The sequence below is a fragment of the Vibrio sp. 2433-A1 genome (assembly GCF_056726085.1).
The window spans coordinates 173,015-230,685 of the sequence record NZ_JBRESC010000001.1 but is presented as its reverse complement, the minus strand read 5'-3'; the positions used below and the strand labels follow the sequence as shown (position 1 = coordinate 230,685).

Genomic DNA, 57,671 nt, shown 5'->3' with positions numbered 1-57,671 from the left:
ATTGACCCTACTATCTGCTTCGATTCTTGCTGTCACGAGCTTTAACGCTGCCGCTAACTGTGATCCAGGTGAAACGGTAATTAAATTCAGCCACGTAACGAACACAGATAAACACCCAAAAGGTATTGCGGCTTCATTACTTGAACAGCGTGTAAACGATGAAATGGACGGAAAAATGTGTATGCAGGTTTTCCCTAACTCGACGCTTTATGATGACAACAAAGTGCTGGAAGCACTGCTTAACGGTGACGTGCAACTTGCTGCCCCTTCTCTATCAAAGTTTGAAAAGTTCACGAAGAAATACCGTATCTTTGATCTACCATTCCTATTTGAAGATGTTGAAGCGGTTGACCGTTTCCAAAACTCAGAGTCAGGCGAGAAGCTAAAAAATGCAATGCGTCGTCGCGGTCTACAAGGTCTTGCGTTTTGGCACAATGGTATGAAACAAATGTCGGCGAACAAGCCACTTATCTCTCCTGAAGATGCGAAAGGTCTTAAGTTCCGTGTTCAAGCGTCAGACGTACTGGTTGCTCAGTTTGAACAGTTAGGCGCAAACCCGCAGAAAATGTCGTTTAAAGAAGTGTACGGCGGTCTACAGACTAAAGTTATCGATGGTCAGGAAAATACTTGGTCAAACATTTATGGTAAGAAGTTCTTTGAAGTTCAAGACGGCATCACAGAAACCAATCACGGTATCCTTGATTACCTAGTTGTGACATCGAAAGACTTTTGGAAAGGTCTACCTGATGATCAACGTAACCAGTTAAACACCATCATCCAAGAAGTGACGGCAACACGTAATGCTGAGTCTTCTCGTGTGAATCTAGCGAACAAGAACAACATCATTGAAGCGGGTGGCGAAGTACGTTCGTTGACACCAGAACAGCGTCAGCAATGGGTCACTGCACTTCAACCTGTGTGGAAGCAGTTTGAAAAAGATATCGGTTCGGACTTAATCGAAGCCGCATTAGCATCAAATAAATAATAACAATAATCCCCCAACTATTGGCCCTCTTAATACCCTGCTTCAGGGTATATCGGGAAGAGGGCCTTTCTTTACCCGCGATAAAGTGAAGTAGCTTATGGAACAGTCAATTTTTGCCAGAATTGGGAAGGTGACAGACGCAGTAGAGGAAACTCTCATCGCGTTCTTTTTAGGAGCAATGACCTTGCTCACTTTTGCCAACGTAATATTTCGTTATGTATTTAACGACAACATCTTATGGGCGTTAGAGCTCACCGTATTTATGTTTGCCTGGATGGTACTGGTCGGTGCCTCTTATGGTGTGAAAAAGCATTTCCATATCGGTGTTGATGTTGTTATCAACCTTGCCCCGGAACAACTCCGCAAGGTGTATGCAGTGATTGCTGCAGCTTGCTGTTTAGCATTCTCAATTTTGCTGTTGATTGGTTCTTGGAACTACTGGTACCCGTTTGCCACCGAGCGCGCTTGGTATGAAACTGACGACATCCCAATGCCGGAAATGCTGCAGTTTTTAGCAGATTGGTTGAATGAAGGTGAGCGCTACGAAAAGCTGCCGCGCTTTATCCCTTATATGGCTCTACCGATTGGTATGGCGTTGCTGACTTTCCGTTTTGCCCAAGCAACATGGCAAATTCTTACTGGTAAGTTGGACCGCTTAATTGCAGGCCATGAAGCAGAAGAAGAGCTAGAGGCGTTAAAAGAAGAGTTAAAAGACGCCGGTGAGGCTATGGAGCCGAAAAATATCGGTAATGCCGACAGCAACGATAAGAGCAAGGAGCGCTAAACCATGGAAATCCTATTTTTATTTGTCATGGTGATTGGCTTTATGTTGTTCGGTGTTCCGATCGCCATATCACTTGGTCTATCAAGTATTATTTTCCTAATGATTCACTCGGATGCTTCACTAGCATCAGTGGCGCAAACTCTATTTAACGCCTTTGCAGGGCACTACACCTTATTGGCGATACCGTTCTTTATCTTAGCATCGAGCTTTATGTCGACCGGTGGGGTAGCGAAGCGAATTATCCGTTTCGCGATTGCTATGGTGGGTTGGTTCCGTGGTGGTCTCGCAATGGCGTCAGTTGTGGCGTGTATGATGTTCGCTGCGCTGTCAGGGTCATCTCCGGCGACCGTTGTTGCCATCGGTAGTATCGTTATCGCTGGCATGATCAAAAACGGCTACTCAAAAGACTTTGCGGCGGGCGTGATTTGTAACGCGGGTACACTGGGTATCTTGATCCCACCCTCGATTGTGATGGTGGTGTACGCTGCGGCGACCGATGTATCGGTAGGTCGTATGTTCTTAGGGGGCGTTATCCCAGGCTTGCTTGCTGGTGTGATGCTGATGATTGCTATCTACATTGCAGCACGAGTGAAGAACTTACCTAAGCAGCCGTTTGTTGGCTGGGGTGAAATGTTTGCCGCAGCCAAAGATGCCAGCTGGGGCCTGCTACTGGTGGTGATCATCTTAGGTGGTATCTACGGTGGTATCTTCACACCGACGGAAGCAGCGGCAGTAGCGGCGGTTTACTCATTCTTGATCGCCAACTTTATTTATAAAGATATGGGCCCATTTGCTGACAAAGAGAATAAGAAACCGGCCTTGGTGAAGATCGTTCAAGCCTTCGTACATAAAGATACTAAGCACACCCTGTATGAAGCGGGTAAGCTGACTATCATGCTGCTGTTCATTATTGCCAACGCGCTTATCTTGAAGCACGTGCTAACTGAAGAGCGTATTCCTCAGATGATTACTGAGTCGATGCTTTCTGCCGGTTTGGGCCCAATTACCTTCTTGATTGTGGTCAACGTACTACTGCTAATTGGTGGTCAGTTCATGGAGCCATCTGGCCTATTAATCATCGTTGCGCCGCTGGTATTTCCAATTGCGATTGCACTGGGGATTGACCCAATTCACCTTGGCATCATGATGGTGGTGAACATGGAGATCGGTATGATTACGCCACCAGTCGGGCTCAACTTGTTTGTTACCGCCGGGGTGGCGAAGATGTCGATGATGCAGGTGGTCAAAGCAGCCCTTCCGTGGGTTGGGGTAATGTTCCTCTTCCTCATCATCGTGACATACGTACCTTGGGTATCAACGTGGTTACCAACGACGTTAATGGGACCTGAGATAATTACCAAGTAACGCAAACCCAAGACAGAAAAGCCCCGGATAGACAGCTATCCGGGGCTTTTATTTTACGGAGATACTATTTGAACAGTAAGAGCTAATAACTTAACTCTGAATCATCAGTTCCTTTTGATGAAACCAATATAGAGCGCTCAACATGAATAAAAAGTGAATAGGTTATTCACCTTTATAGTTGCTTTTATCTAGGCCATATTTCTGCATCTTGTCATATAAGGTTTTACGCGCGAGTTGTAGGTGTTCCATCGTCGCTTTGATGCTGCCATCGCATTGGTTAAGTGCTTGCTCAATGATGCTTTTCTCAAATTCAGCCACTTGTTGGGCAAGGCTGGTTTCTTTGCTGCTGAGGTTATCACTCTCACCGAACTGAGAAAGATGGCCAAGCAGGACGAAGCGCTCCGCGGCGTTACGCAATTCGCGAACATTACCCGGCCAATCATGAGCCATGAGCTGATGAATTTGCTGTGCCTCAATGGCGGGAGCAGATTTACCGTAGCGAGAAGCCGCAACCAGTAAGAAGTGGTGAAACAGTGTCGCGATATCTTCTTTACGCTGCCTAAGGGGAGGTAACTCTAAGGTCACTATGTTGAGTCGATAGTAGAGGTCTTCACGAAAGCTGCCTTCAGCTGCGGCTTGTTTTAAATCGACCTTAGTCGCAGCAATGACGCGGATATCGATTGGTATCAGAGAGTTGGAGCCAACACGTTCTATCATGCGTTCTTGCAGCACGCGCAGTAAGCGAATTTGTGCTTGCATTGGCATGGACTCGATTTCATCCAAGAATAGGGTGCCGCCTTGGGCGTGCTCAAGCTTGCCGACTCGAGCGTTGTCTGCGCCAGTGAATGCGCCTTTTTCGTGACCATAAAGCTCACTCTCAATCAAATTTTCTGGGACTGCGCCACAGTTAATCGCGACAAAGTTATTATCTCGGCGAGAGCTTTGTTCGTGAATTGAGCGCGCAAACAGCTCTTTACCTGTCCCTGTTTCACCAAACAGTAGGATGTCGGCATTGGTATCAGCAATGTGGATAATGGTGTCCCTAAGCGCCTGAATAGACGGTGTTTCACCGATAATACGTGGTCCGAGTGTTTGGCTCGCTTTAAGGCTGCGTTTTAGCTCTTGGTTCTCTAACGTTAATGCGCGCTTATCCAAAGCACGGCGCGTGGTATCTATCAACCGATCGATAGGGAAGGGCTTTTCGATAAAGTCGTAGGCGCCGTTTCTTAGCGCATTGACGGCCATAGATATATCACCATGACCAGTAATCAAGATAACGGGTATTTCCGCGTCCTGATGCAAAATACTTGAAAGGATGTTTTCACCAGATAGACCGGGTAAACAAATATCGGTAATCACGACTTTTGGCAGGCCATCGGTTTTTATTGCCAGTAGCGCATCTTCGGCGCTGGCAAAAAATCGTGCTGGGATTTCCTCTAGCTCGAAGCTTTGTTCAATGGCGAGGCGAATATCGCTCTCATCATCAATGAATATGACATCGTACATCGACTTTCCTTGATCGTTATTGTGTTGTCGTCGGTATCGTAAGTATGAATCGTGCCCCATCAAGTGGCGATTCGGCAACGCTTAACTCGCCTCCCATTGCTTGGGTAATCTGATGGGAGATAGATAAACCCAGACCTAAGCCGTTTTTCTTCGTGGTGTAAAAAGGCTCAAACAGTTGAGCTTTTCTATCAAACGGGATACCTGGGCCATTGTCATCGACCATGACTTCGACTTTGCCGTTGTTGTGCTGGGCAGATAGGATGATCTGTTTCGTCTGTTGGCCCTCAACTGCCTGTATTGCATTGGTCAGTAGGTTGATTAGTACTTGCTCAAGTTGGATAGGATTGATTTCAATGCAGGGTAGGTTTGATTGAATATCAAGGTTTAACTCGACCTGATTAGCCTTAAACTGTGGCGCGAGTAACTCCTTCGCGGCTAAGATAATTGGCGCAGCGTCGGCTTTAGTAATTTCGTCACTGTCGCTCTTTTTGGCGAACGAACGCAGTTGACTACTTATTTTTGCCATGCGATCGGTCAGTGCTGAAATTCGTGTTAGGTTGTCATCAACGCGATCATATTTGGATTTTTCCAAAAAACGCCGTCCGTTGTCAGCGAAGCTGCGAATGGCGGCCAACGGGTTGTTGAGTTCATGACTGATACTGGCCGACATTTGACCTAATACGGCGAGTTTAGCCGCTTGAATCAATTCATCTTGGGTTTGTCTTAACGCGTGCTCTGTTTTGGTTCGCTCAGCAACTTCCGCTTGCAGCTCTGACGTTCGCTCCATGACCAAAAACTCGAGTTTTTGCTTGGCTTCAGATTGAAGCTGCTCGAATTGTCTTTTCTTTAGGTTACGTTGGACGGTGAGTTGCAGCGATAAGTAAGCAATCACAAACAGCAGTGTCGTGATTAAAGAGAAGCTTAGTGTCGACCACAACAATGTCACTTTAGGAGTTAGCACACGTAGGGTTAAGTCGTGTTTTTTTAGCGGCCGTGACGAGACCAGGTAGGAGTTTTCGAACCCTGATGATAGTGGATTTGTTAGCTCTGAGCGAGGTATCGACAAGTCACCGGCAAAGCCAAATGAACGTATCGGCGAGTCGAGATACTGGCGACTATTTAAGATGGTCTGACGCTGAGCTTCCGATAGGGTCGTTAGGCTTTTGAACAGCCACTCTTCGTTGCTCGACATAAATATCACGTTGTAATTATCTGTTGCGACGAAAGTATTGGTTCTGTTTTGCCAGTTCGATTCAATCGCGGTGAGGTCCATTTTTATCACAATTACGCCAATGATTTCGGCGGCATAAGTGACCGGGTAAGAAAAATAGTACCCACGCTGCTTAGAGCTTGAACCGAGGGCAAAGTACTGACTAGGTTGTCCCTGAATGGCATTGGAAAAGTAAGGTCGCCAAGCATAGTTTCGACCGACAAACGAACGCTGCAAATTCCAGTTACTCGACGCGATAGTGTTACCAAATTGGTCAAGTAAATAAGCATCGGTTGATTGGATGGTGTTATTGACTTGCTCTAGGTAGCGGTTGGTGAGTTCAATTTGCGCCGAGTTGTTTGGGTTCTGCAATGCAGAAATGAGCTCAGTGTCTTTCGCGATCAATTGCGGTAAATGTGCGTACTTGTCGAGTTTACTTGAGATAAATTCAGCGAAGCGTTCTAGCTGCTCTTTGTGAGTGTCAAATTGTTCTTCTTCGCTTGCATTCCAAACCCAGCTAGCCCCAAGGGTGATGACGATAATATAGAGGATGCAAAGGGAGAACTTACTTCTTTGAAACGTCAACATTTACAACCCTGTATCACTTACTCATCCATGTATAGCGTAAAGGTTTTTGTTATGAATGTGTTTATTGGTCTTAACAAAGTGAGGTATAAAACCGGACGTAGATCGAGTTTTGATCTTTAATCGAAAAAAAATATTAGTTTCTCTTGAAAAAGCCATTAATGTCCCCATTTCTGGAAACAAAGCATGCTTTATTGGCGTTTTTTTTAGCAGTTAAGTGAGTTTTTAGGGGAATCCCGTAGCGATCGTAGGGCTGGACTCGACAGCAGTTGATCTGGTCGGTAGAATGCTGCGTCTGAATTTTTATCCTGAGGCTAATCGGAGATACCTTTTTATCGAATCAAATTCGTAAGGATATCGCTAATTAGTCCGATGATTGACTCGTCAGTTGTCGATACTCGATTTATAGAAGAGTACTCTTAGAGTACAAACAAGGATGGGTTCTATCTCTGTTGCAGAGTAGAGCACATAAGCTCAGTTATCTGAGCCAGTTTTGAGGTTAATGAATAATGCAAGTTACTGTTGAAACGCTAGAGGGCCTAGAGCGCCGTCTAAACATTACTGTTCCTGCTGCAAACATCGAAGATGCTGTAACAGCTGAACTACGCAACATCGCAAAAAACCGTCGTTTCGATGGTTTCCGTAAAGGCAAAGTGCCTCTAAAAATGGTTGCGAAGATGTACGGCAAAGCAGTACGTCAAGACGTGATGGGCGAAGTAATGCAACGTCACTTCATCGAAGCGATCGTTAAAGAAAAAATCAACCCAGCAGGCGCACCTACTTTCGCTCCAGTTGAGTCTACAGAAGGTCAAGACCTAGTATTCAACGCAACTTTCGAAGTTTACCCAGAAGTTGAACTAAAAGGCCTAGAGAACATCACTGTTGAGAAACCAACAACTGAAGTTCAAGACGCAGACGTTGAAGAGATGATCGACACGCTACGTAAACAGCAAGCAACTTGGACTGAAGTTGAAGAAGCTGCTGAAGAAGGTAAGCGTGCAACTATCGATTTCGTTGGTTCTATCGACGGTGAAGAGTTCGAAGGCGGTAAAGCTGAGAACTTCCCACTAGAGATGGGCGCTGGTCGCATGATCCCTGGTTTTGAAGACGGTATCGCAGGTAAGACTGCTGGTATGGAATTCGAAATCGACGTGACTTTCCCAGAAGATTACCACGCAGAAAACCTAAAAGGTAAAGCTGCTAAGTTCGCAATCAAAGTAAACAAAGTTGAAGCTCGTGAGCTTCCAGAACTAAACGACGAGTTCGTTTCTAAGTTCGGTGTTGCTGAAGGCGGCGTTGACGCTCTTAAAGCAGAAGTTCGTAAGAACATGCAGCGTGAACTTAAGCAAGCTATTAAGAACCGCATCAAAGAGCAAGCTATCGACGGTCTAGTTAAAGAAAACGACATCGACGTACCAGCTGCACTAATCGATCAAGAGATCGGTACTCTACGTCAGCAAGCTGCACAGCGTTTCGGTGGCAACCCAGAAGCGGCTGCGCAACTTCCACGTGAACTGTTCGAAGAGCAAGCTAAGCGTCGCGTAGTTGTAGGTCTTCTACTAGGTGAAGTAATCAAGTCTGAAGAGCTAAAAGCTGACGACGAGAAAGTGAAAGCACTTATCGAAGAAATGGCTACTGCATACGAAGATCCAACAGAAGTTGTTTCTTACTACGAGCAGAACGAGCAAATGATGAACAATATGCGCAACGTTGCTCTAGAAGAGCAAGCAATTGATGCAATCATCTCTAAAGCTCAGGTTTCTGAAAAAGAAGTTAGCTTCAACGAGCTAATGAACCAGCAACCAGCTGCTTAATAAGCAATTTATTGCTGAGAAGGTTGACTAAATGTTAACTATTCTGCTAACAATGGTCCGTATGATATGTATCATACGGGCCATTTATTTTAGGGACATAAGAATATGAGCTACCAAGAAAAAAATACAATGCCATCAATTATGGACGCGCTAGTACCAATGGTCGTTGAGCAAACTTCCCGTGGTGAACGTTCTTACGATATCTACTCTCGTTTGCTGAAAGAGCGTGTAATTTTCTTGACTGGTCAAGTGGAAGACCACATGGCAAACCTTGTCGTGGCACAGCTGCTTTTCCTAGAATCAGAAAATCCAGACAAAGATATTTTCCTATACATCAACTCGCCAGGCGGCAGCGTAACTGCAGGTATGTCTATCTACGACACAATGCAGTTCATCAAGCCTAATGTAAGTACAGTATGTATGGGTCAAGCATGCTCGATGGGTGCGTTCCTACTTGCTGGTGGTGCACCAGGCAAGCGCTATGTTCTACCTAACTCACGAGTAATGATTCACCAACCACTAGGTGGCTTCCAAGGTCAGGCATCGGACATTCAGATCCATGCTCAAGAGATTCTAACGATCAAACAAAAACTCAACACTCTACTTGCTGAGCACACAGGCCAGCCTCTAGAAGTGATTGAGCGTGATACTGATCGTGACAACTTCATGGCTGCAGATCAAGCGGTTGAATATGGTCTAGTGGACGCAGTTCTCACTCATCGCGGTGAATAACTAGCAACATTGCCATATATTGATATACACTCAAGTCATATAAGTAAAGGCTAAGAGGTTAGCGAATGACAGATAAAAGCAAAGAGAGCGGTAGTAGTAAGCTTCTTTACTGCTCTTTCTGCGGCAAAAGCCAGCATGAAGTTCGTAAGCTAATCGCTGGTCCGTCAGTCTATATTTGTGATGAATGTGTCGACCTATGTAACGACATCATTCGTGAAGAAATTAAAGATGTTCTACCGAAGAAACAGTCGGAAGCACTTCCAGTGCCAAGAGATATTCGTGAACATCTTGATGACTACGTGATTGGCCAAGATTACGCGAAGAAAGTGCTAGCAGTAGCCGTTTATAACCACTATAAGCGTTTACGTAATGGAGATACGACGAGCGAAGGTGTAGAACTTGGAAAAAGTAACATCTTGCTAATTGGTCCTACAGGTAGTGGTAAAACGCTACTGGCAGAGACATTAGCTCGTTTCCTAGATGTACCATTCACTATGGCTGACGCGACCACGCTAACAGAAGCGGGTTACGTTGGTGAAGATGTAGAAAACATCATCCAGAAACTTCTGCAGAAGTGTGATTACGACGTAGCGAAAGCTGAGCGTGGTATTGTGTACATCGATGAGATCGATAAGATTTCACGTAAAGCTGAAAACCCATCGATTACGCGTGACGTATCAGGTGAAGGTGTTCAGCAAGCGCTATTAAAACTCATTGAAGGTACGGTTGCTTCAGTACCGCCACAAGGTGGTCGTAAGCATCCTCAGCAAGAATTCCTACAAGTAGATACATCTAAGATTCTATTTATTTGTGGTGGTGCGTTTGCTGGCCTAGATAAAGTGATCGAGCAACGTGTTGCAACGGGCACTGGTATCGGTTTTGGTGCAGAAGTTCGTTCTAAAGACGAAACTAAGACAGTGGGTGAATTGTTCACTAAAGTTGAACCAGAAGATTTGGTTAAATATGGCCTTATCCCTGAGTTCATCGGTCGTCTTCCTGTAACGACAACGCTAACTGAGCTTGATGAAGACGCGCTGATTCAGATTCTATGTGAACCTAAGAATGCATTGACTAAGCAATACGCTGCTTTGTTTGAACTAGAAGATGCGGAACTAGAATTCCGTGAAGATGCCCTACGTGCAATCGCTAAGAAAGCGATGGAGCGTAAAACGGGTGCTCGTGGTCTACGTTCAATTCTTGAAGGTGTGCTGCTTGAAACCATGTATGAACTGCCATCAATGGACGACGTAAGTAAAGTCGTTATCGATGAGTCAGTGATTAAAGGTGAGTCTGATCCATTGCTGATATACAGCAACTCAGATAACCAAGCTGCAGGTGCAGAATCTTAATACGAATCACATAATTAGATATCGATAGAAAGGGAGTAATCAATTACTCCCTTTTTTTTATTCTTTCATTGAATCCAAACAATTAAGCCCCATATACTGCAGATAGGACTAAGCGGAAGAGAGAATAATATGAACTTGGAACGTTCCGAACGTATCGAGATCCCCGTACTACCTCTAAGAGATGTAGTCGTTTACCCGCACATGGTAATTCCATTGTTTGTTGGCCGAGAAAAGTCGATTGCATGTCTTGAAGCTGCGATGGATAACAACAAGCAAGTATTGTTAGTAGCGCAAAAAGAAGCCGATACTGACGAGCCAGCTCAATCGGACATGTTTGAAGTTGGTACCGTTGCGACAATCCTTCAATTACTGAAGCTACCAGATGGCACGGTTAAAGTGCTTGTTGAAGGTCAGCAGCGTGCAAAAATAAACCACTTTATTGAGAATGAATTCTTCTTTGCTGAAGCTGAGTACCTGACGACAGCTGAGCTCGATGAGCGCGAGCAAGAAGTGATTGTACGTAGTGCAATTAACCAGTTTGAAGGTTTTATCAAACTCAATAAAAAGATACCGCCAGAAGTACTCACTTCGCTAAATGGTATCGATGAAGCTGCACGTCTGGCTGATACTATTGCTGCCCATATGCCTCTTAAACTTGCTGATAAGCAAGCGGTGCTAGAACTTCTAGATGTGACTGAGCGCCTTGAGTTTCTGATGGGACAAATGGAATCTGAAATCGATCTGCTACAAGTCGAGAAGCGTATCCGCACTCGCGTGAAGAAGCAGATGGAAAAATCGCAACGCGAGTACTACCTGAATGAGCAAATGAAAGCGATTCAGAAAGAGCTGGGCGAAAGCGAAGATGGCGTTGACGAGTTCGAGACTCTAAAGCAGAAGATCGAAGAATCGAAAATGCCTCAAGAAGCGCGTGAAAAGACAGAGCAAGAGCTACAAAAACTTAAGATGATGTCACCGATGTCAGCTGAAGCAACAGTAGTTCGTGGCTACATCGACTGGATGTTAGGCGTGCCTTGGAACAAACGTTCTAAGGTGAAGAAAAACCTAGCCAAAGCTGAAGAGATTCTTAACGAAGACCACTACGGTCTAGAGCGTGTTAAAGAACGTATCCTTGAGTACTTAGCGGTTCAAAACCGAATCAATAAGCTCAAAGGTCCAATTCTATGTCTTGTTGGTCCTCCTGGTGTAGGTAAAACGTCTCTAGGTCGCTCTATTGCAGCGGCGACAGGTCGTCAATACACCCGTATGGCACTGGGCGGCGTACGAGATGAAGCGGAAATCCGTGGTCACCGTCGTACCTATATCGGTTCTATGCCGGGTAAGCTTATCCAAAAGATGTCAAAAGTTGGCGTGAAGAACCCACTTTTCCTTCTTGATGAAATCGACAAGATGTCATCGGATATGCGTGGCGATCCATCTTCAGCACTGCTAGAAGTTCTCGACCCAGAGCAGAACAATGCGTTCAACGACCATTACTTAGAAGTGGATTACGATCTTTCTGATGTCATGTTCGTTGCGACATCGAACTCTATGGATATTCCAGGTCCGCTACTAGACCGTATGGAAGTGATTCGTCTATCGGGTTACACCGAAGATGAGAAACTGAATATTGCTAAGCGTCACCTTGTTGAGAAACAAGTGAAACGCAATGGTCTTAAGCCACACGAGATTGAGATAGAAGATTCAGCCATTATCGGCATTATCCGTTACTACACGCGAGAAGCGGGTGTACGTAGCCTAGAGCGTGAAATCTCGAAGATCTGCCGTAAAGCAGTGAAGAACATCCTGCTAGACAGCGAGCTTAAGTCGGTAACGGTTAACATGGATAACCTTAAAGAGTATCTAGGTGTTCAGCGTCACGACTTTGGTAAAGCTGATGACAGCAACCGTGTAGGTCAGGTAACGGGTCTAGCTTGGACTCAAGTTGGTGGTGACTTGCTGACCATCGAAACCGAGTCTATGCCGGGTAAAGGTAAGCTGACGCAAACAGGTTCGCTTGGCGACGTAATGAAAGAGTCGATTCAAGCGGCGATGACGGTAGTGCGTTCACGCGCTGAAAAATTGGGTATCAACTCAGATTTCTATGAGAAACGTGATATCCACGTCCACGTACCTGAAGGTGCTACACCAAAAGATGGCCCAAGTGCGGGTATTGCGATGTGTACTGCACTTGTTTCTAGCCTAACAGGTAACCCGGTAAAAGCAGAAGTGGGTATGACGGGTGAAATTACCCTACGTGGTGAAGTTCTACCAATTGGTGGACTGAAAGAAAAACTACTGGCTGCACACCGTGGTGGCATCAAAACTGTTCTGATTCCAAAGGACAACGAACGTGATCTAGAAGACATTCCTGATAACGTTATCGCTGATCTGAAGGTGATTCCAGTGCAATGGATCGACGAAGTTTTGAAGGTTGCATTAGAAAATGAGCCGTCAGGTGTTGAGTTTGCTGCCGTAAAATAGTGATATGTAGCAAAAATAAGTAAAAGATTACGCTGATAAGCACAAAAAGGCTTGTCAGCGTTTTTTTTGGACGCTAACGTTAGCGACTATAGCTTCGGGCCTTGTTATACAAGGGTTTGTCGCTAATTTGAAATGAAATGGAACGTTAAGCTACCTATAAAAAAATTAGTCAGGTGGCGCAAAGGGGAATCACAGTGAATAAAACACAATTAGTAGAAAAAATCGCAGAAAACGCAGACCTATCAAAAGCTTCAGCTGGCCGTGCACTTGATGCATTCATCGAAGCTGTAGGCGATACTCTCCAATCTGGTGATCAAGTTGCTCTCGTTGGCTTTGGTACATTCAGCGTACGTACTCGTGCAGCACGCACAGGCCGTAACCCTAAGACTGGTGAAGAAATCCAAATCGCAGAAGCTAAAGTACCTGCGTTTAAAGCTGGTAAGGCTCTAAAAGATTCTTGCAACTAATCAAAAAATCGCCATTTGGGCTGATTTTTCGAACCTTTTTAAATTATGCGCATCATACTGATGCGCATTTCTTTTTCTGGTATTATCGCGCTAATCAATTTTTATTTTAATGAAGTATATCGTGCCTAGCTTTTCAATCATGTTGGCGCGATGTATAAGCGGAGAGTAGTTTAAGTATGATGGACCGATTACGCGAAGGCGTTAACAGCATCGCGGTTAAAATTATCCTGGGACTTATCATCCTATCTTTCGTATTTGCAGGTGTTGGTAGCTACATTGTTGGCGGTTCAAATAACACAGCTGCGAAAGTAGGTAATGTTGAAATTAGCCGTGGTGAGTTTGAACAGGCTTACCAAAACGAACGTAATCGTATGCAAGCTCAGCTTGGTGATTACTTTTCTAACTTGTTGGCTGACCCTAGCTACGTAGAGTCTTTCCGCAAATCTGTACTTGATCGTATGGTAAACGACTTGCTACTTGAGCAACACGCTGAAGCGTTGGGCTTACGTGTTAGCGACGCGCAAGTACGTACACTGATTCTTGAAATGCCTCAGTTCCAAGTTGACGGTAAGTTTGATCAAGAAATTTATCAAACAGCGCTTCGTCGTGCAGGCTTCAACGCAGAGAGCTTTGCCGAATACCTGCGTCGTGATTTAGTACGTAATCAGTTACTCACTGCTATTCAAGGTAGTGACTTTACACTGCCGGGTGAAATAGAAGCTCAAAGCAAGCTACTGACTCAAACTCGTAAAGTGAAGAAAGTAACCCTATCTCTAGAAGACTTTGCAGCAAAAGCGCAACTGTCTGAAGAAGAAATCAACGACTACTACAAACAAAACCCAGAGCGTTACACACGCCCTGAGCAAGTGAAAGTAGCCTACATCGAGTTATCTGCTCAGCAATTGAAAGACGGTATAGAAGTATCGGAAGAGCAAGCGAAGAAGTACTACCAAGAACACCTAGATAAGTACTCATCTGAAGAGCAGCGACGTGTAAGCCACATCCTAGTTGAAGGCGACGATCAAGCTAAAGCGCAAGCCATTCTTGATGAGCTAAATGCAGGTGCTGACTTTGCAACGCTAGCTGAAGAAAAATCTGATGACATCGGTAGTGCGTCTGAAGGCGGGTCACTAGGTTGGATTGAGCGCGATGTAATGGATCCAGCATTCGAAGACGCAGCGTTTGCTCTCACAAAAGTTGGTGAAACAACAGGCCTGGTTAAATCAGAATTCGGTTACCACATCATTAAGTTAGATGAACTTAAAGATTCAGTTGCTAAGCCATACTCAGAGGTTGCAGCAGAAATCAAGCAAGAGATTAAAGATCAGCAAGCCGTCGATCAGTTCTACGAACTACAAAGTGAACTTGAAAAAGTCGCGTTCGAATACCCTGACTCTCTAGATGATGCTGCGAAAGCAATCAATGCTAAGATTCATACTACTGACTTCATTTCTCAAGCTGATGCTCCAGAGTTATTGAAAACGCCAGCTGTATTACAAGCTATCGTTAGCCCTGAAGTAAAAGAAGACGGCCTGAACTCAGAGGTTATCGAAGTTGCACCTGAGCACGTGATTGTTGTTCGTGTTGAAGACGCACGTGATGAGATGGTTCTGCCACTAGAAGACGTTCGCGAACAAGTGATAACGACACTAGCGAAAGTGAAAGGTGAACAGAGTGCTATTGACCTCGCTGATAAACTGGTTGCTGACCTTAAAGAAGGTAAGCAAGGCCTACTAGACGAAAATGGCCTAGCATTCGGCGAAACAGAAACTGTTGACCGTAGCTCTCCACTAGCAGACGTTGTGTTCTCTATGGTGAAACCTGAAGAAGGCAAAGTAGAGTTTGCTCAAGCGAAAGACCTAAATGGTGATGTCGTAGTGGTTGAACTAACGGATGTTTCTTCAATGTATAACACTACGTATAACGAACAGATCGCTCAGCAAATGACACAAGCAAATGCTCAACAAGACCTTTCAGGCTTGATCAGCATCTTGCGTAAAACAATTGATATTGAATACTACGTTGTGACTCAATAGTCAGTCATAATGTAATTGATATATAGATTAAAACGGGCTGCAATTGCAGCCCGTTTTGTTTTTCTAGCTTAGCGTTATAGCTTGGTTGCCGGTTTGATTAATCTGTCCAGACATCTTGAGAAAAAGGAAATCGAAATGTTTAAACAGATAATACTAATTATGATGCTAATCGTGGCAACTCCAATAAGTTTAGCGGCTGACAGTAAAACCAACTCTAAATACGAAGGGATTGAAATTACGGTCAATATCAATAGTGCGGGAGCGGAGGAGCTCGCGGCACTACTGAACGGTGTTGGGCTAAAGAAAGCACAAGCGATTGTTTTGTATCGCGATGAGCACGGCAGTTTCAAAACAGCGCAGGAGTTAACCGCTGTTAAAGGGGTAGGTGAGGGTTTAGTCACTCGCAACTTAGACAGAATCAAGTTATAGACCTGTGCAAGAGCGCAATCGCGCTCTTTTTTAAATTTCCCCATTATCTTCCTAGAACCTCTACACATTTACCTCTATAATTTTACGCCAAACAAAGGTCAGTGCGTGGAGCAATGATCAGTAACTAACGCGGAGTAAAACATGTCGTCTCATACACCGGTAGTCACCGTTGATGGACCAAGTGGTGCAGGTAAGGGCACTCTTTGTATGCTGTTAGCAAACAAGCTAGGTTTTCACTTATTAGATTCAGGTGCCATCTATCGAGTATTGGCACTTGCTGCTATCCATCATGGTGTGAACATAGAGTCGGAAGACGCACTGGTTGCACTTGCTACTCACCTTGACGTGCAGTTTGTCGCGGAAGGCGACTTAGTGAAAGTGATTCTAGAAGGCGAAGATGTCTCTGGTGAGCTACGTAAAGAAGAGACGGGTATGGCGGCATCGAAAGTAGCAGCATTACCTCGCGTGCGTGAAGCATTGCTGCGTCGTCAGCGTGCCTTTGCTGAAGGTGAAGGTCTAGTTGCCGATGGCCGTGATATGGGCACGGTTGTTTTTCCTCAGGCCGAGGTGAAAATTTTCCTTGATGCTAGCGCTGAAGAGCGTGCGAATCGCCGCCTTAAACAGTTGCAAGGCAAGGGTTTAGATGTTAAATTTGACGACCTTTTGAGCGAGATCCAAGAGCGTGACGATCGAGATCGTAACCGCCCAGTGGCACCATTACGCCCTGCAGAGGATGCGCTTTTGCTTGATTCTACGTCGATGACTATCGACCAAGTGGTAGAAAAAGCACTACAATATATCAAATCTAAGCTAGTCGCCTAGGCGGCTAGGTCAGAACGTTGGTCGCAAGGATGATGACTGGCGAATTTAATAACCCCATGCGGTAGGATACCCGTGGACGTTTAATTTATTGAAGATTAAATAAATGACTGAATCTTTTGCTCAACTCTTTGAAGAGTTTCTAAACGAAACAGAATTCCAACAAGGCAGCATCGTTAAAGGTACTGTAGTAGCTATCGAGAACGGTTTCGTTCTTGTTGACGCTGGTCTTAAGTCTGAATCTGCTATCCCTGCTGAACAGTTCAAGAACGCTGCTGGCGAACTTGAAGTTGAAGTTGGTGCTGAAGTAGACGTAGCTCTAGACGCTGTTGAAGATGGTTTCGGTGAGACTCAACTTTCTCGTGAGAAAGCGAAGCGTCACGAAGCTTGGATCGTACTTGAGAAAGCTTGTGAAGAAGCTGAAACTGTTGTTGGTATCATCAACGGTAAAGTTAAAGGCGGTTTCACTGTTGAACTAAACGGTATCCGTGCTTTCCTTCCTGGTTCACTAGTAGACGTGCGTCCTATCCGCGACACTGCTCACCTAGAAAACAAAGAGCTAGAGTTCAAAGTTATCAAACTTGACCAGAAGCGTAACAACGTAGTGGTTTCTCGCCGTGCAGTTATCGAGTCTGAGAACAGCGTTGAGCGTGATGAGCTTCTAGAAACTCTACAAGAAGGCGCAGAAGTTAAAGGTATCGTTAAGAACCTTACTGACTACGGTGCATTCGTAGACCTAGGCGGCGTTGACGGCCTACTACACATCACTGACATGGCTTGGAAGCGCGTTAAGCACCCTTCTGAGATCGTTAACGTTGGTGACGAAATCCAAGTTAAAGTTCTTAAGTTCGACCGTGAGCGTACTCGCGTATCACTAGGTCTTAAGCAGCTAGGCGAAGATCCATGGGTAGCAATCGCTAAGCGTTACCCAGAAGGTCACAAACTATCTGGTCGCGTTACTAACCTAACTGACTACGGCTGTTTCGTTGAAATCGAAGAAGGCGTTGAAGGTCTTGTACACGTTTCTGAAATGGATTGGACTAACAAGAACATCCACCCATCTAAAGTTGTTAATGTTGGCGACGAAGTTGAGGTTATGGTTCTTGAAATCGACGAAGAACGTCGTCGTATCTCTCTAGGTCTGAAACAGTGTAAAGCTAACCCATGGCAATCTTTCGCTGAAGCGCAAGCTAAAGGCGACAAGGTTACTGGTAAGATCAAGTCGATCACTGACTTCGGTATCTTCATCGGTCTAGAAGGCGGCATCGACGGTCTAGTTCACCTATCTGACATTTCTTGGAATGTTACTGGTGAAGACGCTGTACGTGAGTACAAGAAAGGCGACGAGATCTCTGCAGTAGTTCTAGCAGTAGATGCTGAGCGTGAGCGTATCTCTCTAGGCGTTAAGCAAATGGAAAACGACCCATTCAATGCTTACGTTTCTGAGAAGAAGAAAGGCACTCTAGTTAACGGTACTGTTGTTGCTGTTGACGCTAAAGGTGCTACTATCGAGCTTGAAGAAGGCGTAGAAGGTTACATCCGCGCTTCTGAAGTTTCTCGCGACCGCGTAGAAGATGCTTCTCTAATCCTAAGCGCTGGTGACAGTGTTGAAGCTAAGTTCACAGGTGTAGACCGTAAGAACCGCGTAATCAACCTATCTATCAAAGCTAAAGATGAAGCTGAAGAGCAAGAAGCAATGGCTTCACTGAACAAAGCAGACGATGCTTCATTCGGTAACGCTATGGCTGACGCTTTCAAAGCAGCTAAAGGCGAATAATTAAATCGCTTTTAAGAAAAAGGAGCCGAAAGGCTCCTTTTTTATGTTTAGGTAACAACTAGTAGTAATACCAATCTCTACAAGATGTTCTGAAAAAAGCACTTTTTCATTACACACATTGTTCAATTTTTGTCTAAAATTGAAGGCAAGTGTTTGTTGGAACTGGTATTACTTACTATAATAAGTGATAAATTACTCTATGAGGGCAACTATGACTAAGTCTGAATTGATTGAAAGACTCTGTGCAGAGCAGACGCACCTTTCAGCGAAAGAGATAGAAGATGCTGTAAAAGATATTTTAGAGCATATGGCGTCAACTCTAGAAGGTGGCGATCGAATTGAGATCCGTGGTTTCGGTAGTTTCTCTTTGCACTTCCGTGAACCTAGAGTCGGTCGTAACCCAAAAACTGGTGACAAAGTGGAGTTGGAAGGTAAGTTCGTTCCTCACTTCAAACCAGGTAAAGAATTACGTGAGCGCGTAAATCTAGGGTAAACTGCGTAATCTATTGATAAAAAAGCGGCATACGGATGTATGCCGCTTTTTTATAACTCGAATTACAGAGATAACCATGGTTTGTTTCGAGCTTTTACTGCATAATCGTACGGCAGAACTAACCTTAGGTGATGGACTATGAAAATTATAAAAATCGTTCTTGTACTGGCCCTATTCTTAATTGCACTGGCATTAGGCTCTCAGAATCAAGCTCTTGTGACATTCAACTACCTTATTGCTCAAGGTGACTTTCACCTATCTACGCTTTTAGGCGTGGTGTTTGTGGTTGGTTTCAGCCTCGCTTGGTTAGTGTTTGGCGGCTTGCATCTCAAATCACAGCTTCAGATTCGTAAACTAAAGAAGCAGCTCAATAAGCTATCTCCCTCAGCTGTTGAGCCGACTCAAGACAAAGCCTAACAAGGTTTTTATTAGGTAGGCTGTTCTTGATGTTAGAAATTCTCTTCTTATTATTACCAATCGCCGCAGCATATGGCTGGTATATGGGTAATCGCAGTGCCCAACAAGATAAGCAGAAACAATCTAATCAAATATCCCGTCAATATGTGACGGGTCTTAACCTGCTTTTATCAGATCAATCTGATAAAGCGGTGGATCACTTTATTGAACTTCTTCAGGTTGATAATGAAACTATCGATACGCACTTAGCGTTAGGTAACTTGTTTCGTTCGCGTGGAGAAGTCGACCGCGCTATTCGTATTCACCAAAACCTCATTTCTCGCTCAGGTCTGACTATTGACCAAAAAAATATTGCGCTTCAGCAACTAGCAAAAGACTACATGGCGTCGGGCTTTTTGGACCGTGCTGAAAAAATCTTTGAGCAGCTTGTTGATGAACCTGATCATAGAGAGGCTGCACTTCAGCAACTTGTAGCGATTTACCAGCAAACGCGCGAGTGGAGTAAAGCAATTCACTATGCTTCGCTGCTAGTTAAAATGGGTCGCAAGCGCATGCGAACTAACATTGGGCATTTTTGGTGTGAGCTTGCAATGCAAGAGCAAGCTGAAGGCAATCACGCGCAGGCGAGACATAACTTCAAAAAAGCACTGGCTGAAGACCCTCGATGCGTTAGGGCGAGTATTGCCCTTGGTAAGCTTTATCTAGAGGATGAAGATTACAAGAGGACTATTGCTCATTTAGAAGCGGTTTTAGAACAAGATAGTGACTTCGTTAGTGAAGTTTTACCGACATTGGCTGAATGTTATCACCATCTAGGCCAAGAAGATGAGCTACTCAATTTCTTACGCCAATGTATTGTAAATAAAGTCGGTGTGTCGGCGGAGTTAATGTTGGCGCAAATGGTGGCCAAACATGATGGCCCGGGCGCAGCTCAAGAACTACTGACTCGTCAACTGGTTAAGAATCCAACTATGAAAGGTTTCTATCGTTTGATGGATTACCACTTAGCTGAAGCGGAAGAAGGTCGAGCCAAAGCAAGCTTGGATACGCTACAGAAATTAGTTGGTGAACAGCTAAAAGTGAAGCCTCATTACCGCTGTCGTAAGTGTGGTTTCTCGACACATTCAATGTATTGGCATTGTCCTTCCTGTAAAGGGTGGGGAACGATCAAGCCAATCCGCGGATTGGATGGCGAATGATTTTAAAAGATTGGGTAAATCCCATAACAAATGGCAGCGGTGGTCCCGCTGCTTTTTTTCGATTTGTTTAAAGTAAGTTAGGAGATGAAATGATCGACCAAAAAGTAATTGTCGCACTGGATTATGATAACCAAGCAGACGCACTCGCTTTTGTTGATAGAATCGACCCAAGCTCTTGCCGATTAAAAGTAGGTAAAGAGATGTTCACACTATTTGGTCCTGATTTCGTTAAAGAGCTACACAAACGAGGTTTCTCTGTGTTCCTCGACCTAAAGTTCCATGACATCCCTAATACCTGTTCTAAAGCCGTGCGTGCAGCCGCCGAGATGGGCGTATGGATGGTGAACGTTCATGCAAGTGGTGGAGAGCGTATGATGGCAGCATCACGTGAGATTCTCGAGCCTTATGGCAAAGATCGTCCACTACTTATCGGTGTAACGGTACTCACCAGCATGGAGCAGAGCGACTTGGTGGGTATTGGATTGGATATTGCCCCACAAGAGCAAGTGATTCGTCTTGCCAACCTAACTAAAAACTCAGGTCTAGATGGCGTTGTATGTTCAGCTAAAGAAGCTGCAATGCTTAAGAGTGAGCTTGGTAAAGAGTTCAAGCTTGTGACCCCGGGTATTCGCCCAGTAGGTGCGGCGGTCGGTGACCAGAAGCGAATCATGACGCCTGTTGATGCGGTTCAAGCTGGTTCAGATTACTTGGTGATTGGTCGCCCAATCACCCAATCTGCAGAACCATCTGCGGTGTTAGCAGAGATTAATGCATCACTAGCATAATCACAGCTTGATAAAAAAGGATGCACTAAGCATCCTTTTTTCTTAAGCGGGCACACCGCTGTGGAATTTAAAGTCACTGTCGGATGAAGAAATTAGCTCAGCTTCTAAACGTCCGAAGTACTCAATTCGTTCAGTGATATCCTTTCCAGCGATCTCTTCGGCTAGTGTCAGGTAGTCTTGATAATGACGAGCTTCAGAGCGCAGCAGTGACACGTAGAATTTGGCGATATCTTCATCCATATGAGGAGCAATCTTAGCGAAACGTTCACAAGAGCGAGCTTCTATATAAGCGCCGATAATGAGCTTATCAATGAGTGTTTGTGGCTCATGGGTCGCCATATTACCAATCAGCCCCTTTGCATAACGACTTGCTTGCACAGGCTCATAGGCAATCCCACGATCGTCCATTATCTCTAGCACTTGATAGAAATGGTGTAATTCTTCTTTGATCAGCAATACCATTTTATCAATCAAATCTTGGCTGTATGGAGAGTTCGATTTAGCCATGATTGCTTTAGATATATTACTTTTGCCTTTAAGCGTCTCTAGGCTACCGGTTTTTCGGTAAGTGAAGTCTTCATAAGGCTTAAACCAATCTAATAAACTGTGGGCGCTATCTTTATCTACTGCGTATTTTCGAATCAGGTACATAGCTGATTGACCCGCTTTCAGCTCACACAAATCTTGGGAATATTGAAACTCTCGAAAAATAGATAGAAAACAGATTGAAATGAACTGGTGCCAACCTTGATTTTTCAATAAAAACAATATGATATGTGTTTTTTTGGAAAGTCAAATTTTGACAAAAAAGCAATATGCACGACTCGGCCTTTTGAAGAGTCACCGTGCATATTGCTACCTATATTGTTGTTTTTTTATGCTACGCAGCTAGTTTTGGTACGCCAGAGTGGAAGCGAAATTCTGAATCGTCAGAGGTAATTAATTCAGCTTCAACATTAGCAAAGTGTTCAATACGCTCTGAAATATCTTCACCTGCAATCTGCTCTGCGAGTTCCAAGTAGTCTTGGTAGTGTCGTGCTTCTGAGCGTAGCAATGAGATGTAGAACTTCTGAATTGGTTCATCAAGGAATGGGGCAAGCTTGGCAAATCGTTCGCAAGAACGAGCTTCAATGAATGCACCAATAATCAGCTTGTCGATAAGAGCTGCTGGTTCAAAGGTGCGGATATGTTTAATCATCCCCTTAGCGTAACGACTTGCTGTTATTGGGCGATATTCCAAACCTTGTTCTTCAATAATTTCTAACACTTGGTAGAAGTGGTGTAGCTCTTCTCGAATTAAGAGAACCATCTTATCAATCATATCCTGTCCGTAGGCGCAGCCATCTTTGGGTTTGATTGATTTAGAAATGTTGCTTTTTCCTTTTAGCGTTTCAAGGCTGCCAATGCCTTTGTAAGCAAAGTGCTCATATGGCTCAACCAATTGAGTAATCTGATCTTTACCTTCATCGGTTAAGACATAGCGTTTAAGAAGGAAAACGGCACTCTGCGAAGCTTTCAATTCGCATAGTAAATGATCTCGTAAAATCACGGATAGGTTTTCTGGCTTACGAGCTTCTTCAATCCAAGAGTCTGGTGTTGAGCATTTTAGGAAGTCATTGATTGGTTCTAATAATTTGTGATCGTACATTTACATTAACTTCGATAGAAACTTTGGTGCAATGATACCACACCTAAACTTTTTGAAGTTGCCTGTTGTGAGTAGATAAATCCCGAATAATTAGTTGATTCGAGTGAGCGCTTTGTAAAATGTAGGGCATTATTTGATGTGGTTCAAAATGAAACTCGAGCGTTAAGTAAGTGCCCATAGTCAAATATCTATTTTGTGCTTTATAACATTGCGTTGCATATGGTTATGTGGTGTAGTTCAGAATAGCGATTTAGGTTTAACCTGTTGTTTGTGCGAGGCTTAGATAAGTTCTTAGCACTTAACATTGTGGCTCAATGAAGGGAAATATGAAAAAAATTCTTGTTGTTTTTATACACGGTTTAAAGGGAGGCGACTCAACTTGGGTCAATGATGAAGGAGTCTCGTTCAAAGAGTTGCTATTGTCTGAAGCTTTAATCAATGAAGAATGTGAAATCGTTGAGTATGACTACTTTACCCAAATCACAGAGTTTATGAATGGATTTATAGCTAAGCAAACTCATGCGTTCATGCGAAAGCTCCCGCTGTTTAAGCGCTTAGGTCGGTATAAAAAAACTAAGAAGAATCAGAGAAACAAGTCAATTTCAGATTTGTCGAAAGGATTAGAGTCAACTATTAGAGCAAGATACAAAGAAGCTGAATCAGTAATATTGATAGGTCATAGTATGGGGGGGCTAGTGGCAAAAAGGTTGATTCTTGAACAGATCGAGGCTGCTAAAACAATTAATGTAACTGGTTATTTGTCTATTGCTGTTCCACATAAAGGCTCTCTAGAGTCACTATTTTTGCAGTTTAGCTCCAATGAACATTTGAAAGAGTTGATGCCATTAAACAAGCAAACGCTAGAATTGGATGAAAAGTGGGAGCAATATAAGAGTCACTTACCAAAGTCAACATATCTAATAGCATTAGATGATGAGGTTGTTAAGCCGCATACAGCTAAACCAAATAATATTTCAAGTGAAAATATATTTAGCTTAGATAAGGAAGACCATACATCAATATCTAAACCTGAAGATAGCAATGCATTGTCTTATATTATTGTTCGTGATTTTTTATTGGAACAAATTCAGTCGAAAAAAAACTCTGTTGAGAAATCTAACGTTAGATTTCAAAACTTATCACAATTAGATAAAGAAGTTTTTGTGATTAAGTTATTGGTGTCTGATGTTGAAAAATCATTAGTAGATAGCTCTAAAAGTGCATTCCTTAATGCTGAAATAATGTGCCGAATAAATAGGTCAGAACAAGAAGAACTATCTAGCTTGTATGATAGAGTTAAGTTCATATACTCTCAGAATTTTTATAAGTATAAGAAAGAATCGAAAGATAGTTCTGATTTAGTTTATGATATTCATAAAGAAATAAAAGAAAGTGATGATAGCTCTCTTAAAACAAGTCTTTCTGACATTTCATTCTTGGAAAAAATAGGCATGATCCACCAATTAGCTGATTCAATAGACGATAATGTTGTATGGAATGATAATACGAATTTAGATAAAGTTAGAGAAGTCTATGAGTCATAACAATCATCACCACTTTTTAGATGTCTTTAGTGAGCGTTCTCTTACTATATATCGACTTTGGATGATTATTGAGAAACTCCAATATAACACTCGTGGACGTAAAGTTTTAACACTTGATAAACTTTGCATTTTTGATGCAATTATCTCAGATAATAGTATTACTAATTCAGTATGTAGATTCTTTAACCCCAATTTAGACTCTGTCAGCAATGATAATGATGATATATTAGTTAATTCATCTCAAATGTTAAGAACCGTAATGAAGACGGGTAATGTTCGTGAAAGGGTGATGGAACTATATATGCTAGAAATGATTGATATTGAAATTGTTAAAGGTGAAATATACGTATCCGTAATAAATAAAATAGATATAAAAATTGAAAATGATCTTGTTAATGATTGGGAAACTAACCTACAAAAATCTAAATCATTAGTAGCAAAATCTTTCAATCAATTAATCGGATCACTAACAGGTGCACTATATGAGTAACTCCCCTTCTATAATAATCGAAAAGCTTAGAATTATTGGTCAAGATAAAAATTATGATATTTCTTTTAAAGAGGGAGTTAATATAATATGGGGTGACCTCGATTGTGGAAAAAGCAGTATATTAAACCTTATTAGCTATGCTTTAGGGGCATCGCATATTGATACATATGATCAGCTCGAAGCGAAAGCGAAGTTATGTCAGCTATCCGTATTTCTGAATAATGAAAGGTATACATTCGTAAGAAATATCTTTGACTCAAACGAGTACATCCGTTGTTATAAAGGTCATTTTGATGTAGATAGCTCTCCTAGATTACTTGCTGCGAATCTGGAACAAATTGATGCAGCTCCAGATGGTTACATTGCATTTTACATACTTGAGCTTCTAGGTTTACCATTGACTAAGATTAAGGTATCACCTAGCCAACTTGATTCAACAATGAATCGAGTTGGTTTCAAAGATATTTTAAAATTCATCCATTTAAAACAAAAAAATATAGCTGCTGACTCTCTGTTAGATATGAATAACGGAAGCAGATATGTAAAGAATAAGGAAGTGCTGAAGTACCTTCTTAATATTCATGATGAAGCAGTCTCTGTGATTAACTCCGAAATATCAGAGAATAAATCTTTAGAAAAACAAAAGATAAAAGAAAAAAAAGGAATTATAAAATTCCTTCAAGATGCTGATTTTGACTTTGAAGTAAATGTAGATTCAGAAATTGAAAAATATGATCAACTAATTAATGAAGTTGATAAGCAAGTTGATGGTTTAAAAAGTGATCACAGAAAAGTTATAAGCTTTTCGTCTCAAATTGAATCTGAAGTTAACGCCATAAATGAATCTTTAAAAAGCATTTCTGTTAAAAGACCTACTTTGATTGAAGATATTGATAAGTATGTAAAACTAAAGAATACGTATGAAAAAGAGAGGAAGTCTATAAAACTATCTCTTGATCTGGATTCAAAATTCAATATAGACCTTAAAAAACCTATCATTTGCCCTTTGTGTAACCAAAGTCATAATTCTGACTTGACTGAATCCAAGATTCCACCATCTATTTTATCTAACGAAAAGAAATCCTTAGATAGAAAGATTAGAGGGATCACTACTTTAATAGACACTATTCGAAGTGAATTAGGTGATTTTGATACCTCAGAGAGAAAGTTAAAAGAAACTCTATTTGAAATCCAAAATACATATGACGAAAAGTATGCAAAAGAAGTATCTGTACTGATTGAATCAATATCAATGCTAGAGAAACAAAAGACAGATATTTTTTCGCAAAGGAAACTGCTGAACAGAGACAAGAAGTTTATCGATAGAATTGATAAACTAAATGAAAATCTCGATAATTTAGAAAAGGTAATTTCTAGGTTAGAGGGTGATCTTAAAAAAGCCGAAGAGAAGTGTTTAAATCCTAGTGATGTTATACAAAGGCTAAATTCCATTTTTGATAGACTTATGGAAATTAGTGGTCTTTCTGATATGAATGGCATTGAATTTAATAAGAAACTAGATTACATAGTTCGAGGAAAAGATTTTACAAAACTCACATCAGGAGGTGTTCGTACTATCACGTCCATTAATATTTATCTCTCAAAGCTGATCTATGCTATGAAGTATGACTCTTACCTCCCAACCTTATTAATGTTAGACACTCCAGGAAATAATATCGGAAGAAAGAGAGATTTGACTAAAGCAAGTGATGACGCATCAGACCCTATAATTTATGAAAATATCTATAAAAGGCTTGGGGCCTTGTCAAAAATTTCGAACAAAACAGGTAGTAAATTTCAGGTGATAGTTGTAGATAACGACCTTGCAGATTCTGCTGAGGATAATGGCGATTTTTACATTGCTAAACGATTTAGTAAAAGCGACCCACAATTTGATAGTGGCTTGATTAACGATGTTTGATTTACGAAGGCATCAATAATTGACGCTCTCATCTGAATGCAGTACATCCCCTTGTGTGTTGATGCATATATAACTATGGGGTATTGAGGAATAAAAGAGGCTACATGCCTCTTTTTTGTGCTTCTTGAACGGTAAGTAACATGTATGCACGCCTATGCTTTCAGCTCACACAACAAGTGGTCGATAAGGACTACTTTGAGGTTTTCCGGTTTACGAGCCTCTTCAACCCATGCGTCGGGAGTTGAGCACTGGAGAAAACCGTTTATTGGTTCAAGTAGTGATTGGTATTGGTCTAATTCGATCATCTTGGACTTACTTTACAAAATAAATAGAAAAAGGCCGCTAGCGCGACCTTTTTGAAAATAGCTGTGCGGGACTATATTACCACTTTTTCTTTTCACCAAAGAGTGCATCCATATCGTTTTGGCGTTGGCTCTCTTCCATCTGGTGTAAATCTTCAGCGTTCTTAGTTTGACGCTTAGATTCTAGCTCGTCGTACATAGTCTGCAGCTTTTCACGCGCTTGATTTGAATAAGCGTCGTTTTTGGTGCTCAGTGCGTCCAGACCTTTTTTCAGTAACTGGATTGCGGTACCGGGTTGGCCACGAACGATCGCGTCGTTTGAGCGCTTAATGACATTTTCAATGTTGATACGTACCTGGATGGTTTCTAAGCGCGCATTTTCAGCAACATAACCTTGAGTCTCAAAGCGACCTTTATTGTGCTCGCTGCGAATGGTGTCGCGTAGGCGCTTGACCAGTTTGAGCATAACAATTGCTTGTTTGTCACTGCTTGGCACTTTAAAACTAGTGCTTTCGCCACCCTTGTAGTTCTCTTCAAGTTGCTTGATCTGATCTTTAACGTGGGCGACTCGTTGCTCAAGCTGTTTATTCTTTGGATCGAGTTCATGCATACTCTGAACTGCATCTAGGATACGAGTATTCAGACACACCAATAGCTCTTTGCTGTATGGCATGTGATGAGCGTGGCCGATAAGCTCTTCTGTTGCATCAATAATTTGCAGGTAACGCGAACTTTCCTGTTTACGCGCTGTTTCTGCTTTAACTTTATACTGGAGCATAATGTTATAGCCGAGAACTAACACCAGTAAGATGGCAACTAAAGCTATGATTAAACCAATATTCATAAATTCCGTATCTTATGTTTTTTAGTGGCTAGCCGTTAAGCATACACGATCCTGCCATGCGACTGTAACTGTTTCGCATTATTGCTCAACTTAGTAATTTTATTAATGAAAACTCTCTTTGCAAAGCTCATTCTGAGTATTTGGTTGCAAAATGGGCATTATCAACAAAAAACTGCCTGCTTTTCTAAACAGTCACCCCAATTTGACTATCAATTTCACTTTTAAGGCGTTATAACTAAATATTATAAACTATGTTTGATCGCTGTACGGCATCGATAAGGGATTACGAGGTCAGAATGAAATTACAACAATTGAAGTATATTGTTGAGGTTGTTAACCATAACTTAAATGTTTCTGCTACGGCGGAGAGTCTTTACACCTCTCAACCAGGTATCAGTAAACAGGTTCGTTTGTTAGAAGATGAACTTGGAATTCAGATCTTCGAGCGTAGTGGTAAGCACTTAACGCAGGTAACGGGGGCTGGTGAAGACATTATTCGTATCTCTCAAGAGATTCTTGCTCGAGTTGAAAGTATCAAGGCGGTTGCCGGCGAACATACTCATCCAGAAATGGGTACGCTGAATATTTCGACCACGCACACTCAGGCACGTTACGCGCTTCCTGATGTGATCAAAGGTTTTACTGCTCGTTACCCGAAAGTGTCACTGCATATGCACCAAGGCACGCCTTCGCAAATGTCTGAAGCAATTGCTAAAGGTACGGCAAACTTTGCCATTGCAACCGAAGCGCTTCACCTCTATCAAGATGCGATTATGCTGCCTTGTTATCACTGGAATCGCTCGATTGTTGTGCCAAAGAACCACCCACTAGCGCAGAAAGAGAAAGTGACGATTCAGGACTTGGCTTCATTCCCATTAGTCACTTATGTGTTCGGCTTTACCGGACGTTCAGAGCTAGATACTGCGTTTAACAAATATGGTTTAACGCCGCGAGTGGTATTTACCGCAACCGATGCTGACGTCATCAAAACTTATGTCCGTATGGGTGTCGGTGTTGGCGTGATTGCAAGTATGGCCATCGACCAAGAGCAAGATACTGATCTGGTCGCAATTGATGCGAGCCATATCTTTGGTGCAAGTACCACAAGTATCGGCTTTAGACGCGGTACGTTCCTTCGTTCTTACATGTTCGACTTTATGGAGCGTTTTGCTCCGCACTTAACACGTCCAGTGGTTGAGCAGGCACTATCTCTGAAATCTAATGCTGAGATTGAAGAGATGTTTAAGGATATTGATCTACCAGTTCGTTAATCCGCTACCATCTTGTGTGACTTCCCTCTAAACTGGCGTTTTCAGGGGGAAGTCATGTTACAACTATTCCAATCACTCGATCGATTCTTAGTCGATAACCAATCGTTATGGCGCTTTGAGCCCTTTTTTGCCAGTCGTACCAATACGCTTCCTTGGCTGTCGGATCACGCTTCGTTATGTGCTTGGCTAAACTCTTTGTCCTCTCAACAAATTGAACACTTTAAAGTCGATAACGACGCGCTTGTTGAAGCAATCTCTAACTACCTACCTCATATCGCACAAATAGCTACATGGACTAAGCTGCCAACACTAAAAACTCAAGGTCTGCAGTTGTCTCGCGGAGTCGATAGTGGCGTGCCGGGAAGAAAGTTACAACAGATTGTCTCGATGGGAGAAGCCGTGTTGAACTCGCATCATGGCAGTGAGTGGTTAGAGTGGTGTTCCGGAAAAGGCTTTTTAGGCAGAATATTGGCCAGCCAGTCAGGGCAACCGGTCACCAGCTTTGAGTATCAGCAAGCGTTGTGCGAATCAGGGCAGCGCGAGGCGGATAAGCAGAGATTGGCGATGAAGTTTGTCCAAGGTGATGCGTTTAGTTCAGACTCCATTGACGCGTTTAATTCCAATCAGCATGCAGTCGCACTCCATGCCTGCGGTGACTTACATGTATCGCTTATTTACCATGGCTGCCAAAAACAGCTGCCAGCAATGACTTTTTCGCCATGTTGTTACCATCTCATTCGTGCAAAGACTTATCAGCCAATGTCTGATGCTGCGAAGCAGTCTAACCTAGCATTGAATAAGTCAGAGTTACGCATCCCGCTACAAGAAACCGTCACTGGGGGAGAGCGGGTGAAGCGACATCGCATCGAAGAAATGACTTTCCGTCTTGGTTTCGACTTGCTGTTAAAAGAAGCTAAGGGAATTGAGCAATATCAGCCAATACCGAGTATTAAAAAATCTCAGCTATCTGAAGGTTTTGCAGCGTTCTGCCATTGGGCGAGTGTTCATAAGGGTATACAGTTGCAAGAGGTAGACTATGCCGCGTATGAGGACAAAGGTCGTCAACGCTATTGGCAGATGGAGCGAATGAGTCTGGTTCAGCAGCCGTTTAGACGTGCACTAGAGCTTTGGCTAGTATTGGATAAAGCGCTTTATCTTGAGCAATGCGGTTACGAGGTGACGCTATCTCAGTTCTGCTCAAGAGAAACGACCCCACGCAATATCTTGGTTCATGCTACAAGGTGTTAAAAGTAACCTGTATCTCCTTTTGTTATTTAAATGTTAAAGTCTGCTTTTCTTTTCTCCGGCTTACTGGTAATAATTAGAGTGCACACAAATTGTGCAACTTAATAAATATAAACAGTTAAACACAACAAAATTATTGCTTATACCAAGCCATTCGCAACCCGCCCATAGCCGTTATCATCACTTGAGACGGTAGGTAGTAGAGCGTGGCTGACCTTAGCTCAAAAAGGCCACTGCCAATGTTAGGCGAGGTCTTTTGTGCAAAGTATGTTTGATGGTCAATGGATTGGTATCACATCAAGGAGTTAAGATGAAAGCAGGAAAAGTTTTTGCGACCGCTGTTCTCGCAGGTGTCACATTACTCTCATCCACTAGTATTATGGCGAAAACGGCAAAAGTCGCTGTTTCGCAAATCGTTGAGCACCCAGCACTGGATGCCGCTCGCCAAGGTTTGATTGATGGTCTAAAAGCCAAAGGATACGAGCAAGGCAAAAACCTCGAATTTGATTACAAAACTGCGCAAGGCAACCCAGCTATCGCAGTGCAAATCGCCCGTCAATATGTGGGTGAAAAGCCAGATGTGTTAGTGGGTATCGCGACCCCAACCGCTCAAGCATTGGTTTCAGCTACTCGTTCTATTCCTGTTGTTTTCACTGCAGTCACAGATCCTGTTGGGGCGAAGTTAGTAAAAAGCCTAGAGCAACCGGGTAAAAACGTCACGGGTCTTTCTGACCTTTCTCCTGTTAGTCAACACGTTGAATTGATCAAAGAGATCATTCCAGATGTGAAATCTATTGGTGTGGTATTTAACCCGGGTGAAGCTAATGCAGTCACTCTGGTCGACCTGCTTAAGCAAAGTGCTGAGGCTCAAGGTATTCAAGTCGTTGAAGCAACAGCGTTGAAAAGTGCTGACGTTAAATCCGCAACTCAGGCGATTGCAGCGAAGTCTGATGTTATTTACGCTCCAACGGACAACACTGTTGCGAGTGCCATTGAAGGGATGATTGTCGCGGCAAATCAAGCCAAAACGCCGGTATTGGGTGGCGCAACCTCATACGTAGAGAAGGGGGCTATCGCAAGCTTAGGTTTTGATTACTACCAAGTGGGCGTACAAACCGCCGATTACGTTGTCGCTATCATTGAAGGCACTAACCCTGGCACATTAGATGTCAAAGTAGCGAAAGGTTCAGACCTTGTGGTCAATAAAACGGCTGCGGTGAAACTAGGTGTCTCAATTCCTCAATCTGTACTTGAACGAGCAACAAGCGTTAAGTAAATGCTTACCTCAACTCAGTCTAACACTGGGTTGAGGTTAACTAACATCTGCAGAAAGGGAGTTGTTGATGTCTACTTTTGCATTTTTTGGTGCGCTTGAAATTGGTCTGTTATACGGACTGGTTGCTTTGGGCGTCTATTTAACTTTTCGTGTTCTCGATTTTCCAGATCTAAGCGTTGATGGAAGCTTTCCTATGGGAGCGGCTGTCGCTGCAACGGCGATTGTCTCGGGCATAAACCCATGGGTGGCGACTTTTATGGCAATTATCGCCGGTGCTGCAACCGGGTGGGTAACGGCTTTCCTGGCGGTCAGATGCGGCATCTTACACCTGTTGGCCTCGATACTGACGATGATTGCGGCCTTCTCGATTAACATCCGTATCATGGGGCGTCCTAACGTTGCCTTGCTGGGTGAAGAAACCATCCTAACGCCATTTGAAACCATTGGTGATCCTATGCTGATTCGTCCGTTGGTGGTTGGTGTCTTGGTACTGATTTCAGCATGGTTCGTGGTCCGTTTACTCAATAGTGACTTTGGTCTGGGCTTGAGAGCGACTGGGGTCAATGCTCGAATGGTCTCCGCACAAGGTGCCAGTACCGCTTTTTACACTTATTTTGGTCTTGCACTCTCTAATGGATTTGTAGGATTTTCTGGTGCGCTATTCGCTCAAACCAACAGCTTTGCGGATGTAACTTCTGGTGTCGGTACCATTGTGGTTGGCCTTGCAGCGGTTATCTTAGGTCAGACTCTCATTCCGGGTCGGAAGATTTGGGTCGCTGTTGTTGCCGTTATTGTTGGTTCGGTGCTCTATCGTCTAGCGGTCGCGTTTGCGTTAAGTAGCGGGATGTTTGGCTTGCAAGCATCAGACCTAAACTTGGTTACCGCAGTACTGGTTGCCGCAGCCTTAATTGCACCAAAAATTAAAGGAAACCTAAAGTCAAAAAAGCGTAGTCGCCCACAAGCTCAAGAAAAAGAGTCTGGAGATTTAGCATGATTCGATTGGAAGATATTCAAGTAACGTTTAATCCGGGCACAATCCTGGAAAATAGAGCGTTAAGAGGAGTGACTTTAGAAGTACCAGAGCATCAATTTCTAACCGTAATTGGTTCGAATGGTGCGGGGAAGTCAACCTTGCTTGGGGCGGTAACAGGTGAAACACCGATGATTGGTGGTAAAGTTATTATTGATGAGCTAGATGTAACAAAACAAACCGTTGATCAGCGAGCACAACAATGTGCACGAGTGTTCCAAGATCCTCTCGCGGGGACATGTGGTGAGTTGACCATAGAAGAGAATATGGCACTGGCCTACATGCGTGGTAAAAAGCGTGGCTGGAGCTTGTCGCTTTCATCAAAGCGCCGCCAGCTTTTTCAAGAAAGGATCAGTATTCTCGGTTTAGGCTTAGAAGATAGGTTAGGCGATAGCATAGGACTCCTTTCTGGGGGGCAACGCCAAGCGGTGAGTCTGGTTATGGCAACGCTATCGGATAGCAAATTACTGTTATTAGATGAGCATACCGCAGCATTAGATCCTCGTATGGCTGCGTTTATCATCGATTTAACTAAGAAAATCGTCAATGAATTTAACTTAACCGTGATGATGGTAACCCACTCGATGAAAGATGCATTAGCGTGTGGTGACCGCACTGTGATGCTTCACCAAGGGGAGATTGTGTTAGATGTGGCAGGAGAGCAACGCCAGAATATGCAAGTCCCAGACTTGTTAGAGATGTTTTCTAAGGTGAGAGGGGAAGAGTTAGCCGATGACAGTTTGTTGTTAAACTAGGCAAAAATTGGCTGAATTTTAACGAGACTGACTCTTTGAAAATGATACTTATGTGTCATAATTGAAAACAATACGTTTCCAAGCCTATTTGCCTTGTATAGGTAGATAGGCTTTTATTGTTATTTGAGGGTGGAATGCAGGTAAAAAGGCATTTTAGTGTAAAATTTGTATTGTTAATGCCTTTGGTAATTTCCCTGTTAGTTTTAGCTTTAACGGGTAAAAATTATTACGACTCGGTTAATCGTGATATTGATGATGAGTATGAGCGTATTACCGCAGCGTTATCTCGTGCCAGTAAAGTGATCAGTGCGATTGATTACAGCTTTTCTAACTACTCCAAATCCAGCTACATTTTAATGTTAGAGCACAACACCCAAGTGAAAGATGGTTTGTGCCAAATGTGGCCGATAGATGCCTTGCTCTTGTCTGAAGGGCGACACCATGAAATTCCTGCCGTAGACATAAATTACATGTTGGTGGGGGATGCTAGCTTATGTGAGCCAGAAAGCGAAGAGTACAAACGTGTATCCGGGCAGGTCTCACTCGCCCCAGTTTTATCCTTTCTCCACGATATTGACTCCTCTTTGCTTGGTATTCACTACATTGACCGTGAAGGCTATCTAATGTCTTCACCGGATACTTATGCGAGAAATATTACCGCTGAATTGCTTGCAACATTAAAGGCGCGTCCATATTGGCAAGCCACGGCGAATAACCGGGACTTGATTACGTTGACGGGACCGGCACCTACGCCAACGAGTAGTGCAATGGTCATGAGTATGACTATGCCTGTTTATCAGGGAGAAGTACTGCAAGGGATACTTTCTCTGGATATCTCTTATGATGAGATTTTAAACACTCATGGGAAAGTCGCGGGTGAGCTAGGTCTTGTCGATACTGGTTATCTTTCTCTGCCTGATAATGCGATGCGTAGGCTTGATCTGGAGCTAGAGGGAGCAAAAGGTTCACACACACTGTTTTATCAATTTGATTTAGCCAAAGAGATTCATAATTTTATAATTTTTGAACGTTATAGCTTGGCAGTCGTTGCTTTTATTTACGTTTTCTTAGTTACGGTTCTATTTTTTATTAATACTCGCATGGAGCATGGATATTTCAAAGAGTTGGCAGCAAAAGATCCAATGACAGGGCTGTTCAATCGTCGCGGACTGAAGGCGTTTTTGAAAACAGCGCAGCATAGTGACTATATAGCGTTAGCGGTATTTGATATCGACAACTTTAAATCCATTAATGACACCTATGGTCATGATGTTGGTGATATGGTTATCTCTCATGTAGCAGAGCAAATTAGCCTTAATATTCGGCATAGTGATGTGGCAGCGCGTATTGGTGGGGAAGAGTTTGTTATCTATATGACGGGTAACGATAAGACGTTGCTGCAAAAAGGTATGTTGCGTGTTCAACTGGCAATTGTTGCAACATCTTCTGATGCGGTCGTAAATGGTTTTACGATTTCTGGTGGCGTAGAAATTGTGACTAAGGATGAAGAGCGCGGCTTTGATTCTTTATTCAAAGCCGCAGACGAAAAGCTTTATCAAGCTAAAACAACAGGTAAAGATAAGCTAGTATTCTAAGCTGATGCCAACTCATTGCGATATCGAGTAATGTACTCAACAATCGGTGCCGCTTTATTAAAGGTGCGGATTTCTCTAAACAACTCTGCTGCTTCTGGGTATTGTTGGCGTAAGTAAGAGAACCATTGTTTCACTCGGTTCGGGTAGTACAGGCCTTTGTCGCCTTTCATTTCATACTGCGAGTAAATCAACAACAGTTCGACAACTTCAGACCACGGCATTACTTTATGGTTATGTTTCACAACATTGCCAAGGTTTGGCACATTAAAGGCGCCGCGGCATACCATTAGTGAGTCAACACTGGTGGTCTCAATGCAGGCTTGTCCGTCTTGGTAATTCCAGATTTCACCATTGGCGATTAATGGGATAGAGAAGCGTTGTCTAATCTGATTGATGTAGTCCCACTTTATTTCGCTGGCTTTATAGCCGCCCGTTTTGGTGCGTGCATGAACGGTGAGCTCGTTTGCGCCAGCGCTTTGAATAGCATCAACAATTTCAAAACAGTCGTCGGGGTTTTCCCAACCGAGACGAATTTTTGCGGTGACAGGAGTACCCTGTGGCACTGCTTCACGGCAGGCTTTAACCACGTTATGGATAAGCTCTGGGTGTTGGAGAAGGGCTGCGCCACCTTTGCTCTTGTTGACCAGTTTAGCCGGGCAGCCAAAGTTTAAGTCGATGCCTTTGGCCCCTAGCTCTGCAGCGCGAATCGCATTCTCAGCCATCCATTTAGGGTCTTGACCAAGCAATTGTACGTGAACAGGAACGCCAGACTTAGTTTGCGAACCTTGGAGTAGTTCTGGACACAAGCGATGAAATACATGATCAGGTAATAGCTGATCGACAACTCGAACAAACTCAGTGACACATAAATCATAGTCATTGATGTCCGTTAGAATTTCTCTCATCAAATGGTCTAACACGCCCTCCATCGGGCCTAAAACTACTCGCATAAAAAACGCCTCTTTTTAAGGAGGCGTGATTTTAGAGGTTAGGGGCAGAAATGTCACGAGCTCGATGCCATTTCGGTCGTCTGTCTAGTTTCACCTGTTAGAGGAGAGTAATAGAGGATCGGTAACCTTTCTTCAATGGTAAAGCTTGGCGTGTAATAGTAATAACACTCGTTACCTGACGTATACCAGCTGACAATCTCTTCTTCTGATGGAAGTACGGTCCCTGGAGCGTCATGTTGCGAACGTATCTCAAGGTCAGTATCGACTAAAGCGTTCCACAGCAACACGCAGTCTCCACCACGAATAAGTATCGTATCATTGCCATTTGGAGCCAGTGGTGTTTGGTTGACTGATATCGGGAATCCAGTTGTAGACGGATAGACATCGCCGTTACCGTAATCGACCACACCCGTTGGTTCACCTTCAGTTAGCCATTTAGAATGGAACAGTTGGATTGATGTCTCAAAGCTGGCAAAAGCAGCGTCAGCGCGCGCAAGATGAGCATCTCGCTGATAATTGAGAAAACGTGGCGCAGCGGTCACTGCAAGTACACCGAGAATAACAATGACCACAACCAACTCGATGAGAGTGAAGCCTTTATTGCGATAGCTTTTCATTGCAAATACTACAAAAAATAAAACAAATATAAGGAAATGTAATTGTTCTCATCATGCGCCTAGAACTCAATTTTTCAAAGAGAAATAAGTGTCGGCGAAGAAAAAGGCTAGGCAGAAATTTTCATTGCTAGCTGTGACGGGAACATAGTCGAAATGTTACAAGGAGAGGCTATCGAATTAGGGAGAAAAGTCTCGAAGTGACCCAAGGCCTTGCATAGGGTTATAATGCGCCCAATATATGGTTAACACTAGAAAATGATAATGAAGTATCAATTACTGACACTAGAAGACTCAATTACTAATGAATCTCCGTTTTTTATTGAAGGTTTGACGCTCGCTGCCAATCTGGCTACTAAGCCGTTAGCGCCTGAAACGTGGTTGCCTTCAGTATTTGCGCAGCAAGCAGACGCTGCGAAAGGGGCAATTGAAGGGCAGATTAATCAGCAATATGGCTTTTTAAAACGCAACGAGTATTCGCTACTAGCACTGCTAGAAGATGAGGCTAAAGGCGAGCAGTTGGCTGATTTTGCAGAAGGTTTTATGACCTTGTGGCCAATCATTGAAGAGCAATGGGTGGAAGTAAATGTCGGTGATGGCACGCTGCGCATGTTACAGGCGATGTTGACTACCTTTATGCTGGCGATCGACGAAGCGCAAACCCGACAACAGATGATAGAGTCAGGCATCGAGTGTCCACCAAGTTTGGCTGATTTTCTCGATCAAATTGATTTGATGATCTCAGAAGTAGCACAGTCAGCCGATGAAGCGATGATTGGCGCCAAAGCTCAAAGTGTTAATCCATATAAAGATATTGGTCGTAATGATGCCTGCCCATGTAACAGTGGCAAAAAGTTTAAACAGTGCTGCGGAAAGTAGTGATCTTTAGCGAACAAACTTAACCTTCTCCGGTCAAAGAGAAGGTTAAAGCACGTTATAACTAGATCAAAACAACAATCAGGTAGAACTTAATGAAAAAATTGGCCGTATTATTTTTGATGAGCTTTTCAGTTTTAGCTGCGCCTAAAGATGAGTTAAGCCAGCGTCTACAAAAGAACGATGGCTTTAGTGCGGACTTCGCCCAGCAATTGATTAGCCCTGAAGGTGACCTTGTGATGGAAGGACAGGGTAAAGTAGAAATCGCTAGACCGAGCTTATTCCGTTGGACGACAACGGCACCTGATGAAAATGTACTGGTTTCGGACGGTCAATCGCTGTGGTATTACAGCCCGTTTATCGAACAAGTGAGTATTTACTGGCAAGAGCAAGCAACAGAGCAAACGCCTTTTGTATTGTTAACGCGTAATCGCGCCAGTGACTGGGATAACTACAAGGTTGACCAGCAAGGGGATACTTTCACCCTGACGCCGACTGCAGCAGATAGTAATCAAGGGCAGTTCAAGCTAGATATTGATGAGCAAGGCGCTGTGCATCGCTTTAGTGTGGTCGAGCAAGATGGTCAGCAAAGTAACTTTACGTTTAACAACATTAACTTCAACAAACCAAAGGCGAACCGTTTTACTTTTGTCATTCCTGAAGGTGTAGAGGTTGATGACCAAAGGAACTAAATGTGAGTAATTTCTCATTCGATTTTTCAGGGGACGAAGATTTTCGTCCCCTTGCCGCGAGAATGCGCCCAGAAACGCTCGACCAATATATCGGTCAGCAGCATATTCTGGGAGTAGGAAAACCTCTGCGTCGTGCGTTAGAAGCAGGTCATATCCATTCAATGATCTTATGGGGCCCTCCAGGTACCGGAAAGACGACCCTAGCTGAAGTTGCTGCAAATTACGCGAATGCAGAGGTAGAGCGTGTCTCTGCGGTTACCTCGGGTGTGAAAGAGATTCGCGCGGCAATTGAAAGAGCGCGCGAGAACAAACTAGCAGGTAGACGCACAATCTTGTTCGTTGACGAGGTGCATCGCTTCAATAAATCACAGCAAGATGCATTTTTGCCGCACATTGAAGATGGTACGGTGACCTTCATCGGCGCTACTACGGAAAACCCATCTTTCGAGCTTAACAACGCATTGCTCTCACGGGCACGTGTTTACAAGTTGACCTCGTTGGCTCAACACGATATTCGTCTGGCACTTAAACAGGCGATTGAAGAGCAAGAAAGAGGCTTGGGCAATGTTGAAGCATCGTTTGCTGAAGGTGTCCTTGACCGACTGTCTGAGCTAGTTAATGGTGATGCTCGTATGTCACTGAACTACCTTGAACTTCTCTACGATATGGCCGAAGAGGATGAGCAAGGTGTGAAGGTGATTACCTTACCGCTATTAGCTGAAGTCGCGGGTGAAAAAGTCTCTCGTTTTGATAACAAGGGTGATATTTGGTACGACCTAATTTCAGCAGTACATAAGTCGATTCGCGGCTCTAACCCAGATGCGGCGCTCTATTGGTCTGCACGTATGATAGCTGCTGGTTGTGACCCGCTGTATATCGCGCGCCGTTTACTTGCTATCGCATCAGAAGATGTAGGCAATGCAGATCCTAGGGCGATGCAAGTTGCGCTCTCTGCATGGGATTGCTTTACCCGTGTTGGTCCAGCAGAAGGTGAGCGAGCAATTGCACAAGCGATTGTCTATCTAGCGTGTGCACCAAAGAGTAATGCTGTGTATACCGCATGGAAGCAAGCGTTAAGGGATGCGCATAATTTGCCTGAGTATGAAGTGCCTGTTCATTTACGAAATGCACCGACCTCTTTGATGAAAGATCTTGGCTATGGTCAAGAGTATCGTTATGCCCATGATGAGCCTGGCGCGTATGCGGCAGGTGAAAAGTATTTGCCACCTGAAATGGCCGAAACTCGCTACTATCAACCGACAAATCGGGGCTTAGAAACCAAAATTGGCGAAAAGTTAGATTACTTGGCTAGTTTAGACGCAAAAAGCCCACAAAAGCGCTATGAATAAGCGAGTATTTTAGATACATTTATCCAATTATCCCTTCATACTTGAAGCCGCAGTTTTGTTAACTGCACCAATTCCCCCTAATCACATAGAGCTTCTATGCTCATAGGGCTGAATTGGTTTGTTGCCTCGCTGCAACTCCAATTATTTTGGGAACTATTTATTAGCGTTTGAGCAAGATGTTCGAGCGCAATTTCACAACTAAAAAAGCATAGGATTAACAATGCTGGATTCTAAATTACTTCGTACAGAGCTGGACGAAACAGCTGCAAAACTAGCACGTCGTGGCTTTAAGCTAGACGTAGAGACAATCCGTACACTTGAAGAGCAACGTAAGTCAATTCAAGTTGAAGTTGAAAATTTACAATCCACTCGTAACTCCATCTCTAAGCAGATCGGCCAAAAAATGGCGGCTGGTGACAAAGAAGGCGCTGAAGAGATCAAGAAACAAATCGGTACTCTAGGTAGCGATCTTGATGCTAAAAAGGTTGAACTTGATGCAGTAATGGCACAACTTGAAGAGATCACGCTATCTGTTCCAAACCTACCAGCTGATGATGTGCCAGACGGTAAAGACGAAGATGACAACGTAGAGATTTCTCGTTGGGGTGAGCCAAAAACTTACGACTTCGAACTTAAAGATCACGTTGATCTAGGTGAAATGGGTGGCGGTCTTGATTTCGCGAGCGCAACTAAGATCACCGGCGCACGTTTCATCGTGATGAAAGGTCAATTCGCTCGTCTACACCGTGCGATTGCTCAGTTCATGCTAGACCTTCACACTGAAGAGCACGGCTACTCAGAAATGTACGTACCGTACCTAGTGAACTCAGATAGCCTATTCGGTACTGGTCAGCTACCAAAATTTGGTAAAGACTTGTTCCATACTGAACCATTAGAAGAGAAAGTGAACGACGAAGAGCCGCGTAAACTGTCTCTGATCCCAACGGCAGAAGTACCGGTAACGAACATAGTTCGTGACACGATTTCTGACGAGGCTGATCTACCACTGAAGATGACAGCTCATACGCCATGTTTCCGTTCTGAAGCGGGTTCTTACGGTCGCGACACTCGTGGTCTAATCCGTATGCACCAGTTTGACAAAGTTGAGCTAGTTCAGATTACTCGCCCAGAAGATTCAATGGATGCACTAGAAGAGCTAACTGGCCACGCTGAGAAAGTTCTTCAGCTTCTAGAGCTGCCTTACCGTAAAGTTGTTCTATGTACTGGTGACATGGGCTTCGGTGCTCGCAAGACTTACGACCTAGAAGTATGGGTTCCAGCACAAGAGACTTACCGTGAAATCTCATCTTGTTCAAATATGTGGGACTTCCAAGCACGTCGTATGCAAGCTCGTTTCCGTCGTAAAGGCGAGAAGAAGCCAGAGCTAGTACACACGTTAAACGGTTCTGGTCTAGCGGTTGGCCGTACTATGGTTGCAATCCTAGAGAACAACCAAGAAGCTGATGGTCGTATCGCAATCCCAGCAGTACTTCAGAAGTACATGGCTGGCGCAACGCACATCGGTTAATCGCAAGATTCGATTGGTTGAAAACTGAATAGAGAAAGGCGACTCACTGAGTCGCCTTTTTATTATCTTACTTACACTAAAAAGCCGACCTTACGTCGGCTTTGTTTATTAGAACGAGTGTTGTTTAGATACTCATCTCACCGCGCAGAACTTGCTGCATTTTCACTTTTACTTGTTCGTAGCTTAAGCCTTGGCTTAGTAAAAAGTGAAGTTTTGCTAGTGCGGCTTCAGGGGTCATATCGTAGCCACTAATTACACCAGCTTCCGCAAGAGCACAACCCGTCGCGTAACCGCCCATGTTCACTTTACCTGCTAGACATTGAGTAAGGTTTACAACAAGCACACCGCGCTCTGAGGCATCTTTTAAATGACCGAGAAGTTCAGGGTTTTGTGGTGCGTTACCTACGCCAAACGTTAGCAGAATCATTGCATTAACAGGCTGTAGTAATGTATTGCGAATCACTTCATGCGAGATGCCCGGGTACATGGTAATAACGCCAATTGGCTGCGGCGTAATATCGTGAACCTTAAACTCACCTTCAGGCACTTTACCCACTTCAATATCGCTGCTGATTTGAATGTTGATACCTGCTTCAAGCAGAGGTGGTAAGTTTGGAGAGGTGAAGGCATTAAAGCCATCTGCATGAGACTTAGTGCTACGGTTACCGCGCATCAACTTGTTGTTGAAGAATAGCGTCACTTCATTGATTGGGTAGTTAGCCGCAATGTGCAGCGCATTGAGTAAGTTTGCTTGGCCGTCAGAACGAAGCTCGGCCAGAGGGATCTGTGAGCCGGTTACAATTACAGGTTTACCCAGATTCTCGAGCATAAATGACAACGCAGATGCGGTATATGCCATGGTGTCCGTACCATGCAGAATAACGAAACCGTCATACTTGTCATAGTTATCACGAATGTCGTCGGCGATCTGTTGCCAATCTGCCGGCGTCATATCAGAAGAGTCGATCAGAGGGTCGTATTCGTGAATGGTAAATTCTGGCATTTCTGGGCGGTGAAACTCTGGCATGCTTGCAAGTTGCTTTTCCATAAAACCAGCGACTGGGACATAACCGTGGTCATGGGATTTTTGCATTCCAATGGTGCCGCCAGTGTAGGCGATATAAATATGTTTTCTAGCCATTGCTTTGAAACCAGTTAAGCGTAGGGGGAACAGAGCGTGGGATTATATATTAATCTTAGCCAATAAAAAGGGGCATTCCGCACAGGAATACCCCTAAATTAGCAGCGTTTGGAGCGTTGTATTGTAACCCTACGCTTTGCTAGTGAATAATGGCGTAACTATTGAACTTGGCAGTTTAAACAAAATGCATATTGACCTTTAGGATCGTTAAAGCTTTGCAGCATATTGGCGTCTTGGATGACTTGAGCCGCCATAGGCTGCAGAGCTTGAGGCAATAAAGCCGTTGCATCGAAACCTAAGTTCACTTTGACTTGGTTCATAAAGTCTTGGATAAACTGTTGTGCTGGCGACAATGGTTCTTCAACCCAGTAGATATTGTATTGCTCAACTTTGGCAAGCTCTGCTGCCAGTTTTACCGCGTCATCAAAATCGCCAATCTTATCTATCAGGCCAAATCCTAGTGCGTCTTGGCCGGTCCAAACACGGCCTTGGGCCACCTCGTCGACATTATTTAGTGGAATACCACGCGATTGGCTAACTAGACCAATAAAGCGGTTATAGCCGTGTTCAATACCCATTTGGAACGCTTGTGACGCGCCATCTGACAATCCAGTCGTCACACCCACATCTGAAAACGGAGAAGTGCCGACGCCATCGGTATAGATACCTAGGTTGTTTAAACCTTTTTCAAAAGTGGTCATCACACTGAAGATGCCGATTGAACCAGTTAAGGTTGTCGGCTGAGCAACAATGCGGTCAGCACTCATCGAAATCCAGTAACCACCAGACGCCGCTAGGCTAGACATTGAAGCCACAACAGGCTTGCCCGCTTCTTTGAGTGCTTCAATCTCGTTGCGAATCACTTCTGAAGCAAACGCGCTACCACCAGGGCTATCGACGCGAAGAACTACCGCTTTGACTTTATCGTCATTGCGAGCTTGGCGCAGTAGAGCAGCGGTTGTATCACCACCGACTGTGCCGCGAGGTTGAGCGCCGTCCATAATTGCACCGCTAGCAACAACGATAGCGATGTCGTCTTGAGCTGAGTCGAATTTAGGCGTCATCGTTGCTTGGTATTCGTAGAAACCGATATGGTTATAGCTGTCTTCACCATTGCTACCGAACACTTTGATAAGATCTTTACGAACCTGCTGACGGGTTGCTAGTTGGTCAACAAGACCCTCATTTAATGAAAGAGCGGCTAAATCGCCATTATTTTTCTTAAGTAGCTCAAGGAAGGTATCCATATCCGGTGTGAGCAGCTTAGGCTCTAGCTGACGGTTTGATGCGACATCATCAATGTATGCGCCCCAAAGTTGGCCTAACCAGCGAGAAGCTGACTCTTTAGCTGGATCTGACATACCGTCGCGGATAAATGGTTCAATCGCCGATTTGTAAGTACCTACGCGGAAAACATGCGTATTGACATCAAGCTTCTCAAGTAGGGTTTTGTAGTAAAGCGAATAAGCACTGTAGCCTTTCAGCATTACTGCACCGTCTGGTGCCAAGTAAATTTTATCAGCGTAACTAGCCAGGTAGTATTGGCTCTGATTGTACATGTCCCCAACAGCGTAGATAGGTTTGCCAGACGCTTTAAATTCATTAAGTGCTTTGGCTATGTATCTCAGCTTAGTCAGGTTGGTTTCTGGCATATCACGTAGCGCCAACACTAAACCACTGACATTTTGGTCATCTTTCGCGTGGCGAATGGTGTCGACGATATCGAATAGGACATTTTCTTTCGGTAAATCTCGGCCAAAGAATGAACCCGTTAATGAATCCATTGGGTTAACGTATGTTGATTGCTCAACAATAGGTCCCGAAATATTAACGACTAATGCCGACTCTTTAGTTGCTACCGGGGCAGGGGTATCTGCCGTTGTATAGAGAAAGTAGATAGCGCCTATACTTGCTAGAAAGATTAGGTTGACGAGAGCAAGACGAATAAAGGTGATGAGTTTCCAAACCCCCTTAAAGAACATGCCAATAAATTTAAATACTGTTTTCATTTTATCTCCGCTGCGACGTGCGCAGTTTAAGGCTTATTCGCTGTAAGACCTTATAAACTTGAATAAGTTACATCCTACTTAAACTAGTATACTCAAACAACCGCAAGATTGATCGGTGTTACAAAAATGTAAACACTTGTTTGATTTTTGAGTTAAGAGTACTTACTCTGGTCAGACCACAATAATAAAGAGTAAAGTGATGTCTACCATGTACCCAAACCTACTTAAGCCATTGGATCTCGGGTTTACCCAGCTAAGAAACCGAGTACTCATGGGCTCAATGCATACTGGCCTTGAAGAACACAAAGAAGGTCTTGGCAAACTTGCGGCGTTCTATGAAGAACGAGCAAAAGGCGGTGTAGGCCTGATTGTAACAGGTGGTTTCTCTCCGAATTTGCGTGGCCGACTGCATCCTTTCAGTGCGGAATTTAGTAAGACCAAACATGCTAAAGCGCATAAAGTCGTGACAGAAGCCGTCCACAAACAAGGCGGTAAGATTGCGCTGCAGCTTTTACACGCGGGTCGCTATGCAATGCACCCTTTCTCTCAGAGTGCATCATCGATCAAGGCGCCAATCGCAAAGTTTGCACCCAGTGAAATGAGCAACCGCCAAATCAACAATACCATTAATGCTTTTGCTAATAGTGCTGCGTTGGCAAAAGAAGCGGGCTACGATGGTGTAGAAGTTATGGGCTCTGAAGGTTATTTGCTGAACCAGTTTATCTGTAAACGTACCAACATGCGTTACGATGAATGGGGCGGCAGTTATGAAAATCGCATTCGATTCCCGCTTGAAGTGGTGAAAGCGATTCGCAAAGCAGCGGGTGAAGAGTTCATCATAATCTTCCGTTTATCTATGCTTGACCTTGTTGAAGAGGGCAGCACGTTTGACGAAGTGATTATGCTGGCTAAAGAGCTAGAAAAAGCGGGCGTGACCATTATTAATACCGGTATTGGTTGGCATGAGGCACGTATCCCAACAATTGCCACTCAGGTACCTCGTAGCGCATTTACATGGGTGACGGAAAAAGTGCGTCCTCATGTGTCAGTGCCGATTATCACCTGTAACCGAATCAATACTCCGGAAGAAGCTGAAAAGATTCTAGCGAGCGGTCAAGCCGATATGGTTTCCATGGCGCGTCCTTTCCTTGCCGATCCGCATTTCGTGATTAAAGCTGAGCAAAACCAGTCACAAATGATCAATACCTGTATCGGCTGTAACCAAGCGTGCTTGGACAATGTGTTTAAAGGTAAACGCGCAGGGTGTCTGGTTAACCCATTAGCTTGTCGTGAAACCGAATTGGTCATTAAACCTGCCGAGAGCAAAAAGAATATAGCAGTTGTGGGGGCTGGGCCGGCTGGTCTTTCTTGCGCAACAACACTCGCTGAGCGGGGACATAATGTGGATCTGTTTGAACGCAACGATCGCATTGGCGGCCAGTTCCGCCTAGCGATGCAGATCCCGGGTAAAGAGGAGTTCCGCGAGACAATTCGTTACTTCGCTAATCGTATTGATGAAACGGGCGTTAAGCTTCACCTAGACACAGAAGCAAATTATGACCTGCTGACTGAATACGACGAAGTGGTAATGGCTTCTGGTGTTGAGCCACGCAAGGTCAATATCGAAGGTATAGACACACCAGAAAAAGTGGTTGATTACCAAACTTTGATTAAAGAGAAGACTTTTACGGGAAATAAAGTAGCGATTGTTGGTGCTGGTGGTATCGGTGTTGACGTGGCGACCATGCTGACAGAACCGAATGGCCACAGCCTTGACGACTGGCTGCATGAGTGGGGCATCGATAAAGAGATGGCCCATCCGGGTGGCCTATTTCCTTATCCAGATTCAATGAGTGAAAGAACGGTTTGGGTTCTACAGCGTCGCAAGGGGCGCGTTGGTAAAGGTCCGGGTAAGACAACCGGTTGGATCCACAAACGCACATTGGAAAAGCGTGGTGTGAATCTGTTAGGTGGGGTTAGCTACGATAAGATTGATGAGCAAGGGCTTCACATCAGTGTTGATGAAAAAGCGCAGCTACTAGAAGCAGATACGGTCGTGATCTGTGCCGGTCAAGAGTCTGTGCGTCCATTTGAAAACCAATGGCATTTACTTGGAGACAAGCTCCATATAATTGGTGGCGCCGATTACGCTGGTGAACTAGACGCGGTAAGGGCCATCAAACAGGGCGTAGAACTCGCCGCGAAATTGTAAAACAAAAAAGGCTTCCAGATCGGAAGCCTTTTTTCATCTCAGAGTAGATTACAGAATCACGGTTTTATTGCCGTAAACAAACACGTGGTCATTGAGGACTTTGTTTAGGGCTTTACTTAACACATTTTTCTCAACATCTCGGCCTGCTTGCGCCATATCCTGAGCGTTGAAGTTATGATCTACTGGAATAACGTCTTGCTTGATGATTGGGCCTTCATCAAGGTCGTTGGTGACAAAGTGTGCGGTTGCACCGATGATCTTCACACCACGCTCATACGCTTGTTGGTAAGGTTTCGCGCCAATAAATGCCGGTAGGAAACTGTGGTGGATGTTGATGATCTTATGGTTGTACTTTTCGACGAACGATGGCGTTAGTACGCGCATGTATTTAGCGAGTACCAAGTAATCCGCTTGATATTGGTCGATCACTTTGAGCATCTCTTTCTCATGCTCTTCGCGATTCAACCCTTCATGAGAAACATGGTGATAAGGAATGTCGAATCTTTCTGTCAGGCTTTGTAGCGTATCGTAGTTACCGACAACCGCTGCAATTTCGACATCTAAGCTTCCGTCGTAATTCTTCATCAGAATGTCACCGAGACAGTGTGCCTCTTTAGTGACTAATACCACAATACGCTTGCGGTTAGACCCGATCAGTTTACGTTTAGCACCTTGAGGCAGTGCCTGATCAAGGTCCGCAAGCAAGGTTTCATCGTTAAAGTAGCCTTCAAGCTCGGTACGCATGAAAAAATGGGCGCTAGTATTATCGACGAACTCGTTATTGTGGATGATATTCAGTTGGTGCTTGTAACAGATATTCGTGATCTTTGAAATGAGACCAGGGGCATCAGTACAATGTGTTAGCAGTGTTTTCTTTTCCATTAGGTTCAAACTTCCGTGCTTTATTTTTTTTGTTTTGTAAAATTTTTACGGGCGTTCGAACGGTGAACTAACCCGCAATAATACAGCTACAATTAAACTAATATCGAATTGGTTTCAACAATTAATCTGAGTTAACCGTTTGGCTCGAATTATTTGTTCGAGATTTCCTTTCTTTCGTGTGTCTTTAGGTGGTATTTATGGATAAAGAACTCTTAGCTCGTAAATTGTATTCTGAACGTGTGAGCGCGTTGTCTGGTGGTAAAGAGCTAGATGAAGAAATGTTAGATACAATGTGGGAAAACCGTGCGTCTCCTAGCGAAGCAGCGAAAGCCCTAAATTCCGATGATTCAGAGGGCTTTAATGGACCCGCTTGGTTGAACCGTTACCTCACCAAACGCTAGTTAAATTTCTATTCGGCGCGAAAACTCATTCGCGCCTTTTTATGAAAACTGCCATAATCACTCTTCTTTTCGTCAACCCTTTTGCTAGTTAATGATTTCAAAAACCTTCTCTTCTGAAGGAGCCTTAGGTAAAGCTATACCAGGGTTCCAACCTCGTCAGGCGCAGCTCGATATGGCAGAAGCCGTCAGCCAAGCCATTAAAGCGCAAAGTCAGATCGTGGTAGAAGCGGGAACGGGGACAGGCAAAACTTTCGCTTATCTTGTACCTGCGTTGCTCAGTGGTAAGAAAACCATTATCAGTACCGGATCGAAAAACCTCCAAGAGCAGCTTTTCCATCGTGACTTGCCTTTAATGACGAACGCGTTGGGCTTTTATGGTCAGGTGGCGTTACTAAAAGGGCGAGCGAACTATTTATGTCTAGACCGACTAAGTCGACAAATGGTTGAAAGTCACACTCAAAGCGCTGACCCGACGTTACTGACCCAATTGGTTAAAGTTAGAAGCTGGGCATCCGAAACCAAGAGTGGCGATTTGGGCGATTGTGATGAGATTGCCGAAGATAGTCCGGTTATTCCAACCATCACTTCGACCAACGATAACTGTTTAGGCAAAGAGTGCCCAAGTTATCAAGATTGCTTTGTGTTGAAAGCACGTAAGAAGGCGCTAGATGCCGATGTAGTGGTGGTCAACCATCACCTGTTTTTAGCTGACTTAGCGATTAAAGAAACAGGATTTGGTGAGCTGATTCCCGAAGCTGAGGTGTTTATTTTCGATGAAGCCCATCAGCTACCAGATATCGCTAGCCACTACTTTGGACAGTCGCTCTCTAGTCGGCAAATACAAGAACTGAGCAAGGATATTGAAATCGCCTATCGCACCGAAGCGAAAGATATGCGCCAGCTACAAAAAGCAGGTGAAAAGCTTTATCAGACAGCGATGGATTTACGTATCGTGCTTGGTGAACCTGGTTTTCGCGGCAACTGGCGTGAAGCGATTACCTCTCCTTCAATTGGTCGTGAGCTTCGTCGACTTGAAGATACCTTGGATTTTGTTATTGAGGTTTTAAAGCTTGCACTAGGACGAAGCCAGCTACTAGACAGTGCGTTTGAACGAGCAAACACCATTAAGGCGCGCTTAGAGCGGGTGTGTGACGTCTCTATCACTGGGTATTCCTATTGGTACGACACCACGCCTCGCCACTTCAGCCTGCATATTACCCCACTATCGGTTGCTGATAAGTTTCATGAGCAGATCGAGCTTAAGCAAGGGGCTTGGATTTTTACCTCTGCGACTCTTGCGGTAAATGATGATTTTGGCCATTTTACGTCGCGCTTAGGCTTGAAGCCGCAAGCACAAATGTCCTTGCCTAGCCCGTTTGACTATCAGACTCAGGCGAAACTCTGTGTACCGCGATACTTACCAGAGCCGAATAGCCCCGGGATGGCAGACAAGTTAGTTAACATGCTGACTCCGGTGATTGAACTAAACCAAGGGCGATGTTTCTTTTTGTGTACTTCGCACAGCATGATGAAAGAGCTCGGCGAGCGTTTTCGTGAAAGGTTGTCTGTACCGGTTTTGCTTCAAGGGGAAACCAGTAAACAGAAAACCCTTGCTGAGTTTATGGAACTGGGCAACGCCTTGTTAGTCGCGACAGGTGCATTTTGGGAAGGGATTGACGTTAGAGGTGATGCGCTTAGCTGTGTTATCATCGACAAATTGCCTTTTACTGCACCAGACGACCCGCTACTCAAGGCCCGCATCGAAGATTGCCAACTAAAAGGTGGCGATCCTTTTGCTCAGGTACAAATTCCTGATGCGGTGATTACCTTAAAGCAGGGCGTAGGACGATTAATTCGAGATAAGAACGATAAGGGCGCTTTGATTATCTGTGATAATCGCTTAGTGACCCGTGAGTATGGCGGTGTCTTTTTATCGAGCTTGCCGCCAATACCACGTACCCGAGATCTCGGAGTGGTACGAGACTTTCTTGAACAAGTAAATATTTAAACAAAACGATAATTTGAGATATCAATGAGTACTAAGATTCTTGCTCTCGATACAGCAACCGAAAACTGTTCTGTTGCTCTATTAGTGGATGAAAAAGTTTATGTTCGCAGTGAAGTAGCACCGCGTGACCACACGAAAAAAGTATTGCCAATGGTAGATGAGGTACTAAAAGAAGCGGGTTTAACGCTGGCTGATCTGGATGCTTTGGCTTTTGGTCGAGGACCGGGTAGCTTTACTGGTGTTCGCATTGGCATTGGTATTGCACAAGGTTTAGCATTCGGTGCAGATCTGCCTATGATTGGTATTTCTACACTGGAAGCAATGGCACAAGGTGTTTACCGCCAGCATGGTGAAAGCCAAGTCGCGTGTGCGATTGATGCGCGTATGAGCGAAGTTTACTGGGGCCGTTTTACCCGTCAAGAAGATGGCACTTGGACGCAAACCGATGCGGAGTGTGTGACACCACCGCAAACTGCGGCAGACAACAGCCAAGCTGATGAGTCGACATGGTTCACTGCAGGTACGGGGTGGGATGCGTACAGCGAGCAGCTTGAAGGTATCAAGTTTGCGACTGAAAAGAGCACTGTCTTGTTCCCGGATGCGGAAGATATTGTCCAATTGGCAAAGTTCGAACTAGCGAAAAGCAATACGGTTGATGCTGAAGACGCGAGCCCAGTTTATCTACGAGATACCGTTGCTTGGAAAAAGCTACCTGGTAGAGAATAACTCAGATCATTAGATCGCAATATGAACGGATAGTATGGTTTCAATTAATGGATTGCCTCCTTCGTTACCCGGCCCAAATCGTACCAATAAGGCCGGTAAGAAGAATGACGTTAACAAATCTGAAGCTAAAACCTCGGTTGGACAACCAACCAAGGTGGCCAATGCTGTTGCCCATTCTATCCGTCATGTCAACGAATCAGATATACATAAAGCGCAAGTCCAGTACGACTTACCTGAAGGGCGCGGACGTCAGGCGATGCAAGAGTATATGAACGTGATGACTCAGGCGAAGCGAGATGAACTATCACAAATGATCGGTGTCGATATCTATATCTAGCCCTAAGGTATTCAAAGTCTTATGATCCCACGTATCTCTCGATGGTTACTTGTCATCATCAGCGCTGCTTTTCTCTCAGCGTGTAGTTCTCTTCCTGACAACCTTCAATCCGACAATCCTAATATCATTACTGATTATCAACTTTGGCAATCCAATAGCGATGGGAAAAATGAATTGAGGCTTGGTGGCTTAATTGCTGATGTTCAGAATCTTAAAGATAAAACCCGTATTGAAGTGGTGAATCTACCGATTAGTACTTCGGGTAAACCGGATATCAGTCAGGAGCCTCAAGGCCGATTTGTCGCGTATATTGATGGCTTTGCCGACCCTATGACCTTATCGCAAGGTCGCCTGATCTCATTAATCGGTGATAGCAATGGCCGTGAAGAGGGCAAAGTTGGTGAGTTCCAATATGACTTTCCTGTGATGAACGCTAGAGCCTATCACCTTTGGCGGGTCGAAGAACGCGTGATTATTCATGACTTTGATAGCTATTTATATCCTTGTCGTGGGCTTTATTGTCGTGACGCACGCTATGGCACTCGCCAAGGAAAAGTAATCCAAGAAGTGAAGTGATGCGAAATGAAACTCGCCGTGATATTGCCAATGGACATATCGCGGCCATCGAATATGGACAGGCAGAAACGGCCGAACTCACGGTCGTTTTTATTCATGGTTGGCTAGATAACGCAGCCAGTTTCGAAACAGTAATGGACGCATTACATAGCCAAGCGCCGGCTCTTCATCTTTGCGCAATCGATTTACCAGGTCACGGCCTTTCCAGTGCCAAAAATGGCAACAATTTTTACCCTTTTCACGACTATATAGACGATCTTTACCAGTTTTTGGCTAACTTATCGCCAAACAGACTGGTGTTAGTAGGTCATTCTCTTGGTGCTTTGATTGCAAGTTGTTATAGTGCCGCCTTTCCTGAACAAGTCAGCGGATTGGTTCAGATAGAAGGGTATGGTCCTTTGGCAGAAGAACCTCAAAATACCGTCTCTCGTTTAAGAGAGGGGGTGATGAGTCGCCAGAGAATCCGAAGAAAGCCGACTCGTGCAATGCAATCTGTGCAAGAAGCAATAGACAGACGCGCAAAAGTGAATCAGATAGACGCTTCACTGATTGCACCTATCGTAGAGCGTGGCCTCGTTCAGACTAATTCAGGTTGTGAATGGAGACACGACGTTAACTTGCAAAGTCAGTCGCTCTACCGCATGTCGCAACAGCATGCTGATGTGTTTCGTCAACATATTCGTTGTCCGCAACTCATCATCTTAGGAGAGCAAGGCTTTTCTTATTTGCAGTCTTTTCAACATGATGCTTCAGACTCCACTCATATTGAGATGATCGAAGGCGGTCATCATTGTCATCTGCAAGCCCCTTCTAGAGTCGTTAACCTAATTTTTGGCTTAGTTAACAAAATTTAAACAAGTGTTTGAGTGTTTCGTGCTCAAGCGCTGCGCCTGTGCTGTAATAGTCGACATTGAAAATAAGCGTCTTTCCGATGACAGCCAGTTAATTTCGAGGAGTTTTACCGTGGATAAACCTTGGTTATCACGTTATCCAACTGATGTGCCTGAGCATATCAACCCAGACCAATACCCATCTTTGGTGGAAATGTTTGAACAGTCCGTGCAAAAGTTCGCTGACCAGCCTGCATTTATGAACATGGGCTCGGTAATGACTTTCCGCAAACTGGAAGAGCGTAGCCGTGCTTTTGCCGCTTACCTGCAAAATGACCTTAAGCTGCAAAAAGGCGATCGCGTTGCGCTAATGATGCCGAACTTACTGCAATATCCGGTTGCGCTATTCGGTGTTCTTCGCGCTGGTCTTATCGCGGTAAACGTAAACCCGCTTTATACGCCACGTGAACTAGAGCACCAGCTAAACGATTCAGGCGCAAAAGCGATTGTTATTGTCTCTAACTTTGCCAATACACTAGAGCAAGTTGTAGAGAATACACCAGTTAAACATGTAATCCTGACCAGTCTTGGTCAAATGTTACCGCGCGCGAAGGGCACTGTTGTTGACTTCGTGGTGAAGTACGTAAAAGGTATGGTGCCTAAGTATGACCTTCCTGGCGCTATCTCAATGCGTAAAGCGTTGCACAAAGGTCGTCGCCTACAGTACGTGAAGCCATTTATGTCTGGTGATGATATTGCGTTCTTACAATACACTGGTGGTACAACAGGTGTGGCGAAAGGGGCGATCCTAACTCATCGCAATATGATTGCTAACGTGATGCAGGCGAAAGGGGCTTACGGTCCTGTTCTGTCTGAAGGTCGTGAGCTAGTCGTTACTGCATTACCGCTGTATCACGTATTCGCACTGACGGTGAACTGTCTACTGTTTGTGGAAATGGGTGGTCAAAACCTACTGATTACCAACCCGCGTGATATTCCGGGCTTTATCAAAGAGCTGCAGAAATACTCATTCACAGCGATTACCGGTGTAAACACACTGTTTAATGCGCTTGTGAACAACGAAGATTTCCATGAGCTTAACTTTAATAATCTTAAGCTTGCAGTGGGTGGGGGTATGGCGGTTCAACGAGCTGTTGCTGACCAGTGGAAGAAAACGACAGGTATCCACCTATTAGAAGGTTATGGTCTAACTGAGTGTTCGCCACTTGTAACGGGTAACCCATACGATCTCACTGACTATACTGGCGCGATTGGTCTACCTGTACCTTCAACAGAAGTTCGCATTGTGGATGATGAAGGCAACCCTGTACCAAATACAGAGGTCGGTGAGCTACAAGTGCGTGGTCCTCAGGTGATGCAAGGTTACTGGCAACGCCCAGAAGCAACGAAAGAAGTGATTAACGCGGAAGGTTGGTTATCTACGGGTGACATCGTTAAGTTTGATGATGAAGGCTTGATCCATATTGTCGATCGTAAGAAAGATATGATTCTTGTGTCTGGCTTTAACGTTTACCCGAATGAAATCGAAGACGTGGTAGCACTGCACGGTAAAGTGCTAGAAGTGGCGGCGATTGGTCAGCCTCACGAAGTGTCTGGTGAGCTTGTGAAGATTTACGTTGTTAAGCGTGACCCAAGCGTAACGAAAGACGAAATCATCGCTCACTGTCGTCAGCACCTAACAGGTTATAAGGTACCGAAATTGGTTGAGTTCAAAGATGAACTGCCGAAGACCAACGTAGGTAAGATCCTTCGCCGTGTGCTTCGTGAAGAAAATGACGCTAACCTCGCGAAATCGAAGCCGGAACAATAGAGTTACCTAAGCAACGATAATTGAATAATGATAGAATGCCGACAATGACTTGTCGGCATTTTTTATGGCCGCCTACAACCGCTCACAGTGAGAAGTTAGTGAACTATCAAATTATTACCCAATCATCGCAATTGGAAGAGGTGTGTCAAAGCGCACGTAATGTGGATGTCGTGATGCTCGATACGGAGTTTGTCCGTACACGAACATACTATCCGCAACTTGGCTTAATTCAGCTTTACGATGGTGACAAATTATCATTGATCGACCCGACTGTTATTGAAGATATGACGGCGTTCGTTGAGCTGCTTAAAGACACCTCAGTTCTTAAAGTACTGCATGCTTGTGGTGAAGATTTAGAAGTGTTCCACAATAGCTTTGGTTGCTTACCATACCCAATGGTTGATACTCAATTGATGGCGGCATTCCTTGGTCACGGTTTGTCTACGGGCTTCGCTGCACTAGTGGAAAATTACTTAGGCGTCGAATTGGATAAAAGTGAGTCACGTACCGATTGGCTCGCAAGACCGCTTTCAGACAAGCAGCTAGAGTATGCCGCAGCCGATGTGTACTACTTAAAGCCTCTGTATGAACAGTTATTTGAAAAGATCACTCAAGCAGGGTGGTGGGAAGCTGCACAACAAGAGAGCGACCTTGCGGCATCAAAGCGCATCAAAACAGTCAATCATGAGATGGCCTACCTTGATGTTAAAGGTGCTTGGCAGCTTAAGCCGAGTGAACTTGCGATCCTCAAACCGTTGGCCACTTGGCGACTCAAAGAAGCATTGCGTCGAGACTTAGCGCTGAATTTTGTGTTTAAAGAAAATGACCTTCTCACCATCGCTAAGCTAGGTATTCAGAATCGTAACCGTATGGAACAAGAGGGCATGGATCCTCGCTCTGTACAGCGTCACAGCGCACGCATAATCTCTATCGTAAAACAAGCAAGGATGACGCCTGTAGAAGAGTATCCAGAGAAGATAGAGCGCCTTATGGATATGCCTGGTTATAAGCAGAAGTTCAAAGTGCTCAAAGATGAAGTGAAACGCGCGTCTTCTGCGAGCGGTTTAGCGACTGAGTTTTTAGCTTCTAAGAAGCAACTGAATCAGCTAATGAGTTGGGTATGGAAGAAAGACCGCGACCCTGCAAAGCTTCCAGATGTGATGCAAAGTTGGCGATTGGAGTTGTTTGGCGAAAAGTTAAACAAGTTATTGTAACTCGCTCTCTGAATTTGACTGATACTCTCTAGAGATGAATAAAAAGGGCTTCCAATTGGAAGCCCTTAATTTTAATGACTGCTGTGAGCAAAGTCTTAGCTCGACATGACCTTATAGATTGGGTCTTCTGCGTCATTCACCTCAACTAGGCTACCGGCTTTATGCAGAGTTTTAACACAGTCCTGGCTTAGGTGGCGTAGGTGCAGTGTCTTACCAAGTGCAGAGTAGCGTTCAGCAATCGTATCGATCGCTTCGATTGCCGAGTGGTCAGTAACGCGAGAGTTAGCAAAATCGACAATTACGTCTTGCGGGTCATTTGCCGCGTCGAACAGCTCTAGGAAGTTTGCTGTAGAGCCAAAGAATACTGGGCCATTAATCTTGTATACTTTTGAACCCTCATCATTAGTGTGAGTATCAGCATAGATGTGCTTCGCATGCTGCCATGCGAACATAAGTGCAGAAGCGATAACACCAACGAATACGGCAACGGCAAGGTCAGTAAGTACAGTGACAACGGTCACTAGGACGATAACAAAGAAGTCTTGCTTTGGTACTCGGCGCGCAAGCTTGAATGTTGCCCATTCAAATGTACCAATAACTACCATGAACATCACACCAACTAGTGCTGCTAGAGGGATCATTTCAATAAGCGCTGAAGCGAATAGAATGAACATTAGCAGTGCAACAGCAGCGACGATACCTGATAGACGACCACGGCCCCCTGAGTTTACGTTGATCATTGACTGACCGATCATCGCACAACCACCCATAGCGCCAAACACAGAACAAGTCATGTTTGCCATACCTTGACCGATACATTCACGGTTTGACTGGCCGCGAGTGTTGGTCATTTCATCCAGAACTGTCAGTGTTAGTAGTGACTCGATCAGGCCGATAGCCGCAAGGATGATTGCGTATGGCAGGATGATTTGGAATGTTTCTAGCGTAAATGGCACAGTTGGAATAGAGAAGGTTGGTAGAGAGCCAGCTAAAGTCGCTGCTTCATCACCAGACATTGTACGTAGGAAATCCACTACGGTACGTGTTTCAAGATCTAGACCTACCACTAATGCCGTTACTGTTACGATTGCAACCAGAGATGAGGGTACAGCTGTGGTGAACTTAGGCAGGAAGTGGATGATGCCCATTGTCAGAGCAACAAGACCCAGCATCAACATCATTTGATCTTGAGGTAACCAAGTTAGCGCGCCTGTAAGGTCTGGTGCTTTAAATTGGCCTAGCTGAGCGAGGAAGATAACAATAGCGAGACCGTTGACAAAACCGATCATTACCGGGTGTGGAACAATGCGGATAAATTTACCTAGCTTAAAGACGCCGGCAGCTACCTGAATGATACCTGCTAACATTATTGCCGCGAATAGGTACTGAACACCGTGGGTTGCAACTAGAGAAACCATTACGACTGCCATCGCACCCGTCGCACCAGAAATCATACCTGGTCGACCACCGAAGATAGAAGTAATGAGACCTACGATAAATGCTGCGTACAGACCAACCATTGGGTCAACACCAGCAACAAAAGCGAAGGCAACGGCTTCAGGAACAAGAGCGAGCGCTACTGTTAGGCCTGACAACACATCGTTCTTCACAGAGTGTTTAGAAAATTGGGGAAATTCAAACATATTTGCTCAGTTTGGCTAAGTGTTTAAAAGTATTCTGAATTGTATTTAGTCGCCAGCGGGCAAAAATGCAATGTAAAAGAGCAGAAAGACCAAATTCAACAATTCAGATCGAGTCGGCGCATGCTACCGAAAAGTGTGATTAAGTTCAAGATTGATACAGATATCGAACAATAATTGTGATCAATTATTCACAACAAAATTGAGTGGGTTCGTTAGCGGGCTTGTTACAATCTCAATTGTACATTAGATAAAAAAACAGCCTCTAAATAAGAGGCTGTTTATTATCGACTTATAGCAGTACTAGAACTGAGGTTTGGTCATCGCTGCGCCGGCTTGGTTGCTAGCAACTTGGCTACCTGCACCACGTGATTCATAACGCTCAGCTTTGAAAGGTGCTGCATTCACAGTGATCTCTTTCATCTCTGTGTTGCCAGGTGCTTTTGCCATAGCGGCAGAGGCATGACCTTTGAAGCTCTGAGGGACAACAATGTCAGAAGGAGCAGCTTTCGCTTCTTCAACTTTTGTTGTTTCTTCAGCGATGGTTTCAATCACAATAGGAGCTTCAACAACCGATGGTGCTTCAACTACTGGCTCAGGTTTTACTTCAGGAGTAGCAGGAGCAGTAACTTCAGCTTTTGCTTCAACCATAGGTACATCTACTGCAGGCTGTTCGCGACGAACGATTACTTTACCCATTG

At 44.2% G+C, this 57,671-nt stretch carries 49 protein-coding genes and 2 pseudogenes (2 of these 51 running past the window's edge); 38 read left to right on the top strand and 13 right to left on the bottom strand.

The window, feature by feature from the left end:
• The 3 genes from ACU01J_RS00980 to ACU01J_RS00970 form a co-directional block, all read left to right on the top strand.
• A protein-coding gene (locus ACU01J_RS00980; RefSeq protein WP_481084029.1) for a TRAP transporter substrate-binding protein crosses the window boundary here: on the top strand, positions 1-985 show its 3' portion. It extends 11 nt beyond the left edge of the window; only the last 985 of its 996 coding nucleotides appear in the window; the start codon falls outside the window, past its left edge; it ends in the stop codon at positions 983-985.
• Between the two features lie 97 nt (positions 986-1,082).
• On the top strand, positions 1,083-1,769 hold the full coding sequence (locus ACU01J_RS00975) for a TRAP transporter small permease (RefSeq protein WP_481084028.1): 687 nt from the start codon (positions 1,083-1,085) through the stop codon (positions 1,767-1,769).
• Positions 1,770-1,772: 3 nt separating this feature from the next.
• Positions 1,773-3,134, top strand: a complete 1,362-nt coding sequence (locus tag ACU01J_RS00970) for a TRAP transporter large permease (protein WP_481084027.1) — start codon at positions 1,773-1,775, stop codon at positions 3,132-3,134.
• A gap of 162 nt (positions 3,135-3,296) precedes the next feature.
• On the opposite strand, the gene ACU01J_RS00965 is transcribed toward ACU01J_RS00970, so the two are convergent.
• Together ACU01J_RS00965 and ACU01J_RS00960 are read right to left on the bottom strand one after the other, a co-directional pair.
• A complete protein-coding gene (locus ACU01J_RS00965; protein ID WP_481084026.1) occupies positions 3,297-4,640 on the bottom strand; it encodes a sigma-54-dependent transcriptional regulator in 1,344 nt (447 codons plus the stop codon).
• 16 nt (positions 4,641-4,656) lie between these two features.
• On the bottom strand, positions 4,657-6,438 hold the full coding sequence (locus ACU01J_RS00960; RefSeq protein ID WP_481084025.1) for a sensor histidine kinase: 1,782 nt from the start codon (positions 6,436-6,438) through the stop codon (positions 4,657-4,659).
• Between the two features lie 506 nt (positions 6,439-6,944).
• On the opposite strand from ACU01J_RS00960, the gene tig reads away from it, so the two are divergent.
• From tig to pyrF, 13 genes are all read left to right on the top strand, one after another.
• Positions 6,945-8,249 carry a trigger factor gene (tig, locus tag ACU01J_RS00955; protein ID WP_481084024.1) on the top strand — a complete coding sequence of 435 codons (1,305 nt, stop codon included), beginning with the start codon at positions 6,945-6,947 and terminating at the stop codon, positions 8,247-8,249.
• A 105-nt stretch (positions 8,250-8,354) separates the two neighbouring features.
• Positions 8,355-8,981 carry an ATP-dependent Clp endopeptidase proteolytic subunit ClpP gene (clpP, locus tag ACU01J_RS00950; RefSeq protein WP_053438318.1) on the top strand — a complete coding sequence of 209 codons (627 nt, stop codon included), beginning with the start codon at positions 8,355-8,357 and terminating at the stop codon, positions 8,979-8,981.
• Between the two features lie 65 nt (positions 8,982-9,046).
• Positions 9,047-10,330 carry an ATP-dependent protease ATP-binding subunit ClpX gene (gene clpX, locus ACU01J_RS00945; protein WP_171758793.1) on the top strand — a complete coding sequence of 428 codons (1,284 nt, stop codon included), beginning with the start codon at positions 9,047-9,049 and terminating at the stop codon, positions 10,328-10,330.
• Positions 10,331-10,459: 129 nt separating this feature from the next.
• Positions 10,460-12,811 carry an endopeptidase La gene (gene lon, locus ACU01J_RS00940; RefSeq protein ID WP_481084023.1) on the top strand — a complete coding sequence of 784 codons (2,352 nt, stop codon included), beginning with the start codon at positions 10,460-10,462 and terminating at the stop codon, positions 12,809-12,811.
• A 173-nt stretch (positions 12,812-12,984) separates the two neighbouring features.
• A complete protein-coding gene (locus ACU01J_RS00935; protein WP_216612032.1) occupies positions 12,985-13,278 on the top strand; it encodes an HU family DNA-binding protein in 294 nt (97 codons plus the stop codon).
• A 176-nt stretch (positions 13,279-13,454) separates the two neighbouring features.
• Positions 13,455-15,314, top strand: a complete 1,860-nt coding sequence (ppiD, locus tag ACU01J_RS00930) for a peptidylprolyl isomerase (RefSeq protein ID WP_481084022.1) — start codon at positions 13,455-13,457, stop codon at positions 15,312-15,314.
• 135 nt (positions 15,315-15,449) lie between these two features.
• The gene (locus ACU01J_RS00925; RefSeq protein ID WP_481084021.1) at positions 15,450-15,743 is read left to right on the top strand and encodes a ComEA family DNA-binding protein; all 294 of its coding nucleotides are present in this window, start codon (positions 15,450-15,452) and stop codon (positions 15,741-15,743) included.
• A gap of 141 nt (positions 15,744-15,884) precedes the next feature.
• Positions 15,885-16,565, top strand: coding sequence for a (d)CMP kinase (gene cmk / locus ACU01J_RS00920; protein WP_481084020.1), 681 nt, complete (start codon positions 15,885-15,887; stop codon positions 16,563-16,565).
• 103 nt (positions 16,566-16,668) lie between these two features.
• Positions 16,669-18,339, top strand: coding sequence for a 30S ribosomal protein S1 (gene rpsA, locus ACU01J_RS00915; protein ID WP_481084019.1), 1,671 nt, complete (start codon positions 16,669-16,671; stop codon positions 18,337-18,339).
• A 211-nt stretch (positions 18,340-18,550) separates the two neighbouring features.
• Entirely contained in the window at positions 18,551-18,832 is a 282-nt protein-coding gene (gene ihfB / locus ACU01J_RS00910; RefSeq protein ID WP_053438311.1) for an integration host factor subunit beta, read from the top strand.
• Positions 18,833-18,970: 138 nt separating this feature from the next.
• The gene (locus ACU01J_RS00905) at positions 18,971-19,249 is read left to right on the top strand and encodes a LapA family protein (RefSeq protein WP_481084018.1); all 279 of its coding nucleotides are present in this window, start codon (positions 18,971-18,973) and stop codon (positions 19,247-19,249) included.
• Positions 19,250-19,278: 29 nt separating this feature from the next.
• Positions 19,279-20,448, top strand: coding sequence for a lipopolysaccharide assembly protein LapB (lapB, locus tag ACU01J_RS00900; protein WP_481084017.1), 1,170 nt, complete (start codon positions 19,279-19,281; stop codon positions 20,446-20,448).
• An 89-nt stretch (positions 20,449-20,537) separates the two neighbouring features.
• Entirely contained in the window at positions 20,538-21,233 is a 696-nt protein-coding gene (gene pyrF / locus ACU01J_RS00895) for an orotidine-5'-phosphate decarboxylase (protein ID WP_481084016.1), read from the top strand.
• Positions 21,234-21,275: 42 nt separating this feature from the next.
• On the opposite strand, the pseudogene miaE (ACU01J_RS00890) reads toward pyrF, so the two are convergent.
• Positions 21,276-21,914: pseudogene (gene miaE, locus ACU01J_RS00890) on the bottom strand (tRNA isopentenyl-2-thiomethyl-A-37 hydroxylase MiaE); the annotation flags it as partial.
• A gap of 199 nt (positions 21,915-22,113) precedes the next feature.
• Positions 22,114-22,881, bottom strand: coding sequence for a tRNA isopentenyl-2-thiomethyl-A-37 hydroxylase MiaE (gene miaE / locus ACU01J_RS00885; RefSeq protein WP_481084015.1), 768 nt, complete (start codon positions 22,879-22,881; stop codon positions 22,114-22,116).
• Between the two features lie 326 nt (positions 22,882-23,207).
• Here miaE (ACU01J_RS00885) and ACU01J_RS00880 point away from each other — a divergent pair, with 326 nt between their 5' ends.
• From ACU01J_RS00880 to ACU01J_RS00870, 3 genes are read left to right on the top strand one after another with little or no spacing between them, the layout of a single operon-like run.
• Positions 23,208-24,425: an ABC-three component system protein gene (locus ACU01J_RS00880; protein WP_481084014.1), complete on the top strand. Its 1,218-nt coding sequence runs from the start codon at positions 23,208-23,210 to the stop codon at positions 24,423-24,425.
• On the top strand, positions 24,415-24,915 hold the full coding sequence (locus tag ACU01J_RS00875) for a hypothetical protein (protein WP_481084013.1): 501 nt from the start codon (positions 24,415-24,417) through the stop codon (positions 24,913-24,915). Before ACU01J_RS00880 ends, ACU01J_RS00875 begins: the two co-directional genes overlap by 11 nt.
• Positions 24,908-26,836 carry a P-loop NTPase family protein gene (locus ACU01J_RS00870; protein ID WP_481084012.1) on the top strand — a complete coding sequence of 643 codons (1,929 nt, stop codon included), beginning with the start codon at positions 24,908-24,910 and terminating at the stop codon, positions 26,834-26,836. The genes ACU01J_RS00875 and ACU01J_RS00870 overlap by 8 nt, the downstream gene beginning before the upstream one ends.
• Before the next feature lie 155 nt (positions 26,837-26,991).
• On the opposite strand, the pseudogene miaE (ACU01J_RS00865) reads toward ACU01J_RS00870, so the two are convergent.
• A pseudogene (miaE, locus tag ACU01J_RS00865) lies at positions 26,992-27,141 on the bottom strand (tRNA isopentenyl-2-thiomethyl-A-37 hydroxylase MiaE); the annotation flags it as partial.
• Between the two features lie 76 nt (positions 27,142-27,217).
• Complete coding sequence (locus ACU01J_RS00860; protein WP_481084011.1) at positions 27,218-27,982, bottom strand: DNA repair protein; 765 nt, start codon at positions 27,980-27,982, stop codon at positions 27,218-27,220.
• A 296-nt stretch (positions 27,983-28,278) separates the two neighbouring features.
• Between ACU01J_RS00860 and cysB the strand changes: the two genes are divergently transcribed.
• From cysB to ACU01J_RS00830, 6 genes are all read left to right on the top strand, one after another.
• On the top strand, positions 28,279-29,253 hold the full coding sequence (gene cysB / locus ACU01J_RS00855) for an HTH-type transcriptional regulator CysB (protein WP_481084010.1): 975 nt from the start codon (positions 28,279-28,281) through the stop codon (positions 29,251-29,253).
• Positions 29,254-29,307: 54 nt separating this feature from the next.
• Positions 29,308-30,501: a methyltransferase gene (locus ACU01J_RS00850; protein WP_481084009.1), complete on the top strand. Its 1,194-nt coding sequence runs from the start codon at positions 29,308-29,310 to the stop codon at positions 30,499-30,501.
• A 307-nt stretch (positions 30,502-30,808) separates the two neighbouring features.
• Entirely contained in the window at positions 30,809-31,774 is a 966-nt protein-coding gene (locus tag ACU01J_RS00845; protein ID WP_481084008.1) for an ABC transporter substrate-binding protein, read from the top strand.
• A 67-nt stretch (positions 31,775-31,841) separates the two neighbouring features.
• Positions 31,842-32,768, top strand: coding sequence for an ABC transporter permease (locus ACU01J_RS00840; protein ID WP_481084007.1), 927 nt, complete (start codon positions 31,842-31,844; stop codon positions 32,766-32,768).
• Positions 32,765-33,559, top strand: a complete 795-nt coding sequence (locus ACU01J_RS00835; protein ID WP_394127778.1) for an ABC transporter ATP-binding protein — start codon at positions 32,765-32,767, stop codon at positions 33,557-33,559. Before ACU01J_RS00840 ends, ACU01J_RS00835 begins: the two co-directional genes overlap by 4 nt.
• A gap of 134 nt (positions 33,560-33,693) precedes the next feature.
• Positions 33,694-35,154, top strand: a complete 1,461-nt coding sequence (locus tag ACU01J_RS00830; protein WP_481084006.1) for a sensor domain-containing diguanylate cyclase — start codon at positions 33,694-33,696, stop codon at positions 35,152-35,154.
• On the opposite strand, the gene dusC is transcribed toward ACU01J_RS00830, so the two are convergent.
• Together dusC and ACU01J_RS00820 are read right to left on the bottom strand one after the other, a co-directional pair.
• Positions 35,151-36,104, bottom strand: a complete 954-nt coding sequence (dusC, locus tag ACU01J_RS00825) for a tRNA dihydrouridine(16) synthase DusC (protein WP_481084005.1) — start codon at positions 36,102-36,104, stop codon at positions 35,151-35,153. The genes ACU01J_RS00830 and dusC overlap by 4 nt on opposite strands.
• A gap of 53 nt (positions 36,105-36,157) precedes the next feature.
• On the bottom strand, positions 36,158-36,721 hold the full coding sequence (locus ACU01J_RS00820) for a prepilin-type N-terminal cleavage/methylation domain-containing protein (protein WP_481084004.1): 564 nt from the start codon (positions 36,719-36,721) through the stop codon (positions 36,158-36,160).
• Between the two features lie 261 nt (positions 36,722-36,982).
• On the opposite strand from ACU01J_RS00820, the gene ACU01J_RS00815 reads away from it, so the two are divergent.
• The 4 genes from ACU01J_RS00815 to serS all read left to right on the top strand — a co-directional run bounded on the left by ACU01J_RS00815 (position 36,983) and on the right by serS (position 41,163).
• A complete protein-coding gene (locus ACU01J_RS00815) occupies positions 36,983-37,597 on the top strand; it encodes a YecA/YgfB family protein (protein WP_481084003.1) in 615 nt (204 codons plus the stop codon).
• Between the two features lie 92 nt (positions 37,598-37,689).
• On the top strand, positions 37,690-38,286 hold the full coding sequence (gene lolA, locus ACU01J_RS00810) for an outer membrane lipoprotein periplasmic chaperone LolA (RefSeq protein WP_481084002.1): 597 nt from the start codon (positions 37,690-37,692) through the stop codon (positions 38,284-38,286).
• A gap of 2 nt (positions 38,287-38,288) precedes the next feature.
• Complete coding sequence (locus tag ACU01J_RS00805; protein ID WP_481084001.1) at positions 38,289-39,635, top strand: replication-associated recombination protein A; 1,347 nt, start codon at positions 38,289-38,291, stop codon at positions 39,633-39,635.
• A gap of 220 nt (positions 39,636-39,855) precedes the next feature.
• Positions 39,856-41,163, top strand: coding sequence for a serine--tRNA ligase (gene serS / locus ACU01J_RS00800; protein WP_481084000.1), 1,308 nt, complete (start codon positions 39,856-39,858; stop codon positions 41,161-41,163).
• Between the two features lie 124 nt (positions 41,164-41,287).
• Here the strand turns inward: serS and ansA are convergent, their stop codons facing one another.
• Complete coding sequence (gene ansA, locus ACU01J_RS00795) at positions 41,288-42,304, bottom strand: asparaginase (RefSeq protein WP_481083999.1); 1,017 nt, start codon at positions 42,302-42,304, stop codon at positions 41,288-41,290.
• A 158-nt stretch (positions 42,305-42,462) separates the two neighbouring features.
• Positions 42,463-44,313, bottom strand: a complete 1,851-nt coding sequence (gene sppA / locus ACU01J_RS00790; RefSeq protein ID WP_481083998.1) for a signal peptide peptidase SppA — start codon at positions 44,311-44,313, stop codon at positions 42,463-42,465.
• 208 nt (positions 44,314-44,521) lie between these two features.
• On the opposite strand from sppA, the gene ACU01J_RS00785 reads away from it, so the two are divergent.
• Positions 44,522-46,525: a 2,4-dienoyl-CoA reductase FMN-binding domain-containing protein gene (locus ACU01J_RS00785; protein WP_481084256.1), complete on the top strand. Its 2,004-nt coding sequence runs from the start codon at positions 44,522-44,524 to the stop codon at positions 46,523-46,525.
• A gap of 48 nt (positions 46,526-46,573) precedes the next feature.
• Here the strand turns inward: ACU01J_RS00785 and purU are convergent, their stop codons facing one another.
• Positions 46,574-47,407, bottom strand: a complete 834-nt coding sequence (purU, locus tag ACU01J_RS00780) for a formyltetrahydrofolate deformylase (protein ID WP_481083997.1) — start codon at positions 47,405-47,407, stop codon at positions 46,574-46,576.
• Positions 47,408-47,604: 197 nt separating this feature from the next.
• Here purU and ACU01J_RS00775 point away from each other — a divergent pair, with 197 nt between their 5' ends.
• The 8 genes from ACU01J_RS00775 to rnd all read left to right on the top strand — a co-directional run bounded on the left by ACU01J_RS00775 (position 47,605) and on the right by rnd (position 55,330).
• Complete coding sequence (locus ACU01J_RS00775; protein ID WP_134835363.1) at positions 47,605-47,808, top strand: hypothetical protein; 204 nt, start codon at positions 47,605-47,607, stop codon at positions 47,806-47,808.
• Positions 47,809-47,899: 91 nt separating this feature from the next.
• Complete coding sequence (yoaA, locus tag ACU01J_RS00770; protein ID WP_481083996.1) at positions 47,900-49,816, top strand: DNA repair helicase YoaA; 1,917 nt, start codon at positions 47,900-47,902, stop codon at positions 49,814-49,816.
• 24 nt (positions 49,817-49,840) lie between these two features.
• Positions 49,841-50,542 (top strand): tRNA (adenosine(37)-N6)-threonylcarbamoyltransferase complex dimerization subunit type 1 TsaB, encoded by a 702-nt coding sequence (gene tsaB, locus ACU01J_RS00765; RefSeq protein ID WP_481083995.1) that lies wholly within the window; start codon positions 49,841-49,843, stop codon positions 50,540-50,542.
• 34 nt (positions 50,543-50,576) lie between these two features.
• Positions 50,577-50,879, top strand: coding sequence for a chromosome partitioning protein ParA (locus ACU01J_RS00760; RefSeq protein WP_481083994.1), 303 nt, complete (start codon positions 50,577-50,579; stop codon positions 50,877-50,879).
• 21 nt (positions 50,880-50,900) lie between these two features.
• Positions 50,901-51,455 (top strand): Slp family lipoprotein, encoded by a 555-nt coding sequence (locus ACU01J_RS00755; protein ID WP_481083993.1) that lies wholly within the window; start codon positions 50,901-50,903, stop codon positions 51,453-51,455.
• The gene (locus ACU01J_RS00750) at positions 51,455-52,309 is read left to right on the top strand and encodes an alpha/beta fold hydrolase (protein ID WP_481083992.1); all 855 of its coding nucleotides are present in this window, start codon (positions 51,455-51,457) and stop codon (positions 52,307-52,309) included. The genes ACU01J_RS00755 and ACU01J_RS00750 overlap by 1 nt, the downstream gene beginning before the upstream one ends.
• Before the next feature lie 109 nt (positions 52,310-52,418).
• Complete coding sequence (gene fadD / locus ACU01J_RS00745) at positions 52,419-54,116, top strand: long-chain-fatty-acid--CoA ligase FadD (protein ID WP_481083991.1); 1,698 nt, start codon at positions 52,419-52,421, stop codon at positions 54,114-54,116.
• Positions 54,117-54,214: 98 nt separating this feature from the next.
• Complete coding sequence (rnd, locus tag ACU01J_RS00740) at positions 54,215-55,330, top strand: ribonuclease D (RefSeq protein ID WP_481083990.1); 1,116 nt, start codon at positions 54,215-54,217, stop codon at positions 55,328-55,330.
• A 95-nt stretch (positions 55,331-55,425) separates the two neighbouring features.
• Here the strand turns inward: rnd and ACU01J_RS00735 are convergent, their stop codons facing one another.
• Both ACU01J_RS00735 and rne read right to left on the bottom strand, forming a co-directional pair.
• Positions 55,426-56,973 (bottom strand): SulP family inorganic anion transporter, encoded by a 1,548-nt coding sequence (locus ACU01J_RS00735; protein ID WP_053438281.1) that lies wholly within the window; start codon positions 56,971-56,973, stop codon positions 55,426-55,428.
• Between the two features lie 300 nt (positions 56,974-57,273).
• Positions 57,274-57,671 carry the final stretch of a ribonuclease E gene (rne, locus tag ACU01J_RS00730; RefSeq protein ID WP_481083989.1) on the bottom strand. It continues 2,578 nt past the right edge of the window, so 398 of the gene's 2,976 nt are visible here — the last part of the coding sequence; the start codon falls outside the window, past its right edge; its stop codon occupies positions 57,274-57,276.

What these genes read in the sequence shown, in the direction of transcription:
- clpP (WP_053438318.1), top strand. Translation starts at nt 8,355, where the DNA reads ATGAGCTACCAAGAAAAAAATACAATGCCATCAATTATGGACGCGCTA.
- rpsA (WP_481084019.1), top strand. Translation starts at nt 16,669, where the DNA reads ATGACTGAATCTTTTGCTCAACTCTTTGAAGAGTTTCTAAACGAAACA.
- ACU01J_RS00845 (WP_481084008.1), top strand. Translation starts at nt 30,809, where the DNA reads ATGAAAGCAGGAAAAGTTTTTGCGACCGCTGTTCTCGCAGGTGTCACA.
- ACU01J_RS00775 (WP_134835363.1), top strand. Translation starts at nt 47,605, where the DNA reads ATGGATAAAGAACTCTTAGCTCGTAAATTGTATTCTGAACGTGTGAGC.
- ACU01J_RS00815 (WP_481084003.1), top strand. Translation starts at nt 36,983, where the DNA reads ATGAAGTATCAATTACTGACACTAGAAGACTCAATTACTAATGAATCT.
- lon (WP_481084023.1), top strand. Translation starts at nt 10,460, where the DNA reads ATGAACTTGGAACGTTCCGAACGTATCGAGATCCCCGTACTACCTCTA.
- ACU01J_RS00735 (WP_053438281.1), bottom strand. Translation starts at nt 56,973, where the DNA reads ATGTTTGAATTTCCCCAATTTTCTAAACACTCTGTGAAGAACGATGTG.
- ACU01J_RS00820 (WP_481084004.1), bottom strand. Translation starts at nt 36,721, where the DNA reads ATGAAAAGCTATCGCAATAAAGGCTTCACTCTCATCGAGTTGGTTGTG.
- ACU01J_RS00860 (WP_481084011.1), bottom strand. Translation starts at nt 27,982, where the DNA reads ATGAATATTGGTTTAATCATAGCTTTAGTTGCCATCTTACTGGTGTTA.
- cysB (WP_481084010.1), top strand. Translation starts at nt 28,279, where the DNA reads ATGAAATTACAACAATTGAAGTATATTGTTGAGGTTGTTAACCATAAC.
- lolA (WP_481084002.1), top strand. Translation starts at nt 37,690, where the DNA reads ATGAAAAAATTGGCCGTATTATTTTTGATGAGCTTTTCAGTTTTAGCT.
- ppiD (WP_481084022.1), top strand. Translation starts at nt 13,455, where the DNA reads ATGATGGACCGATTACGCGAAGGCGTTAACAGCATCGCGGTTAAAATT.
- miaE (WP_481084015.1), bottom strand. Translation starts at nt 22,881, where the DNA reads ATGTACGATCACAAATTATTAGAACCAATCAATGACTTCCTAAAATGC.
- ACU01J_RS00975 (WP_481084028.1), top strand. Translation starts at nt 1,083, where the DNA reads ATGGAACAGTCAATTTTTGCCAGAATTGGGAAGGTGACAGACGCAGTA.
- ACU01J_RS00750 (WP_481083992.1), top strand. Translation starts at nt 51,455, where the DNA reads ATGCGAAATGAAACTCGCCGTGATATTGCCAATGGACATATCGCGGCC.
- ACU01J_RS00880 (WP_481084014.1), top strand. Translation starts at nt 23,208, where the DNA reads ATGAAAAAAATTCTTGTTGTTTTTATACACGGTTTAAAGGGAGGCGAC.
- cmk (WP_481084020.1), top strand. Translation starts at nt 15,885, where the DNA reads ATGTCGTCTCATACACCGGTAGTCACCGTTGATGGACCAAGTGGTGCA.
- tsaB (WP_481083995.1), top strand. Translation starts at nt 49,841, where the DNA reads ATGAGTACTAAGATTCTTGCTCTCGATACAGCAACCGAAAACTGTTCT.
- ACU01J_RS00965 (WP_481084026.1), bottom strand. Translation starts at nt 4,640, where the DNA reads ATGTACGATGTCATATTCATTGATGATGAGAGCGATATTCGCCTCGCC.
- yoaA (WP_481083996.1), top strand. Translation starts at nt 47,900, where the DNA reads ATGATTTCAAAAACCTTCTCTTCTGAAGGAGCCTTAGGTAAAGCTATA.
- ACU01J_RS00755 (WP_481083993.1), top strand. Translation starts at nt 50,901, where the DNA reads ATGATCCCACGTATCTCTCGATGGTTACTTGTCATCATCAGCGCTGCT.
- ihfB (WP_053438311.1), top strand. Translation starts at nt 18,551, where the DNA reads ATGACTAAGTCTGAATTGATTGAAAGACTCTGTGCAGAGCAGACGCAC.
- tig (WP_481084024.1), top strand. Translation starts at nt 6,945, where the DNA reads ATGCAAGTTACTGTTGAAACGCTAGAGGGCCTAGAGCGCCGTCTAAAC.
- ACU01J_RS00905 (WP_481084018.1), top strand. Translation starts at nt 18,971, where the DNA reads ATGAAAATTATAAAAATCGTTCTTGTACTGGCCCTATTCTTAATTGCA.
- ACU01J_RS00760 (WP_481083994.1), top strand. Translation starts at nt 50,577, where the DNA reads ATGGTTTCAATTAATGGATTGCCTCCTTCGTTACCCGGCCCAAATCGT.
- sppA (WP_481083998.1), bottom strand. Translation starts at nt 44,313, where the DNA reads ATGAAAACAGTATTTAAATTTATTGGCATGTTCTTTAAGGGGGTTTGG.
- serS (WP_481084000.1), top strand. Translation starts at nt 39,856, where the DNA reads ATGCTGGATTCTAAATTACTTCGTACAGAGCTGGACGAAACAGCTGCA.
- ACU01J_RS00925 (WP_481084021.1), top strand. Translation starts at nt 15,450, where the DNA reads ATGTTTAAACAGATAATACTAATTATGATGCTAATCGTGGCAACTCCA.
- ACU01J_RS00850 (WP_481084009.1), top strand. Translation starts at nt 29,308, where the DNA reads ATGTTACAACTATTCCAATCACTCGATCGATTCTTAGTCGATAACCAA.
- ACU01J_RS00840 (WP_481084007.1), top strand. Translation starts at nt 31,842, where the DNA reads ATGTCTACTTTTGCATTTTTTGGTGCGCTTGAAATTGGTCTGTTATAC.
- ACU01J_RS00870 (WP_481084012.1), top strand. Translation starts at nt 24,908, where the DNA reads ATGAGTAACTCCCCTTCTATAATAATCGAAAAGCTTAGAATTATTGGT.
- purU (WP_481083997.1), bottom strand. Translation starts at nt 47,407, where the DNA reads ATGGAAAAGAAAACACTGCTAACACATTGTACTGATGCCCCTGGTCTC.
- ACU01J_RS00960 (WP_481084025.1), bottom strand. Translation starts at nt 6,438, where the DNA reads ATGTTGACGTTTCAAAGAAGTAAGTTCTCCCTTTGCATCCTCTATATT.
- ACU01J_RS00970 (WP_481084027.1), top strand. Translation starts at nt 1,773, where the DNA reads ATGGAAATCCTATTTTTATTTGTCATGGTGATTGGCTTTATGTTGTTC.
- lapB (WP_481084017.1), top strand. Translation starts at nt 19,279, where the DNA reads ATGTTAGAAATTCTCTTCTTATTATTACCAATCGCCGCAGCATATGGC.
- ACU01J_RS00785 (WP_481084256.1), top strand. Translation starts at nt 44,522, where the DNA reads ATGTACCCAAACCTACTTAAGCCATTGGATCTCGGGTTTACCCAGCTA.
- ACU01J_RS00835 (WP_394127778.1), top strand. Translation starts at nt 32,765, where the DNA reads ATGATTCGATTGGAAGATATTCAAGTAACGTTTAATCCGGGCACAATC.
- dusC (WP_481084005.1), bottom strand. Translation starts at nt 36,104, where the DNA reads ATGCGAGTAGTTTTAGGCCCGATGGAGGGCGTGTTAGACCATTTGATG.
- ansA (WP_481083999.1), bottom strand. Translation starts at nt 42,304, where the DNA reads ATGGCTAGAAAACATATTTATATCGCCTACACTGGCGGCACCATTGGA.
- pyrF (WP_481084016.1), top strand. Translation starts at nt 20,538, where the DNA reads ATGATCGACCAAAAAGTAATTGTCGCACTGGATTATGATAACCAAGCA.
- ACU01J_RS00875 (WP_481084013.1), top strand. Translation starts at nt 24,415, where the DNA reads ATGAGTCATAACAATCATCACCACTTTTTAGATGTCTTTAGTGAGCGT.
- ACU01J_RS00830 (WP_481084006.1), top strand. Translation starts at nt 33,694, where the DNA reads ATGCAGGTAAAAAGGCATTTTAGTGTAAAATTTGTATTGTTAATGCCT.
- clpX (WP_171758793.1), top strand. Translation starts at nt 9,047, where the DNA reads ATGACAGATAAAAGCAAAGAGAGCGGTAGTAGTAAGCTTCTTTACTGC.